Source organism: Geodermatophilus sp. SYSU D00742 (assembly GCF_054049935.1).
Window position 1 is genome coordinate 1 of the sequence record NZ_JBJGYJ010000034.1, and the last position, 55604, is coordinate 55604.

Genomic DNA, 55604 nt, shown 5'->3' on the forward strand with positions numbered 1-55604 from the left:
AGGACGGCATTAGCGTGGGACATGAGGACCTCCGAGCCGGTGAAGCCTTCGACAAGCCCCACCTCACTCGGAGGTCCTCCCTCACGTCACCTGCAACGCGCCGTCACCAACGTGTGTGGGCAGTACATCTAGCCGCGCGCGGCCGCCCGGATCGCCGACAGGTACCGGGCGGTGGCCAGCCGCTGGACGGCCGTGCTGACCGGCCCGCCGAGGCGGGCCAGCGGCGAGGCCAGCCGGGCGAACACCCGCAGGCTGAAGACGACGTCGCCACCGGGCTCGCGCCGGACCAGGAACGCCTCCTCGCCGCTCTCGGGGTGGCCGGGCAGCGTGCCGTAGGCGAAGCCGCGCTCGTCGCCGTCGGTCCGCGCCCACACCACCCGGCACGGGATGTCGTAGCCCAGCCGCGGCAGGCCGGCGGTGAGGACGACGACCGTGCCGGGCTCGGACGCGGGTCCGGTCGCCCGCACCCGCAGCCCGACGCCGCGCTGCGCCCGCCAGTCGAACACCGCGGCGACGGCCCGCTCGAACACGGCGTCGCCGCGGCCGACCACGACCGAGCGCTGGACGTGGTCGTACCCGGCGGGCAGTTCGGCGTCCCGGGTGGCGCCCACGTCGGGGTAGGTGAACGGCACGCCGGCGAGGTCGGCGGGGGAGGTCGCGCGGAGGAGGCCCACGCCCGCAGTCTCCCCGGCGGCCGCGCCGGTAGGGTCGCGGCCACTGTGCTGCCCGCCGTCACCGCCACCCGCTACGTCACCCCGCTGCGCGAGGGTGGCTCGCTGCCGGGGCTCATGGAGGCCGACGACCTGGGCACCTACGTGGTCAAGTGGCGGGCCGCGGGGCAGGGCGTGAAGGTCCTCGTCGCCGAGGTCGTGTGCGGCGAGCTGGCCCGCGCGCTGTCGCTGCCGGTGCCCGCACTCGTCACCGTCGACGTGGCACCCGAGCTCGCCGTCGGGGAGCCGGACCCCGAGGTGCAGGAGCTGCTGCAGCGTTCCGCCGGTCGCAACCTGGGCCTGGACTACCTGCCCGGGGCCCTGGACTTCGAGGCCGGCGTCGCGACCGTGGAGTCCGAGATGGCCGGCCGGGTGCTGTGGTTCGACGCGCTCATCGGCAACGTGGACCGCTCCTGGCGCAACCCGAACATGCTGTTCTGGCACGGCCGGCTGCAGCTGATCGACCACGGCGCGGCGCTCACCTTCCACCACAACTGGCCCGGGGCGGCCGCCTCGGTCGCCCGGTCCTACGACGCGGGCCAGCACGCGCTCGTGGACTGCCGGCCCGACGTCCGGGCCGCCGACGCCGCTCTCGGGCCGCGGGTGACCGCCGGCCTGCTCGCCGACGTGCTGGCCCAGGTGCCCGACGAGTGGCTCGAGGGCCCCTCGCCCGACGACGCCCCCGGCGAGGTCCGCGCCCGCTACGCCGACCAGTTGCTGGCCCGGCTCGCCGCCCGCGACGCCTGGCTGCCGCCGCTGCTGGCCGCCGCGGCCTCGGGCGGGTCACGTCACCGGCCCCGGGTGGGGAAGAACCGGCCGTCGTGGCTGGGGCCGCCACCGCCCGAGGGGATCACCCAGCGATGAGCCGGGACACCTTCGAGTACGCCGTCCTGCGCGTGGTCCCGCGGGTGGAGCGGGGGGAGACGCTCAACGCCGGCGTCCTCGTCTACTGCCGGCAGCGGGACTACCTCGGCTCCCGGGTGCACCTCGACGTCGACCGGCTGCACGCGCTGGACCCGACCGCCGACGCCGAGGCGATCCGCCGGGCGCTGCAGGTGGCCGCCGACGTGTGCGCGGCCGACCCCGGGGTGGGCGCCGCCGGGCGAGAGGCGCTGGGCGCGCGGTTCCGCTGGCTGACCGCGCCGCGCAGCACCGTCGTCCAGGCCGGGCCGGTGCACACCGGGCTCACCACGGACCCCGACGCCGAGGCCGACCGGCTGCTGCGGCTGCTGGTGCTGCCCGTCGAGGGCTGAGCCGGTAGCGGCTCCGGGTGAACGGCGGGTGTCGTCCCGCTTCACGGAGTGCTCGCCCGCGGGCCACCCCGTCGTCGTCCCGGCTCCATACCGTCCGGTGGTCGTCGCCCACAAGAGCCCGAGGACCCGATGCCGGAAACGTCCGACCCCCGCCGCCGCCGTCTGCTCCTGCCGTTGCTGCACTCCGTGCGCCACGGCAGCCGGAGCCACGCCACCTGCTACTACAAGTGTGGCAACGCCTGTGACTCGGCGGTCCCCAACGAGACCGACAACCCCACGTTCGAGTCCGTCGTCCGGACCGCCATCAGCCGCCGGGACCTGCTCAAGGTGGCCGGGACGGGCGCCCTCGTCGTGGCCGCGACACCGCTGTTCCCGGAGCGGGCCGCTGCCGCGCCCGGCCGGCGGACGGCCCCCGGCGGCAGTGCCCTGACCTTCGAGCCGGTGCGGCAGAACCTCGAGGACGAGCTCGTCGTCCCGGCCGGGTACGGCTACTCCGTGGTGATGCGCTGGGGCGACCCGGTGGTGAAGGGCGCGCCCGACTTCGACATCGACGCCCAGACGCCCGACGCGCAGGCCCAGCAGTTCGGCTACAACTGCGACTACATCGGCTTCCTGCCGCTCGACGGCGACGACGGGAACCGGTTCCTGCTCGTGGTCAACCACGAGTACACCAACGAGCAGCTCATGTTCACCGGCGTGGCCAGCGAGAACGCGCCGACCGACGAGGTGCAGAAGCGCATCGCGATGATGGCGCACGGCATCTCCGTGGTGGAGGTCAAGCGCCACGGCCGGACCGGTGAGTTCCGGCCGGTCCGCAACGGCAGCCGCAACCGGCGGATCACCGCGCAGACCCCGATGGAGCTCACGGGGCCGGCCGCCGGCTCGGAGCACCTGAGGACGTCGGCCGACGCGACCGGCCGGCGCGTCCTCGGCACGCTCAACAACTGTGCCGGGGGCATGACGCCGTGGGGCACGACGCTGCACGGCGAGGAGAACTTCAACCAGTACTTCGGCGCGGTCACCCCGGTGACCGAGACCGCCACCGAGCCGCGCCTGCGCCGCTACGGCATCCCCACCGACAGGCCCGCCGGCCGCCGCTGGGACCTCGTCGACCCCCGGTTCGACGTCAGCCGCGAGCCCAACGAGCCCAACCGTTTCGGCTGGGTGGTCGAGGTCGACCCGTACGACCCGGACTCGACGCCCAAGAAGCGCACCGCGCTCGGCCGGTTCAAGCACGAGGGTGCCAACGTGCAGATCGCCGAGGACGGCCGCGTGGTCGCCTACTCCGGCGACGACGAGCGGTTCGACTACATCTACAAGTTCGTCTCGAGGAAGCGGTACCGCGCCGGTGACAGCCGGGCCGCCCGAGCCCACAACCTGACGCTGCTCGAGGACGGTGACCTCTACGTCGCCCGCTTCACCGGCGACTCCGGGGCGCTCGACCCGGGCACGGGGCTCCCGGCCGACGGTGAGTTCGACGGGACCGGTCAGTGGATCCCGCTCGTCCGGGACGGGGAGTCGATGATCCCCGGCAAGGACGTCGCCTGGGTCCTGACCTTCACCCGGCTGGCCGCCGACCGGCTCGGCAAGGCACTGGACGCCAACGGGGACCTCGTCCTCCCGGAGACGGTCGTCGACCCCTCCGCCGTGCCCACGAAGATGGACCGGCCGGAGGACATCCAGGTCAACCCGGTCGACGGGCGGGTCTACGCAGCCCTGACCAACAACTCCAACCGGACGACGGCCGACGAGGCCAACCCGGTCGCGCGGTCGTTCGCCTTCGACGCCGAGAAGGGCACGTACGAGGAGCAGGCGGGCAACCGCAACGGCCACGTCATCGAGTGGGAGGAGACCGGCGGGATCGCGGGGGACACCTTCGAGTGGCGGGTCTTCCTCGTGGCCGGTGACCCGGACAAGCCGGGGACCTACTTCGCCGGCTACGACCCGTCGCAGGTCAGCGCGATCTCCTGCCCGGACAACCTGGAGTTCGACCCCGCCGGCAACCTGTGGATCTCCACCGACGGCAACGTGTTGTCGAGGGTCGACCAGGCCGACGGCACCATCGGCGGGACCAACGACGGGCTCTTCGCCGTGCCGACCGCCGGGGACGAGCGCGGGCACCTCAAGGCGTTCCTCACCGTGCCGCTCGGCGCCGAGTGCAGCGGCCCCCTGATCAGCCCGGACGCGCGGTCGGTGTTCGTGTCGGTCCAGCACCCGGGCGAGATCACCGGGTCGACCCTGGACACGCCGGCGAGCACGTGGCCGGACCGCTCGGCCGCGCGGCCGTTCCCGCGGCCCAGCGTGGCCGTCGTCTACCGAGAGGACGGCGGCCGGGTCGGCACCTGACGCCGGGGCCGACCGGCTGCTGCGGCTGCTCGTCCTCCCCGTCGAGGGCCGGCAGCCGCGGCGGCGCCGGGATCGTCGGACGGCTCAGGACGGGAGCGGGCCGAAGAACCCGACGATCCGGCGCAGCGCCCCCTCGCCGTCCACCTCCCCGAAGTCCATCCCCTCCAGGGCGACCGAGCCGTCGGCTGCGTACATCCGCCAGGCGAACCGCGGGTGGCCGTCGTGCTCGTCGACGCCGCTGACCACGTCGATGCGCGCGCCCGGGTAGGTGTCGTGGAAGGACCCGATGAGCGCTGACAACCCGTCCCGGCCCTCGGCCCGGGACTGCGGGTCGCAGTAGACGCCGTCGTCGGCCCAGCACGCCTCCAGCAGGGCCTCGCGCGCGGCCGCGTCCGTCTCGCGCCACGCCGCGGCGTACTTCTCGACGGTGCTGCTGACGGTCAGGGTCATCCTCGGCACGCTAAGGCGGTGGTGCGAGGGCCGGGCAGGGGCCAACGTCCCTGCCCGGCCGGGGCACCGCCCGGGGGATCCCCGTTCAGCCGGGCAGGAGCGCGTCGATCCGGCGGGCGAGCTCGACGTCGAGCTCGGTCACCGCGCCCGCGGAGTGGGTGACCAGGGTCAGGTGCAGGGTGCGCCAGCGCAGGTCGACGTCCGGGTGGTGGTCCATCTCCTCGGCGACGAAGCCGATGCGGACGATCGCGGCGACGGCGTCGGGGAAGCCCGGCAGCTCGACGCTGCGGTGCAACCCGTCGCCGTCCCCCGACCACAGCGGCAGCCCGGAGAGGGCGGCGGCGAGCTCGTCGGGGGACAGGCGCGGCGGTCGGGGCACGGGCTCAGTGTCCCGCCGGCCGGATCAGAGGTGCAGGCCGCACTCGGTCTTGCCGCGGCCGGCCCAGCGGCCGGCGCGCGGGTCCTCGCCCGGGGCCACCGGGCGCGTGCACGGCGCGCAGCCGATCGAGGCGTAGCCGATCTCGTGCAGCGGGTTCACCGGCACCTGGTGCTCGGCGGTGTAGGCGTCGACGTCGTCCTGCGTCCAGGCCGCCAGCGGGTTGACCTTCACCATGCCGCGCTTGGCGTCCCAGTCGACGACCCTGGTGCCGGCGCGGGTCGCCGCCTCGTCCCGCCGCACACCCGAGCCCCACGCCGCGTAGCCGGCCAGCGCCTGCGCCAGCGGCTGCACCTTGCGCAGCGAGCAGCACAGGTCGGGGTCGCGCTGGTGCAGCTCCGGGCCGTACTCGGCGTCCTGCTCGGCGACGGTCTGGGCGGGGCGCACGTTCACCAGCGTGATCGGCAGGACGCCGCTGATCCAGTCGCGCGTGCCGATCGTCTCGGCGAAGTGGTATCCGGTGTCGAGGAAGACCACGTTCACCCCCGGGACCGCCCGGCTGGCCAGGTGGGCCAGCAGCCCGTCGGCCATGGACGACGTGATCGCGAAGTCGTCCCCGAAGGTCTCCCCGGCCCAGCGCAGCACGGCGAGGGCCTGCTCGACCGGGTCGGCGATGCCCTCGAACCGGGCGTCGGCCTCCGCGGCGAGCTCGGGGGTGGGGGCGATCGCGGTCGTCATGGGTGCTGCACTCCTGTCCCGGTCAGCCGGACGGTGAAGGTCCGCAGGCAGGCGGCACAGTGCCACTCGCCGCCGTCCCCGTGCGGGGTCAGTTCCTCGTCCCCGCAGTACGGGCAGAAGAACACGGGGAGCTGCCGCGTCCTTCCCCCCGTCGGTTCCTCGTCCATCTCAGAGCAGCCAGGCTTCCTCGGCGCGGGCGACGTAGGCGGCGAAGCGCTCGCCCGGCTCACGCCGCTCGAGGTAGCCGCGCAGCACCCGCTCGCAGTAGTCGGCGGTCTCGGCCTTGGTGACCTTGTGGCCGCGGAACTTGCGGCCGAATGCGGCCTCGGTGCCGAGGTGGCCACCCAGGTGCACCTGGAAGCCCTCGACCATCTCGCCGGAGTCGTCGCGGACCATCGAGCCCTTGAAGCCGATGTCGGCGGTCTGGAAGCGGGCGCAGCTGTTCGGGCAGCCGTTGACGTTGATGCCGATCGGCTCGTCGAAGTCCGGCAGCCGCTTCTCCAGCTCCGCGTAGAGGTCCTGGGCGTGCTGCTTGGTCTCGACGATGGCGAGCTTGCAGAACTCCAGGCCGGTGCAGGCCATCGTGCCGCGGCGGAAGGCGCTGGGACGCACCAGCAGGTCGTGCTCGGCCAGCGCGGCGACGAGGTCCTCCACCCGATCGTCGGGGACGTCGAGGATGACCATCTTCTGCTGCGTCGTCGTCCGGGTCCGCCCCTGCCCGTACTCCTCGGCGAGGTCGGCGATCCGGGTCAGCAGGCTGCCGCTGATCCGGCCGGTGCGCAGGGCGAACCCGACGGCGTTGCGGCCGTCCTTCTGCCGGGCGACGCCGACGTGGTCGCGCTGCTCGTGCTTCGGCGGCGCGGCGGCCGGGCCGTCGGGCAGGGGGTGGTGGAGGTACTCCTCCTCGAGGACCTGCCGGAACCGCTCCGGGCCCCAGTCGGCCATCAGGAACTTGATGCGGGCGCGGTTGCGCTGCCGGCGGTAGCCGTAGTCGCGGAAGATCGAGGTGCAGGCGGCCCACACGTCGGTCACCTGGTCGGGGCGGACGAAGACGCCGACCCGCTGGGCGAACATCGGGTTGGTCGACAGCCCGCCACCGACCCACAGGTCGTAGCCGGCCTCGCCGGCCTCGTTGCGCACACCGACGAAGGAGATGTCGTCGATCTCCGGCTCGGTGCAGTGGTCGACGCACCCGGACATCGAGGTCTTCCACTTGCGCGGCAGGTTGCTGAACTCCGGGCTGCCGACGTACTTGGCCACCGTCTGCGCCATCACGTCGCTGGCGTCGAGGACCTCGTCCTCCAGGACGCCGGCCAGCGGGCAGTTGAGCATGCCGCGCGGGGTGTCGCCGCAGGCCTCGGTCGTCGTGAGGCCGACCGCCTCGAGCCGCCGCCAGATCTCCGGCACGTCCTCGATGCGGATCCAGTGGTACTGGATGTTCTGCCGGTCGGTGACGTCGGCGACGTCGCGCCCGAACTCCGTGCTGATGCCGCCGATGGTCCGCAGCTGCGCGCTGGTCAGCGACCCGCCGTCGGTGCGCACCCGCATCATGAAGTAGGAGTCCTCGAGCTCCTCGGGCTCCAGCACGGCGGTCTTGCCGCCGGGGATGCCCGGGGCCCGCTGGGTGTAGAGGCCCATCCACCGCATCCGGCCGCGCAGGTCGCCGGCGTCGATGCCGTCGAAGCCGGTCGCCGAGTAGATGTCGAGGATCCGCTGCCGGACCGTGAGGCCGTCGGCGTCCCGCTTCATCCGCTCGTTCGGGTTCAGCGGCTCGCGGTAGCCCAGCGCCCACTGGCCCTGGGCGCGCTGGGGCCGGTTGCTGGTTCGGGCGGGGCCCGTTGCGGGGGAGGCAGTCACGAGGGCACTTCCTTCTGCGCCGTCCGTCCGGACGCCGGGACCGGGACGGGGTGGGCGCTGGCAGGTCGGAGGGCGCAGCGGACGCTGCGCGGAGAACCGGGGTGTCAGCGCGCGGGGCGACAGACCGCGCTGCTCACCAGCGCCAGATCGATGTGACGGCGCGCGACGAGGAGCAGGCCGCGGTCGGTCACGTTCCTCATGGTCCCACATCCCGGACGCACGGCGGAGTGTGACTCAGGATACGTTCGCCGGCTCCCCGTCCATCGCCGCGCGGATGCGCGCGACCGACTCCTCGAGCGGGGTGACCGACGTGTCGATGACCAGCTCGGCCCGGGCGGGCGGCTCGTAGGGGTCGTCGATCCCGGTGAACCCGGGGATCTCACCGGCCCGCGCCCGGGCGTAGAGGCCCTTCACGTCGCGGTCCTCGCAGACCTCCAGCGGCGTCGACAGGTGCACCAGCAGGAACCGGCCGTGCTGCTCGACCAGCGCGCGGGCCTCCTCCCGTGCCTTCTCGTAGGGCGCGATGGCGGCGACGACGACGGTGCCGCCGTGCTTGACCACCTCACCGGCGACGAAGCCGATCCGCCGGATGTTGAGGTCCCGGTCCTCGCGCGAGAAGGACAGCTCGCTGGACAGGTGGGTGCGCACGACGTCGCCGTCGAGGACCGTGACCGGGCGCCCGTCCGCGTCGAGGGAGGCGACGAGGGCGTCGGCGATCGTGGACTTGCCCGCACCGGACAGGCCGGTCAGGAAGACGGTGACGCCCGGGCGGTGCGCAGCTGACATGCCGCCAGTCTCCCGCAGGCTCCCTGCCGGGCCGCGGACCGCCCGGCGGTCAGTCGCCCGGGGGCTCGCTGAAGGAGCGCCAGGCCTCCTCCAGGGCGGTCAGCTCGGCGACCGGACCGGGCAGCTTCCCCGCGACGACGTCGGCGAGCGTCACCTCCTCCAGCACCCGGCGGTAGGCCTCGCGCGCGGCCACCCAGACCGACGCCAGGCACTCGGCCGCCCCCGGGTACTCGACGTCCTCGGGGCGCTGGCCGTGCACCTCGGCGAGGAAGCCCTGCTCGATCCGCATGACGCGCGCGATCGACACCTCCTCGGGGGGCAGCGCCAGCCGGTAGCCGCCCTCCCGGCCGCGCTGGCTGGTGACCAGCCGGGCGTGCTGGAGGTCGCCGAGGATGGACTGCAGGAAACGGGACGGGATGTTCTGGGCCGTGGCGATGCGGTCGCAGGTGAGGGCGCCCGGCGCCGCCGCGGCCAGCTCGACGGCGGCACGGACGGCGTAGTCGACCCGGGCGGTGATGCGCACGGGGCCATCCTGCCCTGGTCTGGGAAGGTGGGGCTGTGTCTCAGCTGCGTTTCACCACCGTGGTGGAGGCGCCGCTGACCGTGGCGTTCGACGTGGCCCGCTCCCTGGGCCGCCCCTGGCCCGTGCCGCTGGAGGAGGTCGTCTCGGTCCGCCCGGTGCGCGACGTGTACGCCGTCGGCCCCGGGCCGGGGTGGCGCTGGCTCACCCACTCCCGGCGGTTCTCCGCCACCGGCGCCGGCACCCTGGTCGACGAGCAGGTCGACTGGGCCACCTCGCTGCCCGGCGTGCTCGGGCGCGTCCTCGACCGGGTGCTGCGCCGGCGGGTCCGGCGCGCGATGCGGGCGCACCTCGACGCCTACGCCGCCGTGGCCGCCCGGCGCGCTCTCGACGTCGTCCAGGTGGTGGGCGCCGCGCTCGTCGACGGCGACCGCGTGCTGGTGGCCCAGCGCTCGGGCGGCCCCTACGACGGGTGCTGGGAGTTCCCCGGCGGCAAGGTGGAGCCGGGGGAGGACGACCTGACGGCGCTGGTGCGGGAGATCCGCGAGGAGCTGGGCGCGGTCGTCGTCCCGCAGGCCTTCCTCGGTGAGGTGGTGCTCGACGGCGTCGTCGCCGGCGGCCTGCCCGGGGCCTCGACGCTGCGGGTGTGGTGGGCCCGGATCGCCGACGGCGGGGAGCTCACCGCGCACGAGCACGCCGAGCTGCGGTGGCTGACCGCCGACGAGCTCGACGCGCTGGACTGGATCCCCGCCGACCGCCCGCTCCTGCCCGCCGTCCGGGACCTCCTCGCCCGCCTCTGACCGCCCGTGACGCGGCGCGGACGCCGGCCCGGGTTGCCGGGCTGGCGTCCGTGCCGATGTGCTGTGTGTGGGTCGGACGACCTACTTGAAGACGTCCTTGACCTTCTCGCCGGCCTGCTTGAGGTTGCCGGTCGCCTGGTCCTTCTGGCCCTCGGCCTTCAGGTCGGGGTCGTTGGTGGCGTCGCCGACGGCCTCCTTGCCCCTGCCGGACAGCTCCTCGGCCTTGTTCTTCGCCTTGTCCATGCCACTCATGCCGAACTCCTCTCGTCGGTCACGGACAGCTCTACCCACCGTGCAGACCGACGACACCCCGGCAGGCGGACCCCGGAAGTCCTCCTGCAGAGGGGGGCCGACGCCGGAAGTCCTGCAGCCGCCAGGGGCGGACACCGGGCGCGACCACGATTCCACCCTGTGGGATCCTGAGCCGAGGTCACAAGTCGGTGTCGGTCGTGGACGCTCTTCGCGGAGCCCGCCTAGGGTCGCCCGTCGTACCGGCCAGACTCCGGTCACCTTGTCCGCACGTCCCCCCAGCTGCCCCGCTGCAGGCGCCGGCGATCTGGGAGAACAGTCCATTCCCCCCGCACCGCGGGACGAGGGAGGCATTGCACGTGAAGTTGAGCAAGCGCTCTGCTGCGCTCATCGCGACCGGTCTGTCCGGTGCGATGCTGCTGTCCGCCTGCGGCGGCGGCGACGACGAAGGCGGCTCGGGCACGAGCGCCGACGGCGGCAGCTTCAGCATCTACATCGGTGAGCCGGAGAACCCGCTGGTGCCGGGCAACACCAACGAGACCGAGGGCGGCCAGGTCCTCGACTCGCTGTTCACCGGGCTCGTCCAGTACAACCCGGAGACCAACGAGGCCGACTTCACCGGAGTCGCGGAGTCCATCGAGTCGACCGACCAGACCACCTGGACCGTCACGCTCCAGGACGGCTGGACCTTCCACGACGGTTCGCCGGTCAACGCGCAGTCCTTCGTCGACGCGTGGAACTACACCGCGTACAGCCCCAACGCCCAGGGCAACTCGTACTTCTTCGCCAACATCGTGGGCTACGACGAGCTCCAGGCCCCCGAGTCCGGCGGCGACCCCGCGGCCAGCGAGATGAGCGGCCTGCGCGTCGTGGACGACCTGACCTTCGAGGTCACCCTGTCCGCGCCGTACGCGCAGTGGCCGACCACCGTCGGCTACACCGCCTTCTTCCCGCTGCCGCCGGCGTTCTTCGAGGACCCCGAGGGCTTCGGCGAGCAGCCGATCGGCAACGGCCCGTTCCAGGCCGAGGAGCCCTTCGTCCCCGGCCAGGGCATCACCCTGACCCGCTACGAGGACTTCGCCGGGGACCAGCCGGCCAACGCCGAGTCGGTCGAGTACCGGGTCTACATCGAGCAGGACACCGCCTACACCGACCTGCAGGGCGGCTCGCTCGACATCATGGACACCCTCCCGCCGGACGCCATCGCCTCGGCCGAGTCGGAGTTCGGTGACCGCTACATCGAGACCGCCCAGGGTGACATCACCTCGCTGGGCTTCCCGACCTACGACCAGCGCTTCGCCGACCCGAACGTGCGCAAGGCGTTCTCGATGGCGATCGACCGCCAGGCGATCAGCGACGCCATCTTCAACGGCACCCGCACCCCGGCGACGTCGTTCATCAGCCCGGTCGTCCCCGGTTACCGCGAGGGCGCCTGCGAGGCCTGCGAGCTGAACGTCGAGGAGGCCAACTCCCTGCTCGACGCGGCCGGCTTCGACCGCTCCCAGCCGGTGGACCTGTGGTTCAACGCCGGTGCCGGGCACGACGCCTGGATGGAGGCCGTCGGCAACCAGATCCGGGAGAACCTCGGCATCGACTTCCAGCTGCGCGGCGACCTGCCCCAGGCGGAGTTCCTGCCGCTGAAGGACGCGCAGGGCATGACCGGTCCGTTCCGCGACGCGTGGATCATGGACTACCCGGTCGCCGAGAACTTCCTCGGCCCGCTGTACTCCAGCGCCGCCCTGCCGCCGGCCGGGTCGAACTACACGTTCTACAGCAACCCGCAGTTCGACCAGCTGCTCCAGCAGGGCAACGCGGCCGCGTCCGACGACGAGGCCGTGGCGGCCTACCAGGCCGCGGAGGACGTGCTCATCGCCGACCTGCCCTCGGCTCCGCTGTTCTACCGGCTCAACCAGGGTGCGCACTCGGAGAACGTCGACAACGTGATCATCGACGCCTTCGGTCGCATCGACGCCGCCGCCGTCGAGGTCGTCTCCTGACGACGCCCTAGCAGGACCCGCACCACCCGCCGGGGGCGCTGTCCAGTCCTGGACAGTCGCCCCCGGCGGCGCGCGTGCCCCGTACCGGGGCACGATGGAACCGGCGCCGGTGGCACCTCCGCCCGGCGCACACACCCGAGGGGGAACATGGGCCGCTACGTCGCGCGCCGACTGTTGCTCACCATCCCGGTCCTGATCGGGGCCTCGTTCCTGATCTTCGCGATGGTCTACGCCCTCCCCGGCGACCCGATCCGGGCCCTCGGTGGGGACCGCCCGCTGGCTCCCGCCGTCGTGGCCCAGCTGCGGGACGACTACAACCTCGACGACCCGCTGCTGGTCCAGTACGCCAAGTACGTCGGTGACCTGCTGCAGGGCGACCTCGGCACCGACTTCCGGGGCCGCGCCGTGCTGGACACGATCGAGCAGCGCCTGCCGGTCACCATCCAGCTCGCCGTGGTGGCGATCCTGTTCGAGGCCGTCATCGGCGTGGTCGCCGGTGTCCTCGCCGGCATCCGGCGCAACGGCTTCCTGGACAACGTCGTGCTGGTCTCCAGCACCGTCGTCGTCTCCGTCCCGATCCTCGTGCTGGCCTTCGTGGCGCAGTACGCCTTCGGGCTCCAACTCGGCTGGTTCCCCATCTCGGGCATCGGCGAGGGGTGGTACAGCTTCCTGTTGCCGGGCCTGGTGCTCGCCGCGGGCTCGCTGGCCTACGTGGCCCGGCTGACCCGCACCAGCGTCGCGGAGAACATGCGCGCCGACTACGTCCGGACGGCGAAGGCGAAGGGGCTGCCCAGGCGGACGGTCATCGTCCGGCACACGCTGCGCAACAGCCTCATCCCGGTGGTCACGTTCATCGGCGCCGACATCGGCACGCTGATGGGCGGGGCGATCGTCACCGAGTCGGTCTTCAACCTGCCCGGGATCGGCCGGGCCATCTTCGACGCCGTCCGCGCCCAGGAGGGTGCCGTCGTCGTCGGGATCGTGACGTTGATGGTCTTCTTCTTCATCTTCTTCAACCTGGTCGTCGACGTGCTCTACGCCGTCCTCGACCCGAGGATCCGCTATGACTGACCAGCAGCAGGCCGACCTGCGCCACGACGAGGTGGCGGCCGGTACCACCACGGGCCTGGCCAGCCCGTCGGTCGACGTCACCAGCGACCGGCAGAACAGCCTGTGGAGCGACGCCTGGCGCGAGCTCCGGCGCAACGTGCTGTTCTGGATCGGCGCCTTCCTGATGCTCGTCTTCGTGCTCATGGCGCTGTTCCCGCAGGTGTTCGCGCGCGGCGCGGACCCGCGGGCGTGCAGCCTGGGCAACAGCCAGCAGAAGCCGTCGGCCGACCACTGGTTCGGGTTCGACCAGCAGGGCTGCGACTACCTGGCCAACGTCGTGTACGGCGCGCGGAACTCGCTGATCATCGGCCTCCTCGCGGTGCTCGTCGTCCTCGTGCTGGGCGTCGTCGTCGGGGCGGTCTCCGGCTTCTACGGCGGGATCACCGACAGCGTGCTGTCCCGGCTGACCGACATCTTCTACGCGCTGCCGCTGGTGCTCGGCGCCCTCGTCGTCCTCCGGACCGGCGTCCTGGGCCGGGGCGTGACCGCCGTGGCCATCGCGTTGGCGCTGTTCGGCTGGATGACGGCGATGCGGCTGGTGCGCTCGCAGGTGATCGCGGTGCGGAGCTCGGACTACGTGGCGGCGGCCCGCGCCATGGGCGCGTCCAACGGCCGCATCCTCCTGCGGCACATCCTGCCCAACGCGGTCGCGCCGGTGCTGGTCTACACGACCATCACGATCGGCGTGCTCATCGCCGCCGAGGCGACGCTGACCTACCTGGGCGTCGGCCTGCAGCGGCCGGCCATCTCCTGGGGCCTGCAGATCGAGGCAGGCCAGTCGCTGCTGCGCACGTCGCCGCACCTGGTGCTGTTCCCCAGCGTCGTCCTCACCCTGACCGTGATGGCGTTCATCATGATGGGCGACGCCCTGCGCGACGCCCTCGACCCGAGGCAGCGCGCATGACCCGACCCGACCTCTCCCAGCCCACCGCCACGGCGCCCGGCACCGGCGACACGGTCCTCGAGGTCGACGACCTGCACGTCGAGTTCCGCACCCGCTCCGGCGTGGTCAACGCCGTCAACGGCGTCAGCTACCGGCTCGCGGCGGGGGAGACCCTCGCCATCCTCGGGGAGTCCGGCTCCGGCAAGTCGGTGTCCGCCCAGGCGATCATGGGCATCCTCGACACCCCGCCGGCGGTCATCACCGGCGGCGGCATCTGGTTCGAGGGCCGCGACCTGCTCCAGCAGTCGGAGGAGGAGCAGCGCAGGGTCCGCGGCCCGGGGATCTCGATGATCTTCCAGGACGCGCTGTCCTCGCTGAACCCCGTGTACAGCGTCGGGTACCAGATCGGGGAGATGTTCCGCGCCCACCGCGGGATGTCGAAGAAGGACGCCAAGCAGCGCGCGGTCGAGCTCATGGACCGCGTGCGCATCCCGGCGGCCGCCGCGCGGGTCGACGACTACCCGCACCAGTTCTCCGGCGGCATGCGCCAGCGCGTGATGATCGCGATGGCGATCGCCCTGGACCCCAGGGTGCTCATCGCCGACGAGCCGACGACCGCCCTCGACGTCACCGTCCAGGCGCAGGTCATGGACCTGCTCAAGGACCTCCAGCGCGACACCGGGATGGGCCTGGTCCTCATCACCCACGACCTCGGCGTGGTCAACGAGGTCGCCGACAACGTGGCGGTCATGTACGCCGGGCGGATCGTCGAGCGGGGCACCGTGGACGACGTCTTCAGCAACCCGGCGCACCCCTACACCGACGGCCTGATGAACTCGGTGCCCCAGGTGGAGGCCAAGGGCGGCCGGCTCCTGCCGATCGCCGGCCAGCCGCCGAACCTCGCCGCCATCCCCGGCGGCTGCCCCTTCCACCCGCGGTGCTCCCGACGCCGGCTCGGGACCGCCGCCGCGCCGGGCCGGGAGTGCGCCACGGACGTGCCACCGCTGCGCCTGGTCGTGCCGGGCCGTGAGGCGGCGTGCCACTACAGCGAGGAGGTCCTCGGTGTCTGAGTCCACCACCGGCGCCACGGCCGCGGACGGCGCCCTGCGGGGGGCCGTCGGCGAGACGCTGCTGGAGGTCCGTGGTCTGCAGAAGCACTTCCCGCTCACCCAGGGGATCGTCTTCAAGCGGACCATCGGCCACGTCCGCGCCGTGGACGGCGTGGACCTGACCATGCGCCGCGGCGAGACCGTGGGACTGGTCGGCGAGTCCGGCTGCGGCAAGTCGACGGTGTCGAAGCTGCTGGTGGCGCTGGAGCGGCCGACCGCCGGCTCCATCCTCTACAAGGGCCAGGACGTCGCCCGGATGGGTGGCCGCGCACTCAAGGACTACCGCCGCGAGGTCCAGATCATCTTCCAGGACCCGTACGCGTCGCTGAACCCGCGGATGACCGTGGGCGACATCGTGGCCGAGGGCTGGGCCGTGCACGCCGACGTCGCCCCCAAGAAGGGCAGGCTCAAGCGGACCCAGGAGCTGCTGGACCGCGTCGGGCTCAACCCCGACTACGTCAACCGCTACCCGCACCAGTTCTCCGGCGGCCAGCGGCAGCGCATCGGCATCGCCCGGGCCCTGGCGCTGCGGCCGGAGATCATCGTCTGCGACGAGCCGGTGTCGGCCCTCGACGTCTCCGTGCAGGCCCAGGTGGTCAACCTCCTGGAGGACCTGCAGGACGAGTTCGGCCTGTCGTACCTGTTCATCGCCCACGACCTGTCGGTGGTGCGGCACATCTCCGACCGGGTCGCGGTCATGTACCTCGGCAGCATCGTCGAGGAGGGCACCGACGAGCAGGTCTACACCGCGCCGTCGCACCCGTACACGCAGGCGCTGCTGTCCTCGGTGCCGCTGCACGAGCCGCACCTGCGCGGCCAGAAGGACCGGATCCTCCTGCAGGGCGACGTCCCCAGCCCGGCGGACCCGCCGTCGGGCTGCCGGTTCCGCACGCGCTGCTGGAAGGCCCAGGACATCTGCGCGGAGGAGGCCCCGGCGCTGGTGGACCGCGGGCAGGGGCACCCGTCGGCCTGCCACTTCGCCGAGGCCCGCACGGTCGTCCCCGTGGATGCCGAGTAGACCTCCTCTCCCGTCCGACGAGGCGAGGGGTGCCGGGCCCGAGCTGCGGCTGCCGGGGAGAATGGCCCACCGTGACCTCCGCTCCGCCCTCCCGCCGCCTGCTGCTCGTGCACGCCCACCCCGACGACGAGACGATCAACAACGGCGCCACCATGGCGCGCTACGTCGCCGAGGGCGTCGGGGTCACCCTGCTCACCTGCACGCTGGGCGAGGAGGGCGAGGTGCTCGTCCCGGAACTGGAGCTGCTGGCCGCCGACCACGCCGACCAGCTCGGGGGCTACCGGATCGGTGAACTGGCCGATGCCATGGACGCCCTCGGGGTCGCCGACTGGCGGTTCCTCGGCGGGCCCGGGCGCTACCGCGACTCCGGGATGATGGGCACGCCCGCCAACGAGAAGCCGCGTGCCTTCTGGAACGCCGACCTCGACGAGGCGGTCGCGTACGCGGTCGCCGTCGTCCGGGAGGTGCAGCCGCAGGTCGTCGTCACCTACGACGAGCAGGGTGGCTACGGCCACCCCGACCACATCCAGGCCCACCGGGTCGCGATGGGCGCGGTGGAGCGGGCCGCCGACCCCGGCTACCGGCCGGATCTCGGCCCGGCGTGGGACGTCGCCAAGGTCTACTGGTGCTGCACGCCGCGGTCGGTGCTGCGGGAGGGCATCGAGGCGATGGCCGCGCTGGGCGAGGCCTCCCCGTTCGACTCGCTCGGCGACGTGGAGGACGTGCCGTTCGCCGTTCCCGACGAGCTGGTCACCGCCGCGGTGGACGGGCGGGCGTACGCCGGCCGCAAGGACGCCGCGATGCGCGCGCACGCCACCCAGATCACCGTCGACGGCCCGTTCTTCGCCCTCTCCAACAACCTCGGCCAGGAGGTCATGGGCACCGAGTACTACCGGCTGGTGCGCGGGGAGCGGGGACCGGCCGGCGCTGCGCCCCACGGCTGGGAGGACGACCTCTTCGCCGGTCTGCCCGGATGAGCCGGCGCCTCGGGGCGCGGGCCGGGGCGGCTGTGCTGGTCGTGGTGGCCGCGGCGTGGTTGGCGCTGGTCGAGGTGTTCTGGCTGCCGCTGCGGGTGTCCGGCGTGCTGGTGCCGGTCTCGGTGGCCGCGGCCGTCGCCGGCAACCTGATGCTGGTGCCGCTGGCCCACCGGCTCACCGGGTCGCGGGTCGTCGCGGCGCTGCCGGCCCTGGTCTGGCTGGTCGTCGCGGTCGCCGGCAGCATCCGCCGTCCGGAGGGGGACCTGCTGGTCACCGGCGGCGGTGCCGCCGGCGTCGTCAACCTCGCGTTCCTGCTCTGCGGCGTCGTCGCTGCCGCCTTCGCCGTCGGCCGGGTGATGGCCGCACCGCCGCTCAGCCCGGGGCGTGGCGGTAGTGGTACCGGTGGTGCTCGATGAAGCCCGCGCGGCGGTAGAGGGCGCGGGCGGGCTCGTTGGACGAGGTGACCTGCAGGTAGACCCACTGGGCGCCGCGGCCGGCCGCCCACCGCTGCAGGGCCGCCATCACCGCGGTGGCCAGGCCGCGACGGCGGTGCTCCTCGGCCACGGTGACCGCGGTGACGCCGAGCCAGTCGTCGGTCACCACCCCGCGGGCGACGGCGGCCGGCGGACCCCCGTCGAGGCGCACCGAGGCGAAGACGACGTCCTCGGCGTTGGTCAGCACCTCACCGGCGTCGGCCGGCAGCGGCCGGCCGCGGTGGTGGTAGCCGGCCAGCCAGGCGTCGTCCGGGGTGGGGGAGAGGTCGACCGGCACCCCGCCCCCCGGCGAGGTGGTCAGGGGTGCGGTGAGCACCAGGACGTCCTCGTCGCGTTCCCAGCCGGCGGCGGCGAAGGCCGCGTCGGCCGACCGGGCCTGGCGGCCGGGCAGCTGGGCGCAGGGGCGCAGGTCGCGCTCGCGGTACCACCGGGTGACGGCGTCGACGGCCACCGGCAGCGCCAGGCCGGGGTCCCCCGCGACCAGCAGCGAGTTGGCCCGTCCCGTGAAGCCGCCGCCGGCCCGCAGCAGCCAGTCGCCCAGCCCGGCCTCCTCGGTGCCGCGCCAGCCGCGGGCGGCGACGCGTTCGAGGCCGACGACGTCCAGCGGCGAGCGGCTCTGTCCCATGCCGCGATCCTGCGGTGTGTCCCCGGCCCTGCCCACATCGGGTTCCCGCGCCCCACCCGTCGCGCTTCCTGCGGGCACCACGCGCCATACTGGGCAGCGAAACGACCGGCCTGGTCCGCGAGCCAGAGCCCTGCTGCGCGTCCCCGGGAGGGATCCACCGTGACCTACGTCATCACCCAGGCCTGCGTCGACGTCCTCGACAAGGCGTGCATCGACGAGTGCCCGGTGGACTGCATCTACGAGGGCGACCGGATGCTCTACATCCACCCCGACGAGTGCGTCGACTGCGGGGCGTGCGAGCCGGTCTGCCCGGTGGAGGCCATCTACTACGAGGACGACGTCCCGGACAAGTGGAAGGACTTCTACAACGCCAACGTGGAGTTCTTCTCCGACCTGGGCAGCCCCGGTGGCGCCGCGAAGACCGGCAGGATCGGGAAGGACCACCCGCTCGTGGCCGCGCTGCCGCCCCAGGCGGAAGGGCACTGACGACCACCGTCACGGGGACGGCGGCCGGGCAGCTGCCGGACTTCCCCTGGGACTCGCTCGTCGCCGCGCGTGCCAAGGCGGCCCGCCACGCCGGTGGCGTGGTCGACCTGTCCATCGGGACGCCGGTCGACGACACCCCTGAGGTGCTCGCGACGGCGCTCGCCGGTGCCGGCAACGCGCCGGGGTACCCGACGGCCCTGGGCACCGCCGATCTCCGCAGCGCCGCCGCGGCGTGGCTGCAGCGCCGGTTGGGGGTGCACCTCGCCGACCCGTTGGGCGTCGACCCGTCGGTCATCCCCACCGTGGGCTCGAAGGAACTGGTCGCGCTGCTGCCCACGATGCTGGGCCTGCGCGGTGGCGGCACCGTGCTGGTGCCCGAGGTGGCCTACCCGACGTACGAGGTCGGTGCCGTCCTGGCCGGCCTCGCGGTGCGGCGCACCGACACCCCGCCGGCCGACGCGACCGGGGTCGTCCTCGCCTGGCTGAACTCGCCGGGCAACCCGCACGGGCGGGTCCTGACCGACGACCGGCTGCGGGCCTGGGTGGAGTGGGGCCGGACGCACGGCATCCCCGTCGTGGCCGACGAGTGCTACGTCACCCTCGGCTGGGACGTCGAGCCGCGCTCGATCCTGCACCCCGAGGTGGCCGGCGACGGCCACTCCGGTCTGCTGGCCGTGCACTCGCTGTCCAAGCAGTCGACGGCCGCGGGCTACCGCGCCGGGCTGCTGTCGGGCGATCCGGCGCTGGTACGCACCGTGTGGGAGGTGCGCCGGCACCTCGGGCTGCTGGTGCCCACACCCGTGCAGGTCGCCATGGCCGCCGGCCTCGCCGACGACGCGCACGTCGACGAGCAGCGGGAGCGCTACCGGGCCCGCCGCGAGCAGCTCGCCGCCGCCGTCCGGGGCGCCGGGGCGCGCATCGACCACTCCGAGGCCGGGCTCTACCTGTGGGTCACCCGGGACGAGGACTGCTGGGCGACGATCGACTGGCTGGCCGGCCTCGGGATCGTCGCGGCCCCGGGGTCCTTCTACGGCCCGGCCGGCGCGCGGCACGTCCGCATGGCGCTGACCGCCACCGACGAGCGGATCGCCACCGCCGTCGAGCGCCTGGGGGGATGACCCCGGTCGTCGTCCGGCCGGAGCTGGCGGCGGCGCTGGCCGACGTGTTCGGCGCCGCGGGACGGGCGTGGGTCGCCGCGCTGCCCGACGCGGTGGCGCGCGCGGCTGGCCGCTGGGGGCTGACCGTCCGGGAGCCGTTCCCCGCGACCCACCACTGGGTCGCGCCGGCCGTGCGCGCCGACGGCACGGCCGCCGTCCTCAAGCTGGGGCCGGGGTGCGACAGCCTGCTGCACCAGGAGGCGGCCACCCTGGCCGCCTGGGGCGGGCACGGCGCGGTCGCCCTGCTCGACGCCGCCCTGGACGACGGGGACTCCGTCGCGCTGCTGCTGCAGGCGGCCGAGCCCGGCACCGACCTGTCGGGGCTCCCCGACGAGGAGGCGCTGCCGGTCCTGGCGGCGGTGGCCCGCCGGCTGCACTCCGCCGGTGCGGCGCGCCCGCCCGGCATCCCCGACAGCCGGCGCCGGGTTGCGCTCCTGCGGGCCGGGCACCCCCTGGTCCCGGCGGCGCTGACCGCCCGGGCCGCCGACGTCCTGGAGTCCCTGCTGGCCACCACGGCACCGGCCGTGCTCTGCCACGGGGACCTGCACGGCGCGAACGTGCTCCGCTCCGGCGACGGCTGGGTGGCGATCGACCCGCACGGGGTCTGGGGGGAGCCGGCCCTCGACGCCGGGACGGCGCTGCACAACCCGCCCCGGCCGTGGGCCTCGCTGTCGGGAGTGCGCACGCTGGTGGACGTCCGGGTCGGGCTGCTCGCCGAAGGGCTCCAGGCGCCGGCGGACCGTGTGCGGGCCTGGGGCCTGGTCAGCGCCGCGGTCGGGCTGGTGTGGACGGCGCAGGACCACGGCCGGTGCGAGCCGGACCTGCTGGCACTGGCGGACGTCCTCCGCTGAGCCGGGTCGGACCCCCGCCCTGACAGGGGAGAGGCCCCTGGGCGCACTGCCCAGGGGCCTCTCCTGTCGGACCTGCGGTCGTCGGCGGACCGCCGTGTCCGCGTTCGGCTACGGCGTCAGGCGACGCACCCGCCCAGGGCGATCTGGGAGTCGATCGCCCTGATCTGGTTCTGCACGGCGCCCAGCTTGCTCTCCAGGTCGTTCACCACGGTGCGCTGCTTGGCGATGGCGGCCTTGTCCTGCTTCTTCTGGGCCTCCAGGTCGCGGAGCACCTTCTGTGCTGCCGTGACCTGACCGTCGAGCGTCGTCACCTGTCCCTGCAGGGTCTTGAGCTGGGCCTCCGTGGCGGTGACCTCGGCGTTGACCTTGGTGAGCTGGTCCAGCAGGGGGGCGACGCGAGCCTGGAGCGCAAGGATCTCGGACTCCTTGGTGGTGACCTGACCGTTCAGGTCCTTCAGCGTGACGACGAGCTTGTCCAGGTCGCCGTTCAGCGTGCCGACCGCGGCCTGCTGGTCGCTGAGGGCCCTGGTCGCCTCGTCCACCCGCGCCTGCAGCTCCGGCAGCTGCGCCTGGAGGCCGGCGAGCTCGGCCTTCTTGCCCTCGACGGCCTGGTTGGCGGCGGTGAGGGCGGCCCGGGCCTCGTCGAGGTCGGCGCGCCGTCCGTCGAGCACTGTCTGCTGGGCGGCGATCGCCTGCTTCGCGGCCTCGACACCGTCGGTGAGGCGCGGCAGCGCGGCCTCGAGCTCCGCGACGTTGGCCTCCTGGGCGTCGACGGCCTGGGTGGCGGCGTCCACGGTCGCCTGCAGGCCGGGCAGCTGGTCCTGCAGGGAGGACAGCTCGGTCTGCTTGGCGGTCACCGCGGCGGTGGCGTCGGCCAGCGCGGTCTGCAGGCCGGGCAGCCGGCCCTGCAGGTCGGTGATCTCGACCTGCTTGCCGGCGACCGCGTCGTTGGCCGCGGTCAGCTGGGCCTGCAGCGGCGCGGCCTTCGCCTGGAGTGCGGCGCTCTCCGCCTTCTTGCTCGTCAGCTGCGCGTTGAGGGCGTCGACCTGGGTCTGCAGCGCCTTCAGGTCGCCGGACAGCCCGGAGATCTGCGCCGACTTGTCGGCGATCTGCGTCTCGACCCTGGTCCGCTCCGCGACCTTGGTGTCCTGGAGCGCGATGAGGTCTCGCTTGCGCTGCGAGTTGCCGTTGATCGCGTCGATCTGCTTCTGCAGAGCGGCGATCTCGGCGTCCAGGGCGGTCTTCTGCGTCTGCAGGGCGGTGAGTTCCGCCTTGGCCTTGTCCAGGTCGGCCTGCTTCTTGGCGATCTCGCCGTTCTTCACGACGATCTGCTGCTCGAGCGAGGTGATGTCGCCGCTCAGCTGGGTGATCCGCGCCGCGTTGGCCGCGACATCGTCGGCGGCCTTCTTCGCGGCGGCCTGCAGCGTGCCGAGCTCGGCCTGGGCCTCGGTGAGCTGCGCCTGCTCGGCGGCGAGGTCCTCGCCGGCCGTCGTGGCCGAGGCCTGGAGGGTGTCGAGCTGCGCCTGGGCCCGGGCGATCTCAGCCCGCTGTGCGGCGAGGGCGTCGGTGGCCTCCTGGGCCTCGGCCTGCCGGGTGTCGAGCGTCTGGCGGGCCTCGGTGATCTTCGCGTTCTGGGCGTCGAGCGCGTCCTGCGCCGCCGTGCCGCTGGCCTCCAGGCGGTCCAGCTCGGCCTGCGCGTCCGTGACGGCCTGCTGAGCCTCGGTCACCGCCACTGCCGCGTCCTCAGCGGTCCCGGTGAGTGCCGGCAGCTCGGCCTCTGCGGCCTGGATCCGGCCGACCAGCGCGTCGCGGTCGGTCGTGGCCCCGGCGGCCTCGCCCGCCAGCGTGGCCAGGTCGGCCTCGGCCTGGTCGATCTGCGCCTGCTTGGCGGCGGCCTGGCCCGCGAGCTCGTCGGCCTGCGACTGCAGCCCGGTGGACGCCGTCTCGGCGTCGGTGAGCTGCTGCTGGAGCGGCGCGAGGTCGTCCTGCACGGCGGTCTGCTCGGCTCGGAGGCCGGCGAGTGCCTTCTCCGCGTCGGTGACCGCCTGCGTGGTGGCGCTCCGCTGGGTCTCCAGGGCGGCCAGCTGGTCGGTCGCGGTGTTCATGGCGGCGGTGGTCTGGGCGGCCTGCGTGTCGAGTGCGGCGATCTCCTGCTGAACTGCCGTGATCTCCGCGTCGAGCGTGCTGGCGGTGATCTGCAGGGCGGTGCGCTCGGCCGTCAGCTTGCTGATCAGCTCGGCGTTCTTGCGGGCGGCGGCCTTGAGCAGGTTCTCCTGCACCGTGCCGCGGTGCGCCATCTGGTTCACGACGCCGTTGCAGATGGGGTCGGTGGCCGCCGTCGTGGCCGGCGCAGCGTTGGCCGGGCTCACCCCCAGCACGCCGGCGAGGACGGCCGGGACGACGAGGGCCCGGGCGACGGTGCGGATCGGGCGGCGGGCGCGGTTGCGGGTCATGGCGGTGTCTCCCCGTGGGTTCGTGGCGGCGTACGGGGGCGTGCGTGATCGCCCGACGAGGAGTCGGTGCACCCGTACGAGGTCCGAGGGACACCGCGTCGGTTTCGCTACTTGCTCCCCGAGGGCCCAAGCGACCAGGTGGAGGCTCTCGGATCAGTGCGTCGCGGTGTGTGTCTCGAAGCTAGGAAACCTCCGACCCGTCGCACAACGGCTGTTGCGTTGAGATGCCTCAACGCCCTCCGTGCTCGTGGGGGAACCAGGAGCTGCCCGACCGCGAGCGGCCTCGCCGGCGGGCGCTCGGAGTCGTGCGAGGGCCTGAACGCCCTGATCAGCGTCCTGACGGGACGGTCGGGAGTGGCGGGGAGGAGTTGCGCCGGGCCTCCGGCGTCGCGGCGGCGGGGTGTTGAGATCTCTCAACGCCGCGCACAGGTCAGCCCCGGTCCACGGCTCCACGGGAGAAGCGGACCGCGGCCTCCCGGTCGGGCACGCGCAGCTTCTTGAGGATGCTCGAGATGTGCGTCCGGACGGTCACCGGCGCGACGAAGAGCTTGCCGGCGATGTCCTCGGTGGACAGGCCGGCGTCCATCAGGTCGAGGATCTCGGCCTCCCGAGCGGTGAGCCGCTCCATCGCCGCCCGCGCCTTGGGGGACAGCCGGCGCCGGGGGCGGGACCGGAACTCCTCGGCCATCTTGTGCACCAGCCGCCGGGGGAGGACGGTCTCGCCGGCGAGGACCCTGCGCAGGTTGCCGCACAGCCGCTCGGGGTCCATGTCCTTGAGCAGGTACCCCGACGCCCCGGCCCGTAGCGCGTCGAAGAGGTCGTCGTCGTCCGCCGAGGCGGTCAGCATGACGACGGCCGTGTCCGGGAGCGCGCGGGTGATCTCCCAGGCGGCGGTGATCCCGCTCCCCGGCATGTGGATGTCGAGCAGGCAGACGTCGGGGCGGTGCTCCAGGGCCGCGGCGACGGCGCCGGCTGCATCACCGGCCTCGGCGACGACGCAGCAGGATCCGACCTCCAGGGCTGCCCGGGTGGCCTCCCGCGTGGGTGCGTGGTCGTCGGCGACCACCACCTGCAGCACGTCGCTCATGGGCGCGTCACCCGCACCGTCGTCCCCTCCCCGGGCGCGGACTCGAGTTGCAGTTCCACCCCCAACGCCTGGGCCCGTTCCCGCATGCTCGTGATCCCGAAACCGCCGTCGGAGCGCGGGCGCACCGCAGCCGGGTCGAACCCGTGGCCGTCGTCGGTGAGGGACAGGCACAGGGGATCGGCGGTGAACGTGACGTGGATGCGCCGGGCCCGGCCGTGACGGACGGCGTTGTGGAACGCCTCACCGACGATCCGCAGCAGTTGCTCGCCCTCGTCCGGGCGCAGCTCCACGGCCGGGTCGAGGTCGGTGACGACCTCGACCTCGTGCCGGATCGCCATGTCCTCGACGAACTGCTGCAGCGTCTGGACGAACGGCTCGTCGACGGGGCGGGTGAGCGTCGAGATCGCCCGGCGGGCCTCGTCGAGGGCCCGGCCCGCGGCGCGGCGGATCCGCTCGACGGTGACCGTGTCGTCCGGGTGCGTCGCCAGCCACCGGGAGCGCGCGTAGATGTAGGACAGCTCCTGGGTCAGCCCGTCGTGCAGGTCCCGCGCCATCCGGCGGCGGTCCTCGAGCACGGCCGCCTGCTCCCGGGCCCGCCAGTAGGAGCCGATCTCCCGCGTCGCGCCGACGAGGAGGAAGACGTAGAAGCCCAGGCGCAGCAGGTCGCCGCTGTAGACGTAGTCGGCGTACAGCGACGGGAACAGCAGGTAGTGCACCCGGGCGAACGCGGCCAGGACGCAGCCGGCCCCCACCCAGCGCAGCAGCACGTCGTCGGTGCGGGATGCCCGGCGGGTGAACGCGATCGCGGCCGCCCCGTACAGCACGGCGCCCACGGCGTTGACGGTGAGCACGAGGGGATGGGCCACGAGCAGCGGGCGGCTGGTGTCGCCGAGGTCCACACCGGGGTCCACCGTGGGCGGGAGGTGTCCGCCGAGGGGGAGGCCGACCGTGCCCACCGCCAGGACGACGAACGCGACCGAGACGGCCGCCACGGTCGCTCGGCGCCGGCCCACCCGCAGCGACCAGGGGGTGACCGCTGCGGTCGCCAGCAGGACGGTGCCGACGAAGCGGATGGCGACCGCGGCCCACCGGCTGTACTCCTCGTCCTGCCCGAGTGTGACGGCCGTGGGGACGGCGGTCAGCACCAGGTTGGCGACCGCCACGCTGCACAGGCCCAGGACCAGCAGGAGCTCCTGCGCCCCGTGGCCCTGACGGAAGCGGCCGTAGACGAGGTAGCCCACGAGGAGGGCGATCAGCGCGTTGGAGGTCTCGAGGACGACGTGCAGTGCCGGTGAGCGGTAGGCGAAGTGGAGGAACGGGAGGACGACGACCGCGACCGTGGCCACCGTCCCGGCAACGGCGACGCCCGCGGTGAGGCGTGCTGCCGACCGGGGCCCCCGTGGAGCGTCGCTGTCCGACACGCGGGAAGGGTAAGACCGGACCGAGCGGTCCCGCGTCCTCACCCCGGGTGAAGCGGGCCGGTCAGCCGCAGGGCAGGTCGTCGACGTCCAGTGAGGCCACCAGTTCGACGGCCATCCCCTCGTGCTTCTGGTAGGCCTCGGGGAACGCCGAGCGCTGCACGGCGTCGGCGGCGTCGGTCAGCCGGCGGGTCTCCCAGCCGGGGATCCGCACCAGGCCGTCGTAGAACTTGCCGGCCGCGTAGACCGGGTCCTGCACCTGCTCCGGTGTCCCCCATCCCTGGGACGGGCGCTGCTGGAACAGGCCGAGGGAGTCGCGGTCGCCGTAGTCCAGGTTGCGCAGGCGCGACTCCTGCATGGCGGTGGCCAGGGCGATGACGACCGCTCGCTCGGGGAGGCCGCGGTCGTAGCCGACGCGGGCGATCGTGCGGGCGTTCGCCACCTGCTCGCCGGTGAGCCGGACCCCGGTCGCGGGCAGGGTGCACTCCGCGGTGGCGATCGACGGGAACTCGTCCCGCGCGGTCACCGTGACCACCACGAGGACCACCACGGCGACCACCGCGGCGAGCCACGCCCAGGACGCCGCCGCCTGCCGCCGTCCCCGGCGGGCGGTCGAGGAGCGGCGCACCGGACGCCGCGGCGCCGGACGGCGGGCGCCGCGGCGCCGGGACGGGCTCGTCCTGCGGACCGGGCGGGCCGTGGTCGCACTGCGTCCGCTGGGCATCGCGACCGACTGTAGGTGCGCTCCCTGGGAGGAGGGCGCTGCCCGCACGAGGTGTCGGTCGCTAGCGTGTGCCCGCCGCCCGCCTGCGAGGAGATCCGATGAGCGACGTCCTGCTGCCCGGTGTCACCGCGACCCGCGTGGCCACCCCACGCCTGACGCAGAACGTGCTGCACCCCGACGGTCTCGACCCGGCCGGGCCCGGCGAGGTGGTGCTGTTCGTGCACGGCAACGTCAGCTCCTCGTTGTTCTGGCAGCAGCCGATGCTGGCCCTGGCCGAGCACGGGCGGGTGCGGCCGCTCGCGGTCGACCTGCGCGGCTACGGCGACACCGACCCCCTGCCGATCGACGCCCGGCGTGGGGTGCGCGACTGGGCCGACGACCTGGCCGCCCTGGTGGACACGCTCGGGCTCGAGCGGGTGCACCTGGTGGGCTGGAGCATGGGCGCCGGCGTGGTGCTGCAGTACCTGCTCGACCAGCCGGCGCGGGTGGCGTCGGTGGTCCTCGTCGCGCCGGTCTCCCCGTACGGCTTCGGTGGAACGGCCGGGGGCGAGGGACGGCGGCTGTCCGACGACGGGGCCGGGTCGGGCGCGGGTGCGGCCAACCCGGCGTTCGTGGCGGCGCTGGCCGCCGGGGACACCACGGCCGAGCAGCCCACCAGCCCCCGGTCGATCCTGCGCGCGTTCTACGTCGCGCCGGGCTCCCTGCCGCTGGACCCGCAGCTTGAGGACGTCTTCGTCGCCGCCATGCTCAGCACCCGCACCGGCGAGGACCACTACCCGGGCGAGGCCGCCACGACCGCCACCTGGCCGGGAGTGGCCCCGGGTGCGCGCGGGGTGCTCAACACGATGGCGCCGACGGTGTTCGACCTGACCGGCGTCGTGGACCTGCCGCGGAAGCCCCCGGTCCTGTGGGTCCGCGGGGACGCCGACGCGATCGTCTCGGACACGTCGGTGTTCGACCTGGCCCAGCTCGGCGCGCTGGGCGCGGTGCCCGGCTGGCCGGGGGCGGAGGTCTGCCCGCCGCAGCCGATGGTCACCCAGACCCGCGCCGTCCTGGACCAGTACGCGGCCAGCGGGGGCGCCTACCGCGAGGTCGTGCTGCCCGGCGTCGGGCACTCACCGCACGTCGAGCGGCCGCAGGAGTTCGTCGTCGCGCTGCTGGAGCACCTGGACCACCCCGCGGCGGCGCCGTCCAACACCCCGGAGACGCCGGGGCCCGGCGACCTGGACTGATCCCCGCCCCGGTGCCCGCCGGCCGGCTCAGGCCCCGGCGGGCACCGTCGGCAGGTCGGCGAGGCCCGGGGCCAGGCGCTCGTCGGTCACGTCCTCGTCGGTCATGCGACCGGAGAGGAAGGCGTCGTAGGCCGCCAGGTCGAAGTGGCCGTGCCCGCACAGCGCCGTCAGCACCACCCGCTCCTCGCCGGACTCCCGGCAGGCCACCGCCTCCCGGATGCAGGCGGCCAGCGCGTGTGAGGGCTCCGGTGCCGGGATGATCCCCTCGGTCCGTGCGAACCGCACCGCGGCCGTGAAGCACTCGGACTGCGGGAGGGCCAGCGCCTCGACCAGGCCGAGGTCGTAGACGTGGGAGAGCAGCGGCGACATCCCGTGGTAGCGCAGGCCACCGGCGTGGATCGGGTCGGGGATGAACCGGTGCCCGAGGGTGTGCATCTTGAGCAGTGGCGTCATCCCGGCGGTGTCGCCGAAGTCGTAGGCGTACACGCCGCGGGTCAGCGACGGGCAGGACGCCGGCTCGACGGCCCGGATGACCGGTGACATCCGGCCGGCCAGCTTCTCGCGCAGGAACGGGAACGCCAGCCCGCCGAAGTTCGACCCGCCGCCCGTGCAGCCGACGATCACGTCGGGGCTCTCCCCGACAGCGGCCAGCTGCAGGAGCGCCTCCTCGCCGATGACCGTCTGGTGCAGCAGCACGTGGTTGAGGACGCTGCCGAGGGCGTAGCGGGTCTGCGGGTCCCCGGCGGCGACCTCCACCGCCTCACTGATCGCGATGCCCAGCGACCCGGGGTGCGCAGGGTCCTCGGCGCGGATGGCGCGGCCGGCAGCGGTCAGGTCCGACGGCGAGCGGTGCACGCGGGCGCCGAAGGTCTCCATCGCGATGCGGCGGTAGGGCTTCTGGTCGTACGAGGCCCCCACCATCCACACCTCGCACTCGAGGTCGAACAGCGCGCTGGCGAACGACAGCGCCGTCCCCCACTGCCCGGCTCCGGTCTCGGTCGTCAGCTTCCGGACGCCGGCCCTGGCGTTGTAGTAGGCCTGCGGCACGGCGGTGTTGGGCTTGTGCGAGCCGGCGGGGGAGACGCCCTCGTACTTGTAGTAGATGCGGGCCGGCGTCCCGAGCGCCTTCTCCAGCCGGTGCGCGCGGTACAGCGGCGAGGGCCGCCACAGCCGGTAGACGTCGAGCACCTCACCGGGGATGTCGACGAAGCGCTCGGCGGTGACCTCCTGCTCGATGAGGTCCGCGGGGAACAGCGGGGCCAGGTCGTCGGGGCCCACGGGCTGCATCGTCCCCGGGTGCAGCGGCGGAGGCGGCGGGCTCGGCAGGTCCGGGACGACGTTGTACCACTGCGTCGGGAGCTGGGACTCCTCGAGCAGGATCTTGGTCCGGTTGTCGGCCACCGTCGTCTCCTCCGACTCGGTCCGCGCACGGGTGCCGGGGAGCCTAGCGCCGGCGGCCCCTCGGCAGGGCCCCGCCGCGAGCCCGGTGACGTACGGGAACGGCCACCCTCCCGGGACCCGCACCGGGCGTGCCAGGCGGGGGAAGGACGGTCCCTCCTCAGTTCTTGTGCAGCTCGGCGTTGAGAGCGCCCCAGTCGCCGTCGCGGGGCAGGGCCTCGAGCGCGCCGGACACCGAGTTGCGCCGGAACAGCAGCCCGTCGCGGCCGGAGAGCTCCGCGGCCTTGACCGTCGAGCCGTCGGGCAGGCCGACCCGGGCGCCGGCGGTCACGTAGCACCCGGCCTCGACGACGCACTTGTCACCGAGGGAGATCCCGACGCCGGCGTTGGCGCCGAGCAGGCACCCGGAGCCGATGGAGATGACCTGCTTCCCGCCGCCGGAGAGCGTGCCCATGATCGAGGCGCCGCCGCCGATGTCGCTGTCGGCCCCGACGACGACGCCGGCGCTGATCCGGCCCTCCACCATCGACGGGCCGAGCGTGCCGGCGTTGAAGTTCACGAACCCCTCGTGCATGACCGTCGTCCCCTCGGCGAGGTGGGCGCCGAGCCGCACCCGGTCGCCGTCGGCCACGCGCACGCCGGAGGGGATGACGTAGTCGACCATCCGCGGGAACTTGTCGACGCCGTACACGGTGACCTGCCCGTACGCGGCGCGCAGCCGGTGGGCGTTGAACGACGCCGCCTCCACGGGGCCGGCGCTGGTCCAGGCGACGTTGGTGAGCAGCCCGAAGACGCCGTCGAGGTTGGCGCCGTGCGGGCGGACCAGCCGGGAGGAGATCAGGTGCAGCCGCAGCCAGACGTCGTGGGTGTCGATCGGCGGCGCCGCGAGGTCGGGGATCACCGTGCGGACGGCGATCACCTCCACGCCCCGGGCCTCGTCTCGGCGCACCAGGCCGCCGTAGTCGGGCCCCAGCTCACCGGCGAGCTCCAGGGCGCCCAGGCGGGTCGTGCCGGCGGCGGAGCCCTCGGGCGCGCCCAGGCGCGGCTCGGGGTACCAGGTGTCGAGCACCGTGCCCGAGGGGGTCACGGTGGCCAGACCGGCGGCGACGGCGGAGGGTGCGGCGGCGTTCGTCACGGGGACGACGCTACCCAGCGCCGGGCAGGGGCCGGGCAGGCAGGCGGACGCCCCCGCGGGTGAACGCCGTGCGGCGGACCGGTGACCTGGCGCGGTGCGGCGGCCGGAGTGCGGCGGCGCCCGTAGGGTCGTCCACCGTGAGTTCCGCACCGCACCTGGACCTCTCCGCCGACGTCCTCGCCCTCACCCGCGCGCTGGTCGACACCCCGTCCGTGTCGGGTGCCGAGGGCGCGCTGGCCGACGCGGTGGAGGCCGCGCTGCGGGGGCTCGGCGGCCTGGAGGTCGAGCGGGTGGGGGACGCCGTCCTCGCCCGGACCGACCTCGGCCGGCCCACCCGCGTCGTCCTCGCCGGTCACCTCGACACCGTGCCGATCGCCGACAACGTCCCGAGCCGGGTGGAGGACGGCCGGCTCTACGGCTGCGGCACCAGCGACATGAAGGCCGGCGACGCGGTCATGCTGCGGCTGGCCGGCCGCTTCGGCGTCCCGGGAGCCGAGCCCGCGCACGACCTCACCTTCGTCTTCTACGACAACGAGGAGGTCGAGGCGGTCAGGAACGGCCTCGGCCGGGTGGCGCGGGAGCGCCGGGGCTGGCTCTACGGCGACCTGGCGATCCTGCTCGAGCCGACCGACGGCGAGATCGAGGCAGGCTGCCAGGGCACCCTGCGGGCGGTGCTCGAGGTGCCGGGCCGGCGGGCGCACAGCGCACGCAGCTGGCTGGGGGTCAATGCCATCCACGGTGCGGCCGGGATCCTCGCCACCCTCGGCGCGTACGAGGCGCGCGAGGTGGAGATCGACGGCTGCACCTACCGTGAGGGACTCAACGCCGTCCGCATCGAGGGCGGGGTCGCCGGCAACGTGGTCCCCGACGCCTGCACGGTGACGGTGAACTTCCGCTACGCGCCCGACCGTGACGAGGACGCCGCTGAGGCACACGTCCGCGAGGTGTTCGCCGACGCGGTCGCCGCGGGCGCCGGGCTGACCGTCGTCGACAACGCCGGCGGCGCGCTGCCGGGGCTGGCCGAGCCCGCGGCCGCGGCGTTCGTGGCGGCCGTCGGCCGCCCGGCCCGGGCCAAGCTCGGCTGGACCGACGTCGCCCGCTTCGCCGCCTTCGGCATCCCGGCGGTCAACTACGGCCCCGGTGACCCGCAGCTGGCCCACACCCGCGAGGAGCACGTCGTCGTCGAGCGGCTGCAGCCGGCCGAGGACGCGCTCGTGGCCTACCTGTCGACCCCCTCCGCCTGAGGAGCCGCGCATGACGACCACCCCCGAGCCCGCCGGCGGCCGCAAGCCGCGCCCGACCCGACACCGCGGCCCGGTGATGCTGCGCGGCGGGGAGCCCGACCCGCGCACCGTCGGGACGACGACCGACCAGCGGCTGCTCGACCGGCGCGGCCCGACCGACTGGGTGCACACCGACCCGTGGCGCGTCCTCCGGATCCAGAGCGAGTTCGTCGAGGGCTTCGGTCTGCTGTCGGAGCTGCCGCGCGCGGTGAGCGTGTTCGGCAGCGCCCGCACCCCTCGGGACTCCCCGCACTACGCCGCCGGGGTGGAGATCGGGGCGGCACTGGCCCGCGCCGGGTACGCGGTCATCACCGGCGGCGGACCCGGCGCGATGGAGGCGGCCAACCGGGGCGCCTCGGAGTCCGGTGGACTGTCGGTCGGGCTGGGCATCGAGCTGCCGTTCGAGCAGGAGCTCAACGAGTGGGTCGACGTCGGCATCGCGTTCCGCTACTTCTTCGTCCGCAAGACGATGTTCGTGAAGTACGCGCAGGCCTTCGTCATCCTCCCCGGCGGTTTCGGCACCCTCGACGAGCTGTTCGAGGCGCTCACCCTGGTGCAGACCCGCAAGGTCACCCGCTTCCCCGTGGTCCTGTACGGGTCGGAGTACTGGTCGGGCCTGGTCGACTGGATCCGCAGCACGATGGTCCCGGCGGCGACCATCCGGGAGACCGACCTGGACCTGTTCACCGTCACCGACGACGTGGAGGAGGTCGTCCGCGTGATCCAGGAGGCCGAGGCGGCGCAGCAGGCCGGCGACAACGGCGGCGGCATGCGGGCGCTGCCGGTCGACGCCGGGCCGAGCGACGCCTGACGGGCACCGGAGGTGCTCTCCGCCGTCGTCTTCGTCGTCACCGTCCTGGTGGTCGGCGCACTGGTGTTCCTCGGCGGCTCGCTGCTGCTCGGCCGCGGGGAGACCCAGCCGCCGGCCGACGCCGACCGGTCGCCCCTCGAGCTGCCGGAGGACCGGCCGGTGACCGCCGAGGACCTCCGCGCGGTGCGGATGACGGTGACCGTCCGCGGGTACCGCATGACCGAGGTCGACTGGCTGGTCGAGCAGCTGGCCCAGGCCCTGGAGGAGCGCGACGCCCGGCTCGCCGAGCTGCACGCCCGGCTGGGCGACGGCGCCGCCGCGGCCCGGGACGACGCCCCGCCCGCGGCGCCCGCGACCGGGAACGGAACGCACACCGATGCCTGAGCTCGTCGAGACGATCGAGGTGGACGCCGCGCCCGAGCGGGTCTGGGCCGCGCTGACGGACTGGACCCGGCAGGGGGAGTGGATGCTCCTCACCGACGTGGAGACCGTCGGCGGGGACGCGCAGGGGTTCGGCGGCCGGCTGGCCGCCCGCACCGGCATCCCGTGGCGGCGCGGACGGCACCTCGGCGTGCTCGACACGATGGTGATCACCGAGTGGGACCCGCCACGCCGCGTCGTCGTCCAGCACACCGGCCGGATCGTGCGCGGGCCGGGCATCTTCGAGCTGGTCCCCGACGGGGAGCGCACGACCTTCACCTGGACGGAGCGGCTGTACCTGCCCTTCGGTCTGCTCGGCGTGCTGGGCTGGCCGCTGGTGCGCCCGTTCATGGTGGCCGGCGTGCGCGCGTCGCTGCGCCGGTTCGCCGCCTTCGCCGTGCGGCACCCCGGTCCGTGACCGGGGTGGCGGTCCGCGCCGACCTCGCGGCGGCCGCGGACCCCGAGCGGGCGGCCGGGATGGCCCGCTACTTCCAGGTGCGTCCCGGCGGCTACGGGGAGGGCGACCGGTTCCTGGGCATCGCCGTACCCGAGCTGCGCCGGATCGCCCGCCGGCACGCGGCGTCGACGTCCCTGGACGATGCGGAGGGGCTGCTCCGCAGCCCGCTGCACGAGGAGCGGCTGGTCGCGCTGTTCGTGCTGGTGCGACGCTTCCAGGCCGCCGGGGACGACGAGCGGCAGCGGATCGTCGAGCTCTACCTGCGCTGCCGGGCCCACGTGTCCAACTGGGACCTGGTCGACGCCTCGGCGCCCTCCCTGCTGGGCGACGTCGCCCCCGCGGTGCTGGACGAGCTCGCCGGATCAGCGTCGGTGTGGGACCGCCGGATCGCGGTGATGGCCACGTTCCCCGCCGTCCGCTCGGGCCGGTTCGAGCCGACGCTGCGCCTGGCCGACCGGTTGCTGGAGGACCCCCACGACCTCGTGCAGAAGGCGGTCGGCTGGATGCTGCGCGAGGTGGGGAACCGCGACCGCGCCCTGGCCGAGGAGTTCCTCCGGCCCCGCCACCGGCGGATGCCGCGGACGATGCTGCGGTACGCGGTCGAGAGGTACCCACCCGACCGGCGCCGCGCCTACCTGGCCGGGGACGGCTGAACGCCGGGTCGCCCGATCGGCGTGGGGCTCAGCGGCGGCGGGAGCGGACGAACGCCAGCGCCTCGCGGGCCAGTGCCAGGTCGGTGCCGGGCTCCCCGTCGGGCAGGGCCACCCACTCCCGGTAGGGCTGCCCCCTGCCGTTGCCGAACGGGCGCCCGCTGCCGTCGGCCAGCAGCGCCACCACCCGGGCCCGGGGGAGCTTGAGCACGACGGCGTCCGACACGAGCATCGCGAAGATCGAGCCCTCCGCCCGGAGGGTGCCCGCGCCGAACCGGCGACCGCCGTCGCCGTCCGGTGGCGTCACGCCGGGTTCGGCGGCGAGGGCGTCGACGAGCGCGCTGAAGCGGTCCGGGGCGTCCACGCCGCTCATGGTCGGGCAGTGACGGCGGCCGCGGGGCGGACGGCGGCGCGGCTGACGTACCAGCGTCGCCACAACACCGCGGCGGTGAGCAGCGAGACGACGGTGCCCCCGTCGTACATGAGCCGGGCGCCCTCCGCGGCGCCGAGGACGCCGGCCGGAGGAGCGGCGTACAGCCACTTCGCCAGGACGTCGTGCGCCGCCATCCCGGCGGCCAGCGCGCCGGCTCGGACCCCGACCCCGCGCCGGTGCGGCGTGGGGTCGACGGCGAGCACCGCCGCGGTGGCCAGGTAGCCGCTGACCAGCACGTGCAGCGCGACGAGCGCGGCGAGCGCCGGACGGTGGGCGGTGAGGGTGTGCAGGTCGGTGCCGTACAGCACCCAGAGGCCCGCGGCGTTGAGCGGGACGGCGACCAACGGGTCGGTGAGCCGGGCGACCAGGGGCCTCCGCAGCACGCGGGTCAGCCGGCGCGCGCCGGTCACCGGCAGGGCCCGCAGCGCCAGGGTCACCGGCGCGGCCAGCACCAGCAGCAGCGGCGCCAGCATGCCGAGGAGCAGGTGGCCGGCCATGTGCGCCCGCAGGTCGCCGTGCGCGCCGGTCAGCGCCCACCCCGCACCGGCCGCGACCAGGCCGGCCAGCCAGCACGCCGTCCGCAGCAGCGGCCACGGTGCCCGGCACCGCCAGGTCGCCGCGACGTACAGCACGGCGGCCGCCAGCACGACGGCCAGCGGCGTCACGGCGCGGGCGGCCGTCGGCGGGCGCGGGCCAGCAGCACGGCCCCGGCGGCCAGCAGCACGACTGCGCCGCCGATCCAGGCGGCGTCGTACCCGGTGAGGTCCACGCCGTAGCGCACCTGGTGCACCCGCAGCAGCTTGTGGTCGACCACGCCGTCCCACAGCTGGAAGGCGCCGGCGCCCAGCAGCAGCGCCGCCCACCAGCGCAGCCGGTCGAACCCGCCGCGGCGCCGGACGTCGGCCAGCAGCGCCAACCCGGCCACCACCGCCGAGAGCGTCGCCGCGTGCAGCACCCCGTCGGAGACCAGGCCGGCCGCGCCGCCGGCCCGGTCGTAGAAGTGGTGCCAGTGCAGCAGTTGGTGGAACACGATCTCGTCGACCGCGCCCATCAGGCCGGCACCGGTGAGCAGGCCGGAGACCAGCAGCCGGCGGCCGGGCACGACGCGGGCACCTGTCACGGCCGAGCGGTGCCCCGGGACGGGAGCCGGAAACGGTGTGCCGGGACGGGAGCCGGAAACGGTGTGCCGGGGTCGGGGGTCCCTCGGCCCGCTGACGGCACCGACCGGCTCCGCGTCACCGGCCCGCACCACGCGGATGGGTTCCGCGACGGGTGCGTTCCGGTGTCCGGGCGGTGGGGTGCAGGTCCGCACCCCCGCGTGGGCCAGGATGGGCCGGTGCGTGCGAGGGTGGGCTGCGGAGTGCCGGCATGAGCGGGCGGGGCTGGGCGCTGTTCCTGGCGATGTCGCTCATCTGGGGCGTGCCGTACCTGCTCATCAAGGTGGCCGTCGGCGACCTCTCCCCGGTGATGGTCGTCTTCGCCCGTTGCGTGCTCGGCGCGGCCCTGCTGCTGCCCTGGACCGTCGCCCGCGGCCGGCTGCGCCCGGCGCTGCGGCACTGGAAGCCGCTGCTGCTGTTCACCGTGCTCGAGATGACCGGCCCCTGGCTGCTGCTGTCCTACGCCGAGCAGACGCTGTCGAGCTCGCTGACCGGCCTGCTGGTCGCGGGCGTCCCCTTCGTCGCCGCGCTGGCCGCCCGGCTGGCGGGGGAGGAGGAGCGGCTCACGCCGGTGCGGCTGGCCGGGATGGGCCTGGGCGTGGTCGGCATCGCCGTCCTGCTGGGCCTCGACGTCGAGGGCCTCGCGCTGCTGCCGCTGCTGGCCGTGGCCCTGGTGGTCGTCGGCTACGCCACCGCGCCCCTGGTCGTCAGCCGCGCGCTGCCCGACGTCCCCGGCGTGGCGGCCAGCGCGGTCGCGCTCACCGTCACGGCCGTGGTCTACGCCCCGTTCGCCGTCCCGCAGCTGGACGAGGCGGTACGCGCCCCGGCCGACGCGCTGCTGGCGGTGCTGACCCTCGGCGTGCTGTGCACCGCGGTCGCCCTGGCGCTGTTCTTCGCGCTGATCCGCGAGGTCGGCCCGCAGCGGGCGCTGGTCATCACCTTCCTCAACCCCGCGGTCGCGGTCGTCCTCGGCGTGCTGCTGCTCGACGAGCCGTTCACCCTCGGCCTCGCCGTCGGGCTGCCGGTCATCGTGCTCGGCTGCGTGCTCGCCACCCGCCGCAGCCCCGCGCGCAGCGACCGCTGCGAGCTGTCGGACGTCGACGCCGCCGTCCCGTGAGCCCGCGGGGCCGAGCCCGGCTCAGCCGAGCCGGCGCACCTGCGGCCAGATCTGCGACCAGGGCACCAGCCGGTCCGAGGCGACCCGGACCGGCACGCCCTGCTCGTCGTTGTCCAGGCCCACCCCGTTGTCCACGCGCGCGGCGAGCTCGACCCGGCCGAACCAGCGGCGCAGGTGCTCCTCGGGGAACCCGACCGCGACGACCGCGGTCACCTCGTCCCCGGGCGGCCCCCACGACCAGTAGGCGTTGTGCCCGCTGTACGCGGGGGCCAGGCCCGGCGCGAAGCGGTCGACCGCGCCCGCCTCGCCGTAGTTGCGGGTGAGGACGGCGACCGGCTCGCCGGCCGGCAGCCGCTCGCGGGCCCGCTCGACCGTCGCGGCGAACGCCGGCCAGCCGACGGTCTCGCCGGCGTCGTAGTTGACCGCCGGCACGGGGCTGCCGGCGAGCGACCGGACCGGGAGCAGGGGCAGCATCAGCAGCGCGTCGACCACGAGGCTGAGCACCAGCGCGGCCGCCACGAGCCCGGCCCGCGCCCGGCCCGCTCCGCGCCGGACCCACCCCAGCACCGGATCCGCCCCGGCGGCCAGCAGCACCGGGTAGAGGCCGGCCAGGTAGTAGGGCTTGCCCCCCGTCAGCAGGAAGACCGCGGCCAGGACGACGTAGGCGACCGCGAACGCCCGCCACGGGCGCAGCGCGGGGTCCCGGGCCAGACGCACCCAGCCGGCGACCCAGACCGGCACCAGCAGCGGGCTGACCAGCACCAGCTGGAAGGGGAGGAAGAGGTACCAGGGCTCGCTGGTGCCCGAGCTGCCGGCGGCGATCGCGTCGGCCAGCGCCAGCTGCGGCCAGCCGTTGGCCGCCTGCCACGCGAGGTTCGGCGCCCACAGCAGCAACGCCAGCGCGCCCCCCAGCCACGGCCAGGGGGACCGGAGCGCCGAGCGCGGCCCGGCGACCAGCACGCCGACCAGCACCGCGGCCACCAGGAACGCCGGCTGCACCTTGTTCTGCAGCGCCACCCCGGCGACGGCGCCCGCGAGCAGCCACACCGCACCGCCGTCGCGCAGGGCCCGCACCAGCAGCCAGGACAGCGCCGCCCACGCCAGCAGGTCGGGCGTCGCCGTCGACAGGAGGTGGCCGACCGCGAGCAGGAACGCGGAGACCCCGATGGCGGCGGCGGCCAGCAGCTGCGCGGCGCGCCCGCCGCCGAACTCCCGCGCGAGCAGCCCGGTCAGCACCACGACCAGCCCGGCGGCCACGGCCGACGGCACCCGCAGCGCCACCAGCGACCCGGGCGCCAGCGCGTCGACCGCCGCGGCCAGCAGGGGGGTGAGCGGCGGCTGGTCCACGTACCCGAACGCCGCCTCGCGGCCGGCGCGCAGGAAGTACAGCTCGTCGCGGTGGTACCCGTACCGGCCGGAGACGGCCACGAGCAGCAGCGCGACCGCGGCGGCGAGCGCAGTGAGGGGGCCACGGGCCACGGCGGGCCGCTGCGTCGGGGCCGGCCGCGGGAGGGCCGCCGTCCCGGTCATCCCGGGCACCGTAGCGGGCCCGGACCGTCGGTGGCCGCGGCTAGCGTCCCGGGCGTGGACCGGATCCGTTGCGCGTGGGGCGAGAGCGCGCCCGAGTACGTCGTCTACCACGACGAGGAGTGGGGCACGCCGCTGCACGGCGACGACGCCCTCTTCGAGCGGCTGTGCCTCGAGGCGTTCCAGTCGGGGCTGTCGTGGATCACCATCCTGCGCAAGCGGCCGGCGTTCCGCGCGGCGTTCGCCGGGTTCGCCATCGACGCGGTCGCGGAGTTCACCGAGGAGGACGAGGCCCGGCTGATGGCCGACGCCGGCATCGTCCGGAACCGGGCCAAGATCCGGGCCGCGGTCGCCAACGCGCGGGCGGCGCAGCAGGTCCCCGAGGGGCTCGACGCGCTGCTGTGGTCCTTCGCGCCCACCGGCCCGCGGGCCCGCCCGGCCACGCTCGCCGACGTCCCGGCCACGAGCCCGGAGTCGACCGCGATGGCCCGGGAGCTCAAGCGCCGGGGCTTCGTCTTCGTCGGGCCGACGACCGCCTACGCGCTGATGCAGGCGACCGGCATGGTCGACGACCACGTCGCCGACTGCTTCCGCGCCACCCCCTGAGGGGCCCTCGTGTTGGTCCTGAGCGACGGATACGGGATCATGGGAGCAGAGCTCACAGCATCGACGAGCAGCCGCACCGCAGCTCACCAGGCTCGCGGGTGGCCGATGAAGGAGGCACGCATGGCGGCCATGAAGCCGCGCACGGGTGAAGGTCCCCTGGAAGTCACCAAGGAGGGGCGCGGCCTGGTCATGCGCGTACCGCTCGAAGGCGGCGGGCGCCTGGTCGTCGAGCTGTCGCCGGACGAGGCCGCGGCTCTCTCCGAGGCACTGAAGGGCGCGACCAGCTGAACACCGCAGCGCAGCTGCCCCCGGGCAGCCCCGCGCAGGACGACACGGCCCCGGCCGCCGGCAGCACGCCGGCGACCGGGGCCGCGCCGTTGCCGCGGGTCGAGGTCCACACCTCCCTCCCGGAGCTCGGGGAGGACGACGTCCTGGCCGTGCCGGTCGGGTCGGGCGCCGCGCTGCCCTCCTGGCTGACCGCGCCCGGTGCGCCGGTCGACGCGGAGCTGATCGCCGCTGCCCTGCGCGACACGGGCAACACCGGCGGACCGGGCACCGTCACGAACGTGCCGGTCCCCGGCCGGCGCCCGCGCAGCGTGGTCGCGGTGGGCGTCGGCGACGCCACCCTGCCCGACGTGCGCCGAGGCGTCGGGGCCGCCGTCCGGCGGGCCCAGACCCTCGCCGAGCACGGCGCCCGCCGGCTGGTGCTGCCGGTCGACGACGCCGCCGCGCCCGCCGGGGCCGAGGAGGTCCGCGCCGCCGTCGAGACCGCGCTGCTGGCCGGGTACCGCTTCCGCGAGACGTCCCAGCCGCACCCGCCGCGGCTGGTCACGGTCACCGTCGTCGCGACCGACGGTGGCGACCCGGCCGTGACCGCCGCCGCCCGCGCGGGTGAGGTCGGCGCCCGGTCGGTCGCCTGGGCCCGCGACCTGGTCAACACCCCGAGCAACACCAAGAACCCGGCCTGGCTGGCCGAGCAGGCGGTCGCGCGGCTGCAGGGGCTGCCGCACGTCACCGTCACCGTGCTCGGCCCCGAGGAGCTGCGGGCCGGCGGCTTCGGCGGCGTCCTCGCCGTGGGTGGCGGGTCGGCCACCCCGCCACGGCTGGTCGTGGCGAGCTACCGGCCGCCCGGTGCCCGCGCGGGCCACCCCGTCCTGGTCGGCAAGGGCATCACCTTCGACACCGGCGGCATCTCGATCAAGCCCAACGCCGGCATGCGCGAGATGAAGACCGACATGGCCGGTGGGGCCGCCGTCCTCGCCGCGGTCGACGCCGCGGCCCGGCTGGCGCTGCCGGTCGCGGTGACCGCCGTCGTCCCGGCCGCGGAGAACGCCGTCTCCGGGTCCTCGTACCGTCCGGCCGACGTGGTGCGGCACGTCGGCGGGCGGACCACGGAGGTGCTCAACACCGACGCCGAGGGGCGCATGGTGCTCGCCGACGGGCTGGCCCACGCGCGGCTGCACCTGGGCGCGACCGTGCTGGTCGACGTCGCCACGCTGACCGGTGCGATGAAGGTCGCCCTCGGCACCCGTACCGCCGGGCTGTACGCCACCGCCGACGGGCTGGCCGACGCGCTGCGCACCGCCGCCGGACACGCCGGCGAGCCGGTCTGGCGGATGCCGCTGGCCGAGGAGTACGCCGACCTGCTGGAGAGCACCGTCGCCGACGCCAACAACGCGCCGGGCAACCCCGGTGGCACGACCGCCGCGCTGTTCCTCCGGCCGTTCGCCGGCGACCTGCCGTGGGCGCACCTCGACGTCGCGGGCCCGGCACGCGCCGGCTCCGACGACGCGGAGGTCGTCAAGGGCGGCACCGGCTACGGCGCCCGGACGCTGCTGCGCTGGCTGGAGGCCGGCGCGCCGGTCGACGCCCCGATGACCACCGACTGATGGCGGAGGACCACAGCGGCGTCGTCTTCCCGGCCGGACCCGACGGGCGGCGCAGCACCGCGGCGCTCGGGCGGGCGGTCGTCGCCGAGGCGCTGCGCCCGGTGGACCCGACCGGCGCGGCCGCCGCCGAGCGGGAGACCAACTGGCGGGCCGGCTACCTGACCCACTTCCGCCGGCTGGTGGAGGCCGGGCTGTCCTCGCGCGCGTCGGCGCTGGCGATCGCCGACGCCGGGTTGACCGCCCTGCACGCGCGCATGCGGGTGGCCGGACCCGACGGGGAGGCCGGGCTCGACGTCCTGGCTGCCGCGCCGGCCGGGCGCACCCTGGGCACGGTCGAGGTCCGGGGCACCGCCGAGCCCGAGCGGGAGCTGTCCCTGCCCTTCCACGGCGGCCGGCTGCGCGGGAACGCGCTGCTGCACCAGCTGGACGCGTGGGTCGAGGCGGGGGTGGTGGAGCCCTCGTGCGCCGAGGCGGTCGGCACCGTCGCGGCGCACCCGGAGTGGCTGGTGCTGCCCGACACCACCGTGGTCGTGCTGGGCGCGGGCGCGGAGATGGGGCCGCTGACGGCGCTGCTGCGCTGGGGCGCCCGGGTCGCGGCGGTCGACCTGCCGCACGCGCCGCTGTGGGAGCGCGTGCTCGACACCGCCCGCAGGGGAGCCGGGACGCTGCTGCTGCCGGTCAGCGATCCCGAGGCCGAACCGGTCACCGCCGGCGGCGCCGACCTCATCGCCGAGGTGCCCGCCGTCGCCGACTGGGCGGCCGCGCTGCCCGGCCGCCCGGTGCTCGGCAACTACGTCTACGCCGACGGTGCCACCAACGTGCGGGTGTCGGTGGCCGTCGACGCCCTCACCGTGCGGCTCGCCGCGGCCCGCGACGACCTCGCGCTGGCCTTCCTGGCCACGCCGACCGACGTCTTCGCCGTCCCGGCGGGAGCGGTCGAGCAGTCGGTCCGGGCCTACGCCGGGCGGTCGCGGACCGGCAAGCTGCTCGGCCGCCCCCTGCGCACCCTCTCGGCCGGCCGGTTGCTGCAGCGCGCCTACGTGCCCGGCACCGACCCCGGCATCGCCGACTGCCTGGTGGCCCAGCAGGGTCCCAACTACGCACTGGCCAAGCGGCTGCAGCGCTGGCGGGCGACGACCGCGCGGGCCGCCGGCACCACGGTCTCGATGAACGTGGCGCCGCCGACCCGGACCCGCTCGGTCGTGAAGAACCGGGCGCTGGCCGCGGCCTACGCCGGTGCGCACCGGTTCGGCGTCGAGGTGTTCGAGCCAGCGACCTCCAACGTGCTCATGGCGGCCCTGCTCGTGCACGACCTGCACACCGGCGGCGGGCCGGCGCACGAGCAGCCGTGGCAGGACGAGGCCCACGCCGCCGCCCACGGCGGGCTGTGGCGCAGTGCGTACGCCCCGCGCAGCGCGCTCGGCCTGGCCGCCCTGCTCGGGTACGGCGCCGCCCGCGGCTGACCGCGGGTCCTGCCTCAGGCCGGGCCGACCAGGCCGGCGACGATCTCCGCCGACAGCGCGACCAGCGGCAGCCCGCCGCCGGGGTGCGACGATCCGCCGACGAGGAACAGCCCGGGCACGGGGCCGGCGTTGGCCGGGCGCAGGAACGCCGCCCGGGCGCCGTTGCTCGACGTGCCGTAGATCGAGCCCCCGGCGCTGCGGGTGTCGCGCTCGAGGTCCGCCGGGGTCCGGACGACGCACCAGCGCACCCGCTCCCGGACGTCGAGGCCCCTGGCGGCCATGACCTCGAGTACCCGCTGCGCGTACCGGTCGGCCAGCCCCGGCGCGTCCCAGTCGACGCCGCCGTCGGGGTCGTGCCGCGGGGCGTTGACCAGCACGAACCACGACTCGCTGTCGTCGTCGGGCCGGGTGGCCGGGTCGTCGGGGGCGCTGACGTAGACGGTGGGGTCCGCCACCGGCTGCGGGGCGCCGCGGTGCCGGCCGGTGCCGAAGACCGCGTCGAACTCGGCGTCGTAGTCGGCGGGGAAGAGCACGCTGTGGTGGGCCAGCCCCGGCGTCCGTCCGCGCAGGGCCAGCAGCAGCACGAACCCCGACAGGGACGGCGTGCTGCGGGCGAGGTCGCGGCGCACCCCCCGGGTCGCGCGGGACGCCGGCAGCAGGTCGGCATAGAGCATGGCGGCGTCGCCCCCGGAGACGACGACGTCGGCCCGCAGCACCTCTCCGCCGGCCAGCCGCAGCCCCGACACCCGGCCGCCGTCCACCAGCACCCGCTCCACGGCGCAGCCGGTGCGGACGACGGCGCCGCGTCCGGCCGCCCGTTCCGCCACCGCCTCGGCCAGCCGACGCAGGCCACCGCGCACGTACCAGGAGCCGAACTCCTGCTCCACGTAGGGCACGGTGGCCAGCACGGCCGGAGACCGCCGCGGGTCCGAGCCCGAGTAGGTGGCGTACCGGTCGAGCAGGGTGCGCAGGTGCGGGTGCCGCAGGTACGCCGTCCCGAGGCCGCGCAGCGTCTGCCACGGCGCGACGGTGGCCAGGTCGGACGCGCTGCGGGCCAGCCGGGCGAGGGTGGCCGCACCGGCCAGCGGTGAGCGCAGGAACGGCTGCTCGGTCACCCGCCACATCGCCTCGGCACGGGCCGTCAGCCCGGCCCACTGGGCGCCGGTCCCGGGGCCGAGGGCGGCGTCGACGGCGTCCCGGACGTCCGCACGGCGCCCGGGCACGGCCAGCGGCGTGCCGTCGGCGAACCGGTAGGCGACCGCGGGGTCGAGGCGGACGAGGTCGACGGCGTCCTCCAGGGGGCCGCCGGTGGCGGCGAAGAGGTCCCGGTACACCTGCGGCAGGGTCACCAGGCTCGGGCCGGTGTCGAAGGCGTGGCCGTCGCGGGCGTACCAGCCGAGCTTGCCCCCGACCTCCGGCGCCTGCTCCAGCACGGTGACGGCGTGCCCGAGGGCGGCCAGCCGGGCCGCCGCGGCGAGCCCACCCATCCCGGCGCCGACCACCGCCACCCGCGCCACGCGCCCACGGTAACCACAGCGCCCGGGCAACCCCGGGTTCCCCCGGTCGGCTGAAGATCGTTTGGATGCGCTCTCGGGCGGGGTAGCCGGTCGGTCCGACCAGCACCGTCGGGGACGGGCGAGGAACAGGGGGTACCCGTGCGCACCTCGTGGAGGTACCCGGCCGCGATCGTGCCGGTGGCCGTGGCGCTGTCCGGCTGCGCGAGTCTCGAGACGCGGGACGTCGGCGCGGTGGCCGCGGGGTTCGAGGACCCCACGGGCGACCCGGCGCAGCGGTGCTCCCTGCTGGCGCCGGCGGCCCTGGCCGCCCTGGAGTCCGAGGCGTCGGCACCGTGCGAGGACGCGCTCGCCGACGTGCCGCTGCCGGGCGGTGCGGTCGAGTCGGTGGAGGTGTGGGGCGGCAACGCGCAGGTCCGGTTGAGCGGGGACACCGTCTTCCTCGCCGAGACCGGCACCGGCTGGAAGGTGGTCGCCGCCGGCTGCCGGCCCCGGGCCGAGGCGCCGTACGACTGCGAGGTGGAGGGGCCGTGAGAGGTGTCCGGGCGGTCCTCGCCGCCTACCTGGTCGTGCTGCTGCTGGGCATCGTCTACGTCACCGCCCTGGGGTTGACGGGCCGATGAGCACCCCGGACCGGTACAGCTTCCTCCGCGCCAACGCGCTGAGCCTCACCTTCGGCGCGCTGTTCCTGGTCACCCTGGTCGGGCAGGCGGTCTCCGGCACGGCGGACTTCAACGCCCAGCAGGTCGCCGGCGGGCTGCCGACCGTGTCGTTCCTGGACTACGTCACCTCGTCCTCCTTCGGCGTCGACGTCATGGAGAACTGGCAGTCGGAGTACCTGCAGTTCCTCCTCTACGTCTTCGCCACCGTGTGGCTCATCCAGCGCGGGTCCTCGGAGTCCAAGGAGCCGGGCCAGGAGGGCACCGAGTCCGACGAGGAGCAGCAGGTGGGGGCGCACGCCGGAGCGGACTCCCCGGCGTGGGCGCGCGCCGGCGGCTGGCGCACGACGCTGTTCTCCCGCTCCCTCGGCCTGCTCATGGGCGCGCTGTTCCTGCTGACCTGGGCCGCCTCCTCGGTCGCCGGCTGGGCGGCCTACAACTCCGAGCAGCTGGCCGACCGGCAGGACCCGGTCAGCTGGGTCGGTTACCTCGGCGAGGCGGACTTCTGGAACCGGTCCTTCCAGAACTGGCAGTCGGAGATGCTCGCGGTCGGCTCGATGGCGATCTTCTCCGTCTACCTGCGCCAGCGCGGGTCGCCGGAGTCCAAGCCGGTCGGCGTCGCGCACGCGGACACCGGTCAGACCGGCTGAGCGGGAACCGCCAGCGCCAGGACGGCGAGGTCGTCGGCCTCGTACCGGGAGGCACGCAGCTGCGCCTCGACGGCGGTGGCCACCGCAGCCACCGTGGCCTCGGCGCCCCCGGGTGCGGTGCCGACCGCCCGGGCCAGCCCCTCGTCGCCGAACTGGACCCCGAGGTCGTCGCGGGCCTCGGTCACCCCGTCGGTGTAGAGCACCAGCGTCGAGCCCGGCGGCAGCTCGACGTCCACCACGTCGACGTCCAGCTCCACGGAGATCCCGAGCGGCCGGCCGACGGCGCCCACCTCCGTGGTGGCGGTCCCGGTGGCCAGCAGCGGGAGGGGGTGCCCGGCCACGCCGACACTGGCGCGGACGCCGTCCGCGTCGGGGGAGAGCACCAGGCAGCAGGCGGTGACGAACCGCAGCGGGCCGTCGGCCTGCTCGTGCAGCAGCGCCGCGTTGACCGCCCGGAGCACCTCCGCCGGGTCGCCCGAGGCTCCGGCCGCCCGCGCGGTGTGCCGGGTGAGGGCGGTGACCGCGGCGGCCTCGGCGCCGGTGCCGCAGACGTCGGCCATGAGCACCATCCACCGGCCGTCCGGTAGCGGCATGACGTCGTAGGTGTCGCCGCCGACCAGCGCCGAGCCGCCGCCGGGGCGGTAGCGGGCGGCCAGCTCCACGCCGGGGATCGACGGCAGGTGGGACGGCAGCAGGCTGCGCTGCAGGGTGTCGGCGAGCTCCCGCACCTCCGACTCCGCCCGCAGCCGGCCGAGGAACTGGCCGATCTGCCGGCCGGCGTGGGCCAGCACGTCGAGCAGGTCGGCCGGGACCGACCGCTGCTCGCGGGAGAACAGCTCGCACACCGCGAGCAGCTCATCGCCGCGCAGCACCGGGAAGGCGACGCCGGTCCGCAGGCCGTCGGCGCGCGCGGCGGCGAGCCGGGTGAGGCGGGGCTCGGTCCACAGGTCCTCGATGACGACGGGCGTCCGGCGGGACCAGGCCAGCCCCGGCAGCGTCTCGCCGCGACCGATCCGGTGGGCGTGGGAGGCCTCGTGCAGGGCCGGCACCTCCGACCCGGGGGTGGTCCAGGTGCCGACGTGGTCCAGCCGGTGGCTGGCGGTGTCGGGCTCCCAGAGGGTGGCGGCATCCCAGTCGAGCTCGGTGCACAGCGTCGGGAGCAGGTCGCGGAAGGCGACGTCGGCGTCGGGCGCCTGGGTGAGTGCCGCGGTCACGCGCAGCGTCGCAGCGAGGTGGCGGCTGACCTCGAACTGTCGCTCGAGGAGGATCGTCGTGCTCGCGTCGCGCAGGACCGCCACCACCAGGGCGCCGTCCGGGTCGTGCCCGGCCACGGGGACCATCCGGGACAGCGTGAGGTCGATCGCCACCTCGTGACCGTCGGCGTGCAGCGCGTGCACCCGGGTCGTTGCCCCCACCAGCTTGCCCTCCCCGGTCGCCCGGTACCGGGCGAAGCCCGCGCCGTGGCCGGAGCGGAGTCGTTCGGGCATGAGCACCGTCAGCGACTGCCCCAGCAGCGCCTCGGACCGGTGTCCGAGCAGGACCTCGACCGCCGGGTTCACGTAGGCGATACGGCCGTCCCCGCCGGCGACGACGACCGTGTCGGGGAGCGCGGTGAGCAGGGAAGTCGCCGCGACGGCGGAGTCGAACTCGGACGCCATCGCCTCGGTGTTCCTCTTCCTCATGGGTACGACGTCCACGATCCCACACGGGCCGTCAACCGCCCAGTACTCCGTGTCGACATGTGGCCATGCCGACACGGGGTCCGGTCAGAAGGCGTACCGCACCCGCAGCCACGGGGCGTGCGCCCCGATCAGCTCCTGGAGGCGGTCGAGCCCGGCGCGCTTGACGTCGTTGCGGTAGCGCACGTTCCACTGGCCGTTCTGGCTGCGCTTGGGCTGCTGCAGGTCCGGCCGCCACAGCAGCTGCTCCGCCCGGGGGTGCCAGCCCAGGTTGACCTCGTGCAGGTCCCGGTTGTGGGTCAGCATGATCACCTCGGCGGCGGCCTGCGCCTTGGCCGCGGGGGCGAGCCGGTCGTCCAGCTGCTGCAGCAGCCCGGCCCAGTCGGCCTCCCACCCCTCGCGCAGGACGACGGGGGAGAGGTTGAGGTGCACCTCGTAGCCGGCCTCGACGAAGTCGTCCACCGCGGCGATCCGCTCGGCCACCCGGCTGGTGCGCACGTCGAGCACCTTCGCGTCGGCCTCGGGCATCACGGAGAACCGGATGCGGGTGCGGCCGCGCGGGTCGAGGTCGAGCAGCTGCCGGTTGACGTACTTGGTCGCGAAGGAGGCCTTCGCCGTCGGCAGGTCGCGGAAGGTGCTGACCAGGTCGGCGACGTTGTCGCCGACCAGCGCGTCGACAGAGCAGTCGCTGTTCTCGCCGATGTCGTAGACCCAGCTGACCGGGTCGCACTCGTCGGCCGCCGGCTTGGGACCCTGCCGGGCCACGTGCCGGCGCAGGTAGCCGGTGATCTGCTCGATGTTGGTGAAGACGGTGATCGGGTTGGCGTAGCCCTTGCGCCGGGGGACGTAGCAGTAGGCGCAGGCCATCGCGCAGCCGTTGGCGGTCGAGGGGGCGATCCAGTTCGCCGAGCGGCCGTTGGGGCGCGCCGACAGCGACTTCTTGACGCCGAGCACGAGGGTCTCGGACTTCACCCGCACCCAGCGGTCGACGTTGCCGGCGTTGCCGTGCAGCTCGGGGATCTGCCAGTGCGACGCGACCTCGACGACCTCGGCGTCGGGGAACCGGGCGAGCACCTCGCGGCCCCGTGGCGAGGCGAGCGCGGCGGGCTCGGCGTGGATCTCCCGCACCGGCAGCAGCCGGGAGAGGTCGGGGTGGACGGCGGTCGGGGTCGGATCGGCTCCCACACCGGGTGCAGCGGCCCCGGGGGACCCGCTGTTCCGGGGGCGGGTGCGCTCCGGCCCACACTCAGGCCAGGTCGAGGCCGCGCTCGGTGAGGAAGGCCGACGGGTCGGTCGGGACGCCGTCCACCAGCACCTCGAAGTGCAGGTGGCACCCCGTGGAGTCGCCCTTCGTGCCGACCCGCGCGATCTGCTGACCGGCGACCACGGGCTGGCCGACGACCACCAGCAGGTCGTCGTCCTCCATGTGGGCGTACCGAGTGACGAGGCCGCCGCCGTGGTCGACCACGACCAGGTTGCCGTACCCCGAGGAGGCGCCCGCGCGGACGACGACCCCGCCGGAGGCCGCGAAGACCGGCGCGTCGCAGCCCGGCGCGAGGTCCAGCCCGGCGTGCAGCCGGACGCCGCCGCCGGTCGGGTTGTCGCGCTGACCGAAGCCACTGGTGAGCGGGCCGTCGGTGGGGGTGGTCCAGTCGCCCTCGACGGCGCGCAGCACCGGGCCGGTGCTGGTGCACGGGACCGAGCCGGTGCCCGGGGCGAGGCCGGTCACGGTCGCCCCGGACAGGGCGGCGGCCACCTCGAGGGCGTCGTCCCACCAGCGGGCGTAGTGGTACGGGTCGGCGTTGCGCTGGGTGCGGTGTGCGGCGAGGGTCGGCGGGAGGGTCTCCCACCCCTCGACCCGGAGCAGCGCCTCGTAGAAGTTCGTGGCCGAGATGGTCGGGTCCATCCGGTCCTCGTAGCTGCCCCAGGCGCCGTTGGCGCGTTGCTGGAACAGCCCGCGGGAGTCCGGGCCGACGGCGTCGCCGTGGTCGACGACGGTCAGCGAGGACTCGCCCATCGCGGTCATCACGCCGATGACCTGCCCCCGTGGGCTGACCCCGAGCGCCTCGCCCGCCTCCATGATCATCGCGGCGTTGACCAGCTGGGTGCCCGACCAGCCGGCGACCGGTCCGTCCGGGACGCCGCTGACGCTCACCGGCGTCCCGCCCGGCGTGCACGCGCCGGCCTGCCGGTCGGCCTCCGTCACCAGCGCCGCGGTGAGCAGGCCGCCGGCGAGGAGGACCGGGGCGAGCGCGGCCGCGACCGCCGTCCTCCTCACGGCGCCGTCCCCGGTGCGTCGGTGGCCGGAGGCGGGGTCAGGGCCTCGGGCGTCGCGGTCCCGGTCGACTCGACCGGGGTGATCCGCTCGACCAGCCACGGGGCGCCGTCGCCCTCGCGGACGAGGAGGACGGCGTACTCCCCGGCATCGGTCGGGACGAGCACGGTGGCCAGGTAGCCGCTCACCGCGGGGGTGGCCCGCGGGGGCCCGGTGACCGCCGAGGCGGGGACCGCCGCGGGGTCGGTGCCCTCGTAGGCGGCCGCGGCCGCGGGGCTGAGCAACGGCTGCAGCTCCGTCCACCACCGGGCGGGGTCGACCGTCGGCCGGGCGAAGGCGGTCAGCGCGGTGGTGGCGGCGTCCAGTGCGGCGGTGCGCGAGACGTCGTCGTCGACCGGGGAGGGGAGCGGGGCGGGCAGGTCGGCGTCGGCGTCGCCGGGAGCCGTCGGCTCGGGGGAGGCCTCGGTCCGCGGCTCGTCCCCCGCCGGCGCGCCGCCGCAGCCGGTCAGCAGCAGCGCCGTGGCCAGTGCAGCGACCGCCGTGATACCGCGCCGCGAGCTGGACATGCCCGTGACCCTCCCGTCGACCCCGGCGGGACCCCCGCCACACCGGTTCCCCAGGGAGTACAGCCGGACGAGGGACGTCCACGGCACCCCCAATGTCGGGCATTGCTGCTCGAGGAGCTCCCATCCACCGTGGACGACGACAACCGCTGACCTCTCGCTCCCGAGGACGGATCCCGATGAGCCTGCTCTCCTCGCCGGTCGCGCTCGCCGTGGTGGACCCCGGCCAGGGCGTGGCCCCGCCCGGTTCCGAGGGCATCGTGACGATCGTCCAGTGGGTCGCGTGGACGGTGCTCGCCGTCTGTGTCGTCGGGGTGCTGCTGGTCGGGGCCCGGATGGCACTCGCCCACCGGCGCGGTGAGGGCGCCGAGCACGCGGTGAGCCTGGCCTACGTCCTGGGCGGCGCGGTCCTGGCCGGGTCGGCCTCCGCGCTGGTCGCGGCGCTGGTCTGAGCGCCGCGGGACACGGGGGACAGCTGTGGACGACCACCAGACGGCGGAGGTGCCGACGTGACCGCGCCCGTCCCGCCCGAGGAGACGACGGACCCGGTGACGACGACGCCGGCGGAACCGACGGCCGTGACGCCGGCCGAGCCCGTGCCGACCACGCCGGCGCCGACGACGCCGGCCGAGCCCGTGCCGACCACGCCGGCGCCGACGACGCCGGCCGAGCCCGTGCCCACGACGCCGGCGCCGACGACGCCGGCCGAGCCCGTGCCCACGACGCCGGCGCCGACCACGCCGGCCGAGCCCGTGCCGACCACGCCGGCGCCGACGACGCCGGCCGAGCCCGTGCCCACGACGCCGGCGCCGACCACGCCGGCCGAGCCCGTGCCCACGACGCCGGCGCCGACGACGCCGGCCGAGCCCGTGCCCACGACGCCGGCGCCGACGACGCCGGCCGAGCCCGTGCCGACCACGCCCGCGCCGACCACGCCGGCCGACCCGCTCGTGCCGGCGGGTGAGGTCGTCCCGCCGGCCCCGCCGGCCCCGCCGGCGCCGCCGGCCCCACCGACGCCGGAGCAGACCGCCGTCGAGGTGGACCGCGTCCCGGCCGCCGTCGTCGACGACGGCGTGGTGCCGCCGGCCCCGACGGCCGACCAGGTGGCGGTGGAGACCGACCGCATCCCGGCCGCGCTCGCGGAGGCCGCGCCGGGTGGGGAGGAGTTCGACCGGCTGGCGAGCCTGTCGGCGGGTGACTCGATCAGCGGGTCCGTGGACGTGGCCGAGCTGGACACGGCGTCCGGCTTCGGCGACGTGTTCCTCGACCCGGCCATCCCGGCCGCGGGGGTGGGTGTGTTCGACGAGACCGGAGGAGGCGACATCGTGGGCGACCTGGCCAAGGAGATCGTGGAGGCCGCCGGCGACGCGCTGGCCGCCGTCGCGCGGCTGTGGGCCGACCCGCCGTCGCCGGGGATCGGCACCGTCGGTGCCGACGGCACCGCGGTGCCGTCGGAGGCGGCGGACCTGCTGACCGGGTCCCTGGCCTGGTACTCCGGCGCGGTGGCGGTCGTCGCGGTGCTGGTCGCCGCGGCGCGCATGGTGTGGCAGCGGCGGACCCAGCCGCTGGCCGAGCTGATGCGCGGCCTGGGCACGCTGGTGCTGGTGGCCGGCGCGAGCCTCACCGGGGTCACGCTGCTGGTCAGCGCGGCCGACGCGTTCTCCGTGTGGGTGCTGCAACAGGCCACCGGGGACGTCGAGGCGGGCCTGACCGACCTGCTGGCGCTGCAACAGACCGACGGCATGTCCGCGGTGCTCGTCGTCCTGCTCGGCACCGCCGCACTGCTGGGCGCCGTCGTCCAGATCGTGCTGCTGGTCGCCCGCGGGGTGGTGCTCGTCGTCCTCGCCGGGGTGCTCCCCCTGGCGGCCTCGGCGACCAACACCGACACCGGGCGGGTGGTGTTCGTCCGCACGCTGACCTGGACGCTCGCCTTCGCGCTGTACCAGCCGGCCGCCGCCCTGGTCTACGCCACCGGCCTGCTGCTCGCCCCGGCGCCCGAGGACGCCCCGCTGATCGCGGCGCTGACCGGCACCACCTTCCTCGCGCTGGCCATCGCCGCGCTCCCGGCCCTGCTGCGGGTGCTCCAGCCGGCCGTGCGCACGGTGACCGCCGGGAGCGACCGCCTCCGGGTGGCGGCCGGCGGCCTGCCCTCCGGTGCCCGCGCCGTGGCACCGGCCGGCGCCGGCACCGGAGGCGCCACCGCCGTCTCGACCCTGCGCGTCCCGTCCACCCGTGGCGCCCACCGCCGGACGGCGGCCGCGACGATCGACTCCAGCGGAGCCCGCGTCGGCGCCCGCCTGGGCGCCGGCCTCCCCGCGCGGGACGCCGTCCCGGCCGCCGCCCCCGGCCCCGAGGCCGTCCGCGCCGCCGCCGAGGCCCGGTCCCTGCCCGCCGCCGAGGCCCGCTCGCTGCCCACCCCCCGGACCGACGCAGAGGACCCGCGCCCGTGACCGCCGCGCCCGCCCCCACCGCCCCGCCCCGCACGTACGGCAACTGGCGCCGCCCCACGACGCCCGGCCTCGGCGGCCTCGGGCTCCTCGGCACCGGGCTGCTGCTGGCCGGCCTGCTCGGGGTGATCGCCACCCAGTTGCTCGCCGGCCTGCTGTGGGCGCTGGTCGCCGGCGGCGTCCTCGCTGCGCTGCTCGCCCTGCTGGTGGTCCGCGACCGGCACCACCGCTCGGGGCTCCAGCGGCTGTCCACCCGGGTCGGCTGGTCCCGCGCCCGGCGCGGCGGCGCCCATCTCTACCGCTCCGGGCCGCTGGGTCGTACGCCCGAGGGCACCCACCAGCTGCCGGGACTGGCCGCGGCCTCCCAGCTGTCGGAGTGGCAGGACGCCCACGGCCGGCCCTTCGCCCTGGTGACCGTCCCGGCGACCCGGCACGCGACCGTCGTGCTGGTTACCGAGCCCGACGGCGCCTCGCTGGTCGACGAGGAGCAGGTGGACACCTGGGTGGCCCACTGGGGCGCGTGGCTGGCCGCCCTCGGCAACGAGCCGGGCCTGGTCGCGGCCGCGGTCACCGTCGAGACGGCCCCCGACACCGGCACCCGGCTGCGCCGCGAGGTGGACACCTCGCTGGACCCGCGGGCGCCGCAGGTGGCCCTCGCCATGCTGCGGGAGGTGGTCGAGACCTACCCGGCCGGCTCGGCGACCGTCACCGCCTACGTCTCCCTCACCTTCTCCACGGCCGGTCGCGCCGGCGGCCGGCGGCGCGACACCGCCGACGTCGCCCGCGACATCGGCACCCGGCTGCCCGGGCTCACCGCGGGTCTGACCGCCACCGGCGCCGGCGTCGTGCGGCCGGCCACCGGCCAGGAGCTGTGCGAGGCGGTCCGGATCGCCTACGACCCCTCCGCGGCGCGGGTCCTCGACGAGGCGCACGCCACCGGCGGGCCACCCGAGCTGAGCTGGTCGGACGTCGGCCCGGCCGCCGCCCAGGCCGGCTGGGGCTGGTACCGGCACGACGGGGCGGTGTCGGTGACCTGGTCGATGACCGAGGCGCCGCGCGGCGAGGTCTTCTCCTCGGTGCTCGCCGACCTCGTCGCCCCCCACCCCGACGTCGACCGCAAGCGGGTCACCCTGCTCTACCGGCCGCTGGACGCCGGGCACGCCGCCCGCATCGTCGAGCAGGACCGGCGCACGGCCGACTTCCGGGCATCGTCGTCGTCCCGGCCGTCGGCCCGCGTGCTGGCCGACCAGCGCGCCGCGGCCCTCACCGCCGAGGAGGAGGCCCGGGGTGCCGGGCTGGTCGACTTCGCGATGCTCGTGACGGCGACCGTGGCCGACGCCGACCTCCTCGACGACCTGCGGGCCGCGCTCGACGCCGCCCGCGCCGCGATCGACAACCTCTCGGCGACCGCCCGCACCCAGCTGCGTCCGGTCTACGGCTCGCAGGACTCCGCGTTCGCCGCCGCGCTGCCGCTGGGCATCGTCCCCTCCGCGCACCTGACCGTCCCCCGCGAGTTCCGGGAGGCACTGTGAGCCGCAGCCGGGCCCTCCGGCCCTCGCCCGGACCGGGCGCGCGCGGCTGGCCCGGCCGCGGCCGCGGCTCGGCCACCTACGTGCAGGCGCCCGACGAGTGGCGCGCCACGACGGTGCAGGCGTGCGGCCTGTGGCCCTTCGCCGCCGGCGCCGGGACGCCGATGACCGGGGTGCCGCTGGGTCGCAACCTGCTCACCGGCGCCACCCTGTGCTGCGACCCGATCAGCTGGTTCCAGCGGGCCCGGCTGATCAGCAACCCCTCGGCGTTCGTGCTCGGCAAGCCCGGCCTGGGCAAGTCGACCGTCGTGCGCAGGATGGCGCTCGGGCTGGCCGGCTACGGCGTCCTGCCGATGGTGCTCGGCGACCTCAAGCCCGACTACGTCGACCTGGTGGAGGCCATCGGCGGGCAGGTCATCCGGCTGGGCCGCGGCCGGGGCCACCTCAACGTGCTCGACCCCGGCGAGGCCGTGGCCGCCGCCGCCCGGCTCACCGGCGACGCCCGCAGCCAGGTGCTCGCCGACGCGCACGGACGCCGGCACGCGATCGTCGCCGCCCTCATCACCGTGATGCGCGGCGCCCCGCCCACCGACCGCGAGGAGACGGTGCTCGACCGGGCACTGCGCGTCCTGGACGACACCCACGACAGCGCGCGGCTGGGCGCCCCCACGCTGCACCACCTGCTCGCCGTGCTGCGCGCCGCCCCCGAGGACGTCCGCGCCGCGGCGCTGGACCGCGGGGACCGCGCCCGGTACGACGACGTGACCGAGGACCTCGAGGCCACCCTCGTGGGCCTCACCGGCGGCGGCCGGCTGGGCCGCATCTTCGCCGAGCCGACGACGACGCCGATGCGCCGCGACCGCCCGGTGGTCTTCGACGTGTCGAGCATCGACGACGCCCAGACCGACCTGCAGGCCGCCGTCCTGCTCGCCTGCTGGTCGGCCGGGTTCGGTGCGATCAGCGTCGCGCACGCCCTCGCTGACGCCGGGCTCGAGCCGCGGCGGCACCACTTCGTCGTCCTGGACGAGCTGTGGCGGGCGCTGCGGGCCGGGCGCGGCATGGTCGACCGGGTCGACGCGCTCACCCGGCTCAACCGGCAGCGCGGCGTCGGCATGGCGATGGTCAGCCACACCATGAGCGACCTGCTGGCCCTCCCGACCGAGGAGGACAGGATGAAGGCCCGCGGCTTCGTGGAGCGCTCGGGCATGGTGATCTGCGGCGGGCTGCCCGCGGCGGAGATGCCGATGCTCAGCTCCGCCGTCCCGCTGACCGGTGCCGAGCAGGAGCTGCTGGCCGGCTGGCAGGACCCGCCCGCGTGGAACCCGGGCACCGGCGTCGAGGCGGAGCCGCCCGGCCGGGGCCACTTCCTGGTGAAGGTCGGCGGCCGCCCCGGCATCCCGGTGCACGTGGCGCTGACCGAGGTCGAGCGCGAGCTCAACGACACCAACAAGCTGTGGCACGAGCTGTCCCGCTCGGCCGGTGACGACCTCGGGTTCCCCGCCGGGTCACCCACCACCGAGGGTCCCGTCCGCGGCTGAGCGGTCGAGCACCCCGCGAGACCGGCGTGCTCGTGGCCATCACCAGCTGATGGCCACGAGCACGCCGGTCTCGCGCGTGGAGGGGAGCGGCGGCGTCAGCAGCCGGCGGACGGCGAGGGCAGGGCACCCGGGTGCGGCCACGCGCGGCCGACGACGGTGCCCAGCAGCTGCTCGGTGGGCACCGGCCCGAAGGCGCGGGAGTCGATCGACCCGTCGCGGTGGTCGCTGAGCAGGAACAGGGAGTCCTCGGGCACCGTCACCGGCCCGAACCAGACGCCGTCCATCAGCGCGGGGTCGATCGCCGGCTCGCACACCGGGGCGCCGTTGACCACCAGGACGCCGTCCTCCAGGCCGACCTCGTCGCCCCCGATCGCCACGGCCCGCTTGACCAGGAGGCCGTCGTCGAGCGGGTGGTGCACGGCGACGACGTCCCCGCGCCGTACCGGGCCGTCCCCGTGACGGACCACCAGCAGGTCACCGGGGGCGGTGGTGGGGGTCATGCTGTCCGCGTCGACCCGCATGAGCTGCAGCGGCAGCAGGCCGGCCATCGACGCGACGAGCAGCAGGACCAGGCCGGCCGCCGCCCAGGTCGCCAGACCGCTCAGCCGACGCCACAGCGCGCTGCCGCGGCTCCGGGTGCGGGGGTCACCGGGAGCCGCGGCAGCTGATCGGGTGCCGTCCCCGCCGGGGGGGACGGC

General features: G+C 75.1%; 57 protein-coding genes. 31 read left to right on the forward strand and 26 right to left on the reverse strand.

Annotated elements, in window-relative coordinates:
- Positions 1-128: 128 nt before the first annotated feature.
- Positions 129-674 (reverse strand): DUF1990 family protein, encoded by a 546-nt coding sequence (locus ACI78V_RS18910; protein WP_456853526.1) that lies wholly within the window; start codon positions 672-674, stop codon positions 129-131.
- Between the two features lie 45 nt (positions 675-719).
- On the opposite strand from ACI78V_RS18910, the gene ACI78V_RS18915 reads away from it, so the two are divergent.
- The 3 genes from ACI78V_RS18915 to ACI78V_RS18925 all read left to right on the forward strand — a co-directional run bounded on the left by ACI78V_RS18915 (position 720) and on the right by ACI78V_RS18925 (position 4309).
- Complete coding sequence (locus ACI78V_RS18915) at positions 720-1574, forward strand: HipA family kinase (RefSeq protein ID WP_456853528.1); 855 nt, start codon at positions 720-722, stop codon at positions 1572-1574.
- Positions 1571-1963 (forward strand): DUF3037 domain-containing protein, encoded by a 393-nt coding sequence (locus ACI78V_RS18920; RefSeq protein WP_456853530.1) that lies wholly within the window; start codon positions 1571-1573, stop codon positions 1961-1963. Before ACI78V_RS18915 ends, ACI78V_RS18920 begins: the two co-directional genes overlap by 4 nt.
- A 129-nt stretch (positions 1964-2092) precedes the next feature.
- Positions 2093-4309 (forward strand): PhoX family protein, encoded by a 2217-nt coding sequence (locus ACI78V_RS18925; protein ID WP_456853532.1) that lies wholly within the window; start codon positions 2093-2095, stop codon positions 4307-4309.
- Between the two features lie 84 nt (positions 4310-4393).
- Here the strand turns inward: ACI78V_RS18925 and ACI78V_RS18930 are convergent, their stop codons facing one another.
- The 7 genes from ACI78V_RS18930 to ACI78V_RS18960 form a co-directional block, all read right to left on the reverse strand.
- On the reverse strand, positions 4394-4759 hold the full coding sequence (locus ACI78V_RS18930; protein WP_456853534.1) for a nuclear transport factor 2 family protein: 366 nt from the start codon (positions 4757-4759) through the stop codon (positions 4394-4396).
- Positions 4760-4844: 85 nt separating this feature from the next.
- The gene (locus tag ACI78V_RS18935) at positions 4845-5138 is read right to left on the reverse strand and encodes a 4a-hydroxytetrahydrobiopterin dehydratase (RefSeq protein WP_456853536.1); all 294 of its coding nucleotides are present in this window, start codon (positions 5136-5138) and stop codon (positions 4845-4847) included.
- Positions 5139-5162: 24 nt separating this feature from the next.
- Positions 5163-5873 (reverse strand): phosphoadenylyl-sulfate reductase, encoded by a 711-nt coding sequence (locus tag ACI78V_RS18940; RefSeq protein ID WP_456853538.1) that lies wholly within the window; start codon positions 5871-5873, stop codon positions 5163-5165.
- Complete coding sequence (locus tag ACI78V_RS18945) at positions 5870-5998, reverse strand: hypothetical protein (RefSeq protein ID WP_456853539.1); 129 nt, start codon at positions 5996-5998, stop codon at positions 5870-5872. The genes ACI78V_RS18940 and ACI78V_RS18945 overlap by 4 nt, the downstream gene beginning before the upstream one ends.
- A 43-nt stretch (positions 5999-6041) precedes the next feature.
- The gene (locus ACI78V_RS18950; RefSeq protein WP_456853541.1) at positions 6042-7730 is read right to left on the reverse strand and encodes a nitrite/sulfite reductase; all 1689 of its coding nucleotides are present in this window, start codon (positions 7728-7730) and stop codon (positions 6042-6044) included.
- Between the two features lie 234 nt (positions 7731-7964).
- On the reverse strand, positions 7965-8516 hold the full coding sequence (cysC, locus tag ACI78V_RS18955; protein ID WP_456853543.1) for an adenylyl-sulfate kinase: 552 nt from the start codon (positions 8514-8516) through the stop codon (positions 7965-7967).
- Positions 8517-8565: 49 nt separating this feature from the next.
- On the reverse strand, positions 8566-9039 hold the full coding sequence (locus ACI78V_RS18960) for an RrF2 family transcriptional regulator (protein WP_456853545.1): 474 nt from the start codon (positions 9037-9039) through the stop codon (positions 8566-8568).
- A gap of 35 nt (positions 9040-9074) precedes the next feature.
- Between ACI78V_RS18960 and ACI78V_RS18965 the strand changes: the two genes are divergently transcribed.
- The gene (locus ACI78V_RS18965; RefSeq protein ID WP_456853547.1) at positions 9075-9836 is read left to right on the forward strand and encodes a (deoxy)nucleoside triphosphate pyrophosphohydrolase; all 762 of its coding nucleotides are present in this window, start codon (positions 9075-9077) and stop codon (positions 9834-9836) included.
- Positions 9837-9917: 81 nt separating this feature from the next.
- Here ACI78V_RS18965 and ACI78V_RS18970 read toward each other — a convergent pair whose 3' ends face one another.
- Positions 9918-10088 (reverse strand): CsbD family protein, encoded by a 171-nt coding sequence (locus ACI78V_RS18970; protein WP_456853549.1) that lies wholly within the window; start codon positions 10086-10088, stop codon positions 9918-9920.
- Positions 10089-10444: 356 nt separating this feature from the next.
- Between ACI78V_RS18970 and ACI78V_RS18975 the strand changes: the two genes are divergently transcribed.
- The 7 genes from ACI78V_RS18975 to ACI78V_RS19005 all read left to right on the forward strand — a co-directional run bounded on the left by ACI78V_RS18975 (position 10445) and on the right by ACI78V_RS19005 (position 17595).
- On the forward strand, positions 10445-12082 hold the full coding sequence (locus tag ACI78V_RS18975) for a peptide ABC transporter substrate-binding protein (RefSeq protein WP_456853551.1): 1638 nt from the start codon (positions 10445-10447) through the stop codon (positions 12080-12082).
- Positions 12083-12229: 147 nt separating this feature from the next.
- Positions 12230-13153, forward strand: a complete 924-nt coding sequence (locus ACI78V_RS18980; RefSeq protein WP_456853553.1) for an ABC transporter permease — start codon at positions 12230-12232, stop codon at positions 13151-13153.
- Positions 13146-14096 carry an ABC transporter permease gene (locus ACI78V_RS18985; protein WP_456853555.1) on the forward strand — a complete coding sequence of 317 codons (951 nt, stop codon included), beginning with the start codon at positions 13146-13148 and terminating at the stop codon, positions 14094-14096. The genes ACI78V_RS18980 and ACI78V_RS18985 overlap by 8 nt, the downstream gene beginning before the upstream one ends.
- Positions 14093-15145, forward strand: coding sequence for an ABC transporter ATP-binding protein (locus ACI78V_RS18990; RefSeq protein WP_456853557.1), 1053 nt, complete (start codon positions 14093-14095; stop codon positions 15143-15145). The genes ACI78V_RS18985 and ACI78V_RS18990 overlap by 4 nt, the downstream gene beginning before the upstream one ends.
- Complete coding sequence (locus ACI78V_RS18995; RefSeq protein WP_456853559.1) at positions 15138-16202, forward strand: ABC transporter ATP-binding protein; 1065 nt, start codon at positions 15138-15140, stop codon at positions 16200-16202. The genes ACI78V_RS18990 and ACI78V_RS18995 overlap by 8 nt, the downstream gene beginning before the upstream one ends.
- Before the next feature lie 71 nt (positions 16203-16273).
- Positions 16274-17179: an N-acetyl-1-D-myo-inositol-2-amino-2-deoxy-alpha-D-glucopyranoside deacetylase gene (mshB, locus tag ACI78V_RS19000; RefSeq protein WP_456853561.1), complete on the forward strand. Its 906-nt coding sequence runs from the start codon at positions 16274-16276 to the stop codon at positions 17177-17179.
- Positions 17176-17595: a hypothetical protein gene (locus ACI78V_RS19005; RefSeq protein WP_456853563.1), complete on the forward strand. Its 420-nt coding sequence runs from the start codon at positions 17176-17178 to the stop codon at positions 17593-17595. The genes mshB and ACI78V_RS19005 overlap by 4 nt, the downstream gene beginning before the upstream one ends.
- Here the strand turns inward: ACI78V_RS19005 and ACI78V_RS19010 are convergent.
- Positions 17552-18298, reverse strand: coding sequence for a GNAT family N-acetyltransferase (locus tag ACI78V_RS19010; RefSeq protein WP_456853564.1), 747 nt, complete (start codon positions 18296-18298; stop codon positions 17552-17554). The two genes, ACI78V_RS19005 and ACI78V_RS19010, sit on opposite strands and share 44 nt — an antisense overlap.
- Positions 18299-18457: 159 nt before the next feature.
- Between ACI78V_RS19010 and fdxA the strand changes: the two genes are divergently transcribed.
- Genes fdxA through ACI78V_RS19025 form a run of 3 tightly spaced genes read left to right on the forward strand, consistent with a single transcriptional unit; the run spans position 18458 to position 20792 of the window.
- Entirely contained in the window at positions 18458-18784 is a 327-nt protein-coding gene (gene fdxA / locus ACI78V_RS19015; RefSeq protein ID WP_097207965.1) for a ferredoxin, read from the forward strand.
- Between the two features lie 32 nt (positions 18785-18816).
- Entirely contained in the window at positions 18817-19902 is a 1086-nt protein-coding gene (gene dapC, locus ACI78V_RS19020; protein ID WP_456853627.1) for a succinyldiaminopimelate transaminase, read from the forward strand.
- Entirely contained in the window at positions 19899-20792 is an 894-nt protein-coding gene (locus tag ACI78V_RS19025; protein ID WP_456853566.1) for an aminoglycoside phosphotransferase family protein, read from the forward strand. The genes dapC and ACI78V_RS19025 overlap by 4 nt, the downstream gene beginning before the upstream one ends.
- 116 nt (positions 20793-20908) lie before the next feature.
- Here ACI78V_RS19025 and ACI78V_RS19030 read toward each other — a convergent pair whose 3' ends face one another.
- The 4 genes from ACI78V_RS19030 to ACI78V_RS19045 form a co-directional block, all read right to left on the reverse strand.
- Entirely contained in the window at positions 20909-23245 is a 2337-nt protein-coding gene (locus ACI78V_RS19030) for a hypothetical protein (protein WP_456853568.1), read from the reverse strand.
- A gap of 430 nt (positions 23246-23675) precedes the next feature.
- Complete coding sequence (locus tag ACI78V_RS19035) at positions 23676-24332, reverse strand: response regulator (protein ID WP_456853570.1); 657 nt, start codon at positions 24330-24332, stop codon at positions 23676-23678.
- The gene (locus ACI78V_RS19040; protein WP_456853572.1) at positions 24329-25753 is read right to left on the reverse strand and encodes a sensor histidine kinase; all 1425 of its coding nucleotides are present in this window, start codon (positions 25751-25753) and stop codon (positions 24329-24331) included. The genes ACI78V_RS19035 and ACI78V_RS19040 overlap by 4 nt, the downstream gene beginning before the upstream one ends.
- Before the next feature lie 61 nt (positions 25754-25814).
- Positions 25815-26474: a hypothetical protein gene (locus tag ACI78V_RS19045; protein ID WP_456853573.1), complete on the reverse strand. Its 660-nt coding sequence runs from the start codon at positions 26472-26474 to the stop codon at positions 25815-25817.
- 98 nt (positions 26475-26572) lie between these two features.
- Between ACI78V_RS19045 and ACI78V_RS19050 the strand changes: the two genes are divergently transcribed.
- A complete protein-coding gene (locus ACI78V_RS19050; protein ID WP_456853575.1) occupies positions 26573-27706 on the forward strand; it encodes an alpha/beta fold hydrolase in 1134 nt (377 codons plus the stop codon).
- Positions 27707-27733: 27 nt separating this feature from the next.
- On the opposite strand, the gene ACI78V_RS19055 is transcribed toward ACI78V_RS19050, so the two are convergent.
- Together ACI78V_RS19055 and dapD are read right to left on the reverse strand one after the other, a co-directional pair.
- Positions 27734-29107 carry a TrpB-like pyridoxal phosphate-dependent enzyme gene (locus ACI78V_RS19055; protein WP_456853577.1) on the reverse strand — a complete coding sequence of 458 codons (1374 nt, stop codon included), beginning with the start codon at positions 29105-29107 and terminating at the stop codon, positions 27734-27736.
- Positions 29108-29264: 157 nt separating this feature from the next.
- Positions 29265-30239, reverse strand: a complete 975-nt coding sequence (dapD, locus tag ACI78V_RS19060; protein ID WP_456853579.1) for a 2,3,4,5-tetrahydropyridine-2,6-dicarboxylate N-succinyltransferase — start codon at positions 30237-30239, stop codon at positions 29265-29267.
- A gap of 137 nt (positions 30240-30376) precedes the next feature.
- On the opposite strand from dapD, the gene dapE reads away from it, so the two are divergent.
- The 5 genes from dapE to ACI78V_RS19085 are packed head-to-tail and all read left to right on the forward strand — an operon-like array spanning position 30377 to position 33863.
- On the forward strand, positions 30377-31483 hold the full coding sequence (dapE, locus tag ACI78V_RS19065; RefSeq protein WP_456853581.1) for a succinyl-diaminopimelate desuccinylase: 1107 nt from the start codon (positions 30377-30379) through the stop codon (positions 31481-31483).
- A gap of 10 nt (positions 31484-31493) precedes the next feature.
- Complete coding sequence (locus tag ACI78V_RS19070; protein WP_456853583.1) at positions 31494-32333, forward strand: LOG family protein; 840 nt, start codon at positions 31494-31496, stop codon at positions 32331-32333.
- A 12-nt stretch (positions 32334-32345) separates the two neighbouring features.
- Positions 32346-32717: a DivIVA domain-containing protein gene (locus ACI78V_RS19075; RefSeq protein ID WP_456853585.1), complete on the forward strand. Its 372-nt coding sequence runs from the start codon at positions 32346-32348 to the stop codon at positions 32715-32717.
- The gene (locus ACI78V_RS19080) at positions 32710-33171 is read left to right on the forward strand and encodes an SRPBCC family protein (protein WP_456853587.1); all 462 of its coding nucleotides are present in this window, start codon (positions 32710-32712) and stop codon (positions 33169-33171) included. The genes ACI78V_RS19075 and ACI78V_RS19080 overlap by 8 nt, the downstream gene beginning before the upstream one ends.
- On the forward strand, positions 33168-33863 hold the full coding sequence (locus ACI78V_RS19085; protein WP_456853588.1) for a DNA alkylation repair protein: 696 nt from the start codon (positions 33168-33170) through the stop codon (positions 33861-33863). The genes ACI78V_RS19080 and ACI78V_RS19085 overlap by 4 nt, the downstream gene beginning before the upstream one ends.
- A gap of 28 nt (positions 33864-33891) precedes the next feature.
- On the opposite strand, the gene ACI78V_RS19090 is transcribed toward ACI78V_RS19085, so the two are convergent.
- Genes ACI78V_RS19090 through ACI78V_RS19100 form a run of 3 tightly spaced genes read right to left on the reverse strand, consistent with a single transcriptional unit; the run spans position 33892 to position 35413 of the window.
- Complete coding sequence (locus tag ACI78V_RS19090) at positions 33892-34224, reverse strand: hypothetical protein (protein WP_456853589.1); 333 nt, start codon at positions 34222-34224, stop codon at positions 33892-33894.
- 5 nt (positions 34225-34229) lie between these two features.
- Positions 34230-34958 (reverse strand): cytochrome c oxidase assembly protein, encoded by a 729-nt coding sequence (locus tag ACI78V_RS19095; protein ID WP_456853591.1) that lies wholly within the window; start codon positions 34956-34958, stop codon positions 34230-34232.
- A complete protein-coding gene (locus ACI78V_RS19100; protein WP_456853593.1) occupies positions 34955-35413 on the reverse strand; it encodes a DUF2243 domain-containing protein in 459 nt (152 codons plus the stop codon). Before ACI78V_RS19100 ends, ACI78V_RS19095 begins: the two co-directional genes overlap by 4 nt.
- Positions 35414-35661: 248 nt before the next feature.
- On the opposite strand from ACI78V_RS19100, the gene ACI78V_RS19105 reads away from it, so the two are divergent.
- On the forward strand, positions 35662-36567 hold the full coding sequence (locus ACI78V_RS19105; RefSeq protein ID WP_456853595.1) for a DMT family transporter: 906 nt from the start codon (positions 35662-35664) through the stop codon (positions 36565-36567).
- A 21-nt stretch (positions 36568-36588) separates the two neighbouring features.
- Here ACI78V_RS19105 and ACI78V_RS19110 read toward each other — a convergent pair whose 3' ends face one another.
- Positions 36589-38097: a glycosyltransferase family 39 protein gene (locus tag ACI78V_RS19110; protein ID WP_456853597.1), complete on the reverse strand. Its 1509-nt coding sequence runs from the start codon at positions 38095-38097 to the stop codon at positions 36589-36591.
- 54 nt (positions 38098-38151) lie between these two features.
- Between ACI78V_RS19110 and ACI78V_RS19115 the strand changes: the two genes are divergently transcribed.
- The 4 genes from ACI78V_RS19115 to ACI78V_RS19130 all read left to right on the forward strand — a co-directional run bounded on the left by ACI78V_RS19115 (position 38152) and on the right by ACI78V_RS19130 (position 42052).
- The gene (locus ACI78V_RS19115) at positions 38152-38700 is read left to right on the forward strand and encodes a DNA-3-methyladenine glycosylase I (RefSeq protein ID WP_456853599.1); all 549 of its coding nucleotides are present in this window, start codon (positions 38152-38154) and stop codon (positions 38698-38700) included.
- 120 nt (positions 38701-38820) lie between these two features.
- Entirely contained in the window at positions 38821-38988 is a 168-nt protein-coding gene (locus ACI78V_RS19120; RefSeq protein ID WP_012947303.1) for a DUF3117 domain-containing protein, read from the forward strand.
- 89 nt (positions 38989-39077) lie between these two features.
- Complete coding sequence (locus tag ACI78V_RS19125) at positions 39078-40589, forward strand: leucyl aminopeptidase (RefSeq protein WP_456853600.1); 1512 nt, start codon at positions 39078-39080, stop codon at positions 40587-40589.
- Positions 40589-42052 (forward strand): hypothetical protein, encoded by a 1464-nt coding sequence (locus ACI78V_RS19130; protein WP_456853602.1) that lies wholly within the window; start codon positions 40589-40591, stop codon positions 42050-42052. Before ACI78V_RS19125 ends, ACI78V_RS19130 begins: the two co-directional genes overlap by 1 nt.
- Before the next feature lie 14 nt (positions 42053-42066).
- Here the strand turns inward: ACI78V_RS19130 and ACI78V_RS19135 are convergent, their stop codons facing one another.
- Positions 42067-43569: a phytoene desaturase family protein gene (locus tag ACI78V_RS19135; protein WP_456853604.1), complete on the reverse strand. Its 1503-nt coding sequence runs from the start codon at positions 43567-43569 to the stop codon at positions 42067-42069.
- Positions 43570-43707: 138 nt separating this feature from the next.
- Here ACI78V_RS19135 and ACI78V_RS19140 point away from each other — a divergent pair, with 138 nt between their 5' ends.
- On the forward strand, positions 43708-44100 hold the full coding sequence (locus ACI78V_RS19140; protein WP_456853606.1) for a hypothetical protein: 393 nt from the start codon (positions 43708-43710) through the stop codon (positions 44098-44100).
- A gap of 85 nt (positions 44101-44185) precedes the next feature.
- Positions 44186-44875: a DUF6766 family protein gene (locus tag ACI78V_RS19145; protein ID WP_456853608.1), complete on the forward strand. Its 690-nt coding sequence runs from the start codon at positions 44186-44188 to the stop codon at positions 44873-44875.
- Here ACI78V_RS19145 and ACI78V_RS19150 read toward each other — a convergent pair.
- The 4 genes from ACI78V_RS19150 to ACI78V_RS19165 all read right to left on the reverse strand — a co-directional run bounded on the left by ACI78V_RS19150 (position 44863) and on the right by ACI78V_RS19165 (position 49395).
- On the reverse strand, positions 44863-46557 hold the full coding sequence (locus ACI78V_RS19150; protein ID WP_456853610.1) for a SpoIIE family protein phosphatase: 1695 nt from the start codon (positions 46555-46557) through the stop codon (positions 44863-44865). The genes ACI78V_RS19145 and ACI78V_RS19150 overlap by 13 nt on opposite strands.
- An 84-nt stretch (positions 46558-46641) precedes the next feature.
- Entirely contained in the window at positions 46642-47739 is a 1098-nt protein-coding gene (locus tag ACI78V_RS19155) for a spore photoproduct lyase family protein (protein WP_456853612.1), read from the reverse strand.
- A gap of 61 nt (positions 47740-47800) precedes the next feature.
- Entirely contained in the window at positions 47801-48832 is a 1032-nt protein-coding gene (locus ACI78V_RS19160) for a M23 family metallopeptidase (RefSeq protein WP_456853613.1), read from the reverse strand.
- Positions 48829-49395, reverse strand: coding sequence for a hypothetical protein (locus tag ACI78V_RS19165; protein WP_456853615.1), 567 nt, complete (start codon positions 49393-49395; stop codon positions 48829-48831). Before ACI78V_RS19165 ends, ACI78V_RS19160 begins: the two co-directional genes overlap by 4 nt.
- 176 nt (positions 49396-49571) lie before the next feature.
- Between ACI78V_RS19165 and ACI78V_RS19170 the strand changes: the two genes are divergently transcribed.
- From ACI78V_RS19170 to ACI78V_RS19185, 4 genes are read left to right on the forward strand one after another with little or no spacing between them, the layout of a single operon-like run.
- Positions 49572-49844 (forward strand): hypothetical protein, encoded by a 273-nt coding sequence (locus tag ACI78V_RS19170; RefSeq protein ID WP_456853617.1) that lies wholly within the window; start codon positions 49572-49574, stop codon positions 49842-49844.
- A 57-nt stretch (positions 49845-49901) separates the two neighbouring features.
- Positions 49902-51842, forward strand: a complete 1941-nt coding sequence (locus ACI78V_RS19175; protein WP_456853619.1) for a hypothetical protein — start codon at positions 49902-49904, stop codon at positions 51840-51842.
- Positions 51839-53371: an SCO6880 family protein gene (locus ACI78V_RS19180; RefSeq protein WP_456853621.1), complete on the forward strand. Its 1533-nt coding sequence runs from the start codon at positions 51839-51841 to the stop codon at positions 53369-53371. Before ACI78V_RS19175 ends, ACI78V_RS19180 begins: the two co-directional genes overlap by 4 nt.
- Positions 53368-54906: a hypothetical protein gene (locus ACI78V_RS19185; protein WP_456853623.1), complete on the forward strand. Its 1539-nt coding sequence runs from the start codon at positions 53368-53370 to the stop codon at positions 54904-54906. The genes ACI78V_RS19180 and ACI78V_RS19185 overlap by 4 nt, the downstream gene beginning before the upstream one ends.
- 95 nt (positions 54907-55001) lie before the next feature.
- Here ACI78V_RS19185 and lepB read toward each other — a convergent pair.
- Positions 55002-55604, reverse strand: a 603-nt coding sequence (gene lepB / locus ACI78V_RS19190; protein WP_456853625.1) for a signal peptidase I, incomplete at its 5' end; no start/stop codon positions are given.

Coding starts and splice junctions, on each gene's coding strand:
- ACI78V_RS18920 (WP_456853530.1), top strand. CDS start 1,571: ATGAGCCGGGACACCTTCGAGTACGCCGTCCTGCGCGTGGTCCCGCGG.
- ACI78V_RS18925 (WP_456853532.1), top strand. CDS start 2,093: ATGCCGGAAACGTCCGACCCCCGCCGCCGCCGTCTGCTCCTGCCGTTG.
- ACI78V_RS18930 (WP_456853534.1), bottom strand. CDS start 4,759: ATGACCCTGACCGTCAGCAGCACCGTCGAGAAGTACGCCGCGGCGTGG.
- ACI78V_RS18940 (WP_456853538.1), bottom strand. CDS start 5,873: ATGACGACCGCGATCGCCCCCACCCCCGAGCTCGCCGCGGAGGCCGAC.
- cysC (WP_456853543.1), bottom strand. CDS start 8,516: ATGTCAGCTGCGCACCGCCCGGGCGTCACCGTCTTCCTGACCGGCCTG.
- ACI78V_RS18970 (WP_456853549.1), bottom strand. CDS start 10,088: ATGAGTGGCATGGACAAGGCGAAGAACAAGGCCGAGGAGCTGTCCGGC.
- ACI78V_RS18980 (WP_456853553.1), top strand. CDS start 12,230: ATGGGCCGCTACGTCGCGCGCCGACTGTTGCTCACCATCCCGGTCCTG.
- ACI78V_RS18985 (WP_456853555.1), top strand. CDS start 13,146: ATGACTGACCAGCAGCAGGCCGACCTGCGCCACGACGAGGTGGCGGCC.
- ACI78V_RS18990 (WP_456853557.1), top strand. CDS start 14,093: ATGACCCGACCCGACCTCTCCCAGCCCACCGCCACGGCGCCCGGCACC.
- ACI78V_RS19005 (WP_456853563.1), top strand. CDS start 17,176: ATGAGCCGGCGCCTCGGGGCGCGGGCCGGGGCGGCTGTGCTGGTCGTG.
- ACI78V_RS19010 (WP_456853564.1), bottom strand. CDS start 18,298: ATGGGACAGAGCCGCTCGCCGCTGGACGTCGTCGGCCTCGAACGCGTC.
- ACI78V_RS19025 (WP_456853566.1), top strand. CDS start 19,899: ATGACCCCGGTCGTCGTCCGGCCGGAGCTGGCGGCGGCGCTGGCCGAC.
- ACI78V_RS19030 (WP_456853568.1), bottom strand. CDS start 23,245: ATGACCCGCAACCGCGCCCGCCGCCCGATCCGCACCGTCGCCCGGGCC.
- ACI78V_RS19035 (WP_456853570.1), bottom strand. CDS start 24,332: ATGAGCGACGTGCTGCAGGTGGTGGTCGCCGACGACCACGCACCCACG.
- ACI78V_RS19045 (WP_456853573.1), bottom strand. CDS start 26,474: ATGCCCAGCGGACGCAGTGCGACCACGGCCCGCCCGGTCCGCAGGACG.
- ACI78V_RS19050 (WP_456853575.1), top strand. CDS start 26,573: ATGAGCGACGTCCTGCTGCCCGGTGTCACCGCGACCCGCGTGGCCACC.
- ACI78V_RS19070 (WP_456853583.1), top strand. CDS start 31,494: ATGACGACCACCCCCGAGCCCGCCGGCGGCCGCAAGCCGCGCCCGACC.
- ACI78V_RS19080 (WP_456853587.1), top strand. CDS start 32,710: ATGCCTGAGCTCGTCGAGACGATCGAGGTGGACGCCGCGCCCGAGCGG.
- ACI78V_RS19105 (WP_456853595.1), top strand. CDS start 35,662: ATGAGCGGGCGGGGCTGGGCGCTGTTCCTGGCGATGTCGCTCATCTGG.
- ACI78V_RS19110 (WP_456853597.1), bottom strand. CDS start 38,097: ATGACCGGGACGGCGGCCCTCCCGCGGCCGGCCCCGACGCAGCGGCCC.
- ACI78V_RS19120 (WP_012947303.1), top strand. CDS start 38,821: ATGGCGGCCATGAAGCCGCGCACGGGTGAAGGTCCCCTGGAAGTCACC.
- ACI78V_RS19130 (WP_456853602.1), top strand. CDS start 40,589: ATGGCGGAGGACCACAGCGGCGTCGTCTTCCCGGCCGGACCCGACGGG.
- ACI78V_RS19145 (WP_456853608.1), top strand. CDS start 44,186: ATGAGCACCCCGGACCGGTACAGCTTCCTCCGCGCCAACGCGCTGAGC.
- ACI78V_RS19150 (WP_456853610.1), bottom strand. CDS start 46,557: ATGAGGAAGAGGAACACCGAGGCGATGGCGTCCGAGTTCGACTCCGCC.
- ACI78V_RS19165 (WP_456853615.1), bottom strand. CDS start 49,395: ATGTCCAGCTCGCGGCGCGGTATCACGGCGGTCGCTGCACTGGCCACG.
- ACI78V_RS19170 (WP_456853617.1), top strand. CDS start 49,572: ATGAGCCTGCTCTCCTCGCCGGTCGCGCTCGCCGTGGTGGACCCCGGC.